The following is a 56,309-nucleotide window of genomic DNA, read 5'->3' on the forward strand; positions in this document are numbered from 1 at the left end:
GCGTTCATGCTGGGGCCACGGGCCCTTTTGTTTTTTCCGAAGCGCGTCGGATGGTCGATTGCGCGAGAATGTCTGTGGTACCCGATGACAGGAGTCACCCCGATGTCCACCAACTCTTCCGACGACCGTCCGGAGCGCGAGCCGCGTCGCCGTGACGATGGTGACAGGGGCGGCTTCCGAGGCGGCCGTGACGACCGTTCGTCCGCGCCTCGACGCGACAACGACCGCGGCCCGCGCCGCGATGACAACCGTGGCGGTAGTGCCGGTGGCGGCGGTGGTTTCCGTCGTGATGACCGGGCTCCGAGGCGTGAGGACGACCGTGGTGGATACCGCGGCGGCCTGCGTGACGACCGTGGTGGACGTCCGGCCGGCGGCTTCGAGCGTCGCGACGACCGCCCGCGCGGTCCGCGCCGCGACGACGACCGCGGTGGTAACACCGGTGGCGGTTTCCGCCGCGACGACAGCCGCGGTGGTAACACCGGTGGCGGCGGTGGTTTCCGTCGTGATGACCGGGCTCCGAGGCGTGAGGACGACCGTGGTGGATACCGCGGCGGCCAGCGTGACGACCGTGGTGGACGTCCGGCCGGCGGCTTCGAGCGTCGCGACGACCGCCCGCGCGGTCCGCGCCGCGACGACGACCGCGGTGGTAACACCGGTGGTGGTTTCCGCCGCGATGACAGCCGTGGCGGCAGCACCGGTGGTGGTTTCCGCCGGGATGACAGCCGCGGTGGCAGCACCGGTGGTGGTTTCCGCCGCGATGACAGCCGTGGCGGCAGCACCGGTGGTGGTTTCCGCCGCGATGACAGCCGCGGTGGTAACACCGGTGGTGGTTTCCGCCGCGATGACCGTGACCGGGGCCCGCGCCGCGACGACCGCCCGCGCGGTCCGCGCCGCGACGACGACCGCGGTGGTAACACCGGTGGTGGTTTCCGCCGCGATGACAGCCGCGGTGGTAACACCGGTGGTGGTTTCCGCCGCGATGACAGCCGCGGTGGCAGCACCGGTGGTGGTTTCCGCCGGGATGACCGTGACCGGGGCCCGCGCCGCGACGACGATCGGCCCAGCAACTTCCGTCGTGATGACCGGGCTCCGAGGCGTGAGGACGACCGTGGTGGATACCGCGGCGGCCAGCGTGACGACCGTGGTGGACGTCCGGCCGGCGGCTTCGAGCGTCGCGACGACCGCCCGCGCGGTCCGCGCCGCGACGACGACCGTGGTGGTAGCACCGGTGGTGGTTTCCGCCGGGATGACAGCCGTGGCGGTAGTGCCGGTGGCGGTGGTTTCCGCCGTGACGACCGCAACGACCGTGGTCCCCGTCGTGACAACGACCGAGGCGGCGACCGTGGCGGGTTCCGGGGCCGGGACGACCGCGGTGGCTACCAGGGACGTGACGACCGGGACCGCGAGCCCGTCAAGCGGCTTCCGATTCCCGACGACGTCACCGGCCACGAGATCGACAAGGACGTGCGGCAGGAGCTGATGAGCCTGCCGAAGACCCTTGCCGAGGACGTCGCGCGGAACCTCGTCATGGTTGCCCGTCTCATCGACGACGACCCCGACCAGGCTTACGCGTACTCGCGCATCGCCCTGCGTCTGGCGTCCAGGGTCGCCGCCGTTCGGGAGGCCGCGGGCTTCGCCGCGTACGCCACACAGAAGTACGCAGAGGCGCTGGCCGAGTTCCGCGCGTCGCGGCGTATGACCGGGTCCGTGGAGCTGTGGCCCGTCATGGCCGACTGCGAGCGCGGTCTCGGGCGTCCCGAGCGGGCCATGGCCATGGCCGGTGAGCCCGAGGTGCAGAAGCTCGACAAGGCCGGACAGGTCGAGATGCGCCTGGTCGCCGCCGGCGCCCGGAGGGACATGGGGCAGATCGACGCGGCGATCGTCACGCTTCAGGGTCCTGAACTCGCCTCCAGCGCGGTCCACTCGTGGACTCCGCGCCTGCGTTACGCCTACGCCGACGCACTCCTCGAAGCCGGCCGCGAGGACGAGGCCCGTGAGTGGTTCGGCAAGGCACTGGAGGCGGACAAGGACGGCGCGACCGACGCGTCCGACCGCTTGGCCGAACTCGACGGTGTGGAGTTCGTCGACGCGCTCGGCGACGACGAGAGCACCGTCGCGACGGCCGACGCGGGCGGGCCCGTAACGGCCGGGCAGGACGCCGGCGAACGTGACGCTGACCTCCGGTACGCCGACGATGCGGACGACACCGACGCGCACGAGCACGACGACGACCAGGATGACGAGGATCAGGACGATGACGCGGACGGTTCCGCGAAGGGCTGATCGCGCCTGAGGCACGGACGAGGAAGGGCGGCACCCCGGTGGGTGCCGCCCTTTCGCGCGTTCAGGGCCCCGCCTGAGCCGTGCTCCGGGCGTTCGTGCGGGGCCGCGGCTCAGTCGGTACCGAGACTGCGCAGGACAAGTCCCGTAGCCGGCTTCGGACCGAACGACGTCGACTTCCGGGGCATCGTGACGCCCTGCCGGGCCAGGTCCCGGACCACATCCTCGCGCACCGGATGCATCAGGACCGCCGTGGCGTCATTCCGTTCCGCCTGCTCGACAACCGCCGCTGTGTCGTGGATGTAGGCGATGTGCTGCGGATCGTCGGGGATGCCCCACACCTCGTCGAGGAGGGTGGAGTGCAGCACCGTCGCGTCCAGGGTCCGCCAGGCTGCCGGCCGGTCGGGGCGGATGGTACGGGCCAGCAGGCCTTCGTCGGGCCGGTCGGCCAGGTGGAAGTGCCCGTCGCCCGCCAGCAGGAAGGCGTTGCCCTCGGAGGTGGCCTCCGCGAGCACGTCGAGAGCTCCAGTGAGGGGCATGTCCACGGGACGGACACGGAAGCGGCCGTCGAGGGCTTCGAGTGCCCGGGCGACCGGAAAGCGGTGCAGCAGCCGGTGGATGGCGCGGACCCGCAGCGGATAACGGGCCGTGTCGACGAGAAGCACGAGACCGAAGTCCCAGGGCCCAGGGGTCGACTGTTCCCGCTGGAGCCGCAGGTAGGTGGCCCAGCGGTGGTGGCCGTCGGCGATCAGCGCCTGGCGGCGGGAGAGGTCGGACTCGATCCCGGCCCGTTCGCCGGGATCGGCGACGGCCCAGAGGCGGTGGCTGAACCCGTCCTCGGTGGTCGTGTCGAGCAGCGGCGGGCGTTCCGCGACCCGCTCGATGACGGCCGCCGCGCCGTTCGGCCCGTTGTCCCCCGCGTAACTGAGCAGCAGTGGTTCGAGGTGTGCCGCCACGGTGCGCATCAGGTCGGCCCGGTCCTCGACGACGTCGGCCATGACGTCCTCGTGCGGCATCACGATCCCCTCGGACGCGGGGGAGAGCGCGAGGGCGCCGATCACACCCCGCTGGAGGATGTCACCGGAGCGCTGCTCGTAGACGTAGAGCACGGGTGCCGGGTCCGGTGCGAGCACGCCCTCCGCGAGCCACTTCTTCAGGGTCGCGGCGGCCTGCCGGTGGCGTTCGGCGGCCGTGCCGGCCTGCGGGAGGATCAGGCGCACGATGTTGTGCGGGTCCGCGGACTCGAGGTGGTGCAGCCCGTCCGGCCGCACGACGACGTCGTACGGTGGCGAGGTCACCGCCGCCAGGCTGCCGACCTGTTCGGGGACGTACCGCAGTCCGCGGAAGGGGGTCAGCCGCAGTCCCCTGCCGGCGGCGGGCCCGGATGTGTTCATTTGTGCATCGTATGTGCGCTCCCGCGATGCGCGATGATCGGGGGAGATGCATGGAAAGAGGAGCGCAGGCATATGAGTCAGCAGTACAGGTCCAGGCCGCTCGGGAGCAGCGAGGCGCTCAGCGGGGCGTACGACACCGCTCTGCTCGATCTGGACGGTGTGGTGTACGCGGGCGGCCACGCGATCGTCCACGCGGTCGAGTCGCTGGGCAGCGCCCGGGAGAGCGGCATGCGGCTGGCCTACGTGACGAACAACGCCCTGCGGACGCCGGACGCCGTGGCCGAGCACCTGACGGAGCTGGGTGTGCCCGCCGAGCCCGCCGACGTCATCACGTCGGCGCAGGCGGTGGCCAGGCTGATGGCCGATCAGCTGCCCGCCGGGGCGCGGGTGCTCGTGGTCGGCGGTGAGGGTCTGCGCGTCGCACTCCGGGAACGGGGCCTGGTGCCCGTGGAGTCGGCCGACGACGAGCCGGTCGCCGTGGCGCAGGGTTACGGCGGGCCCGACCTCCCGTGGGGGAGGTTCGCCGAGGCGGCGTACGCGATCGCGGGCGGGGCGGTGTGGTTCGCGTCCAACACGGACCTGACGATCCCGAGTGCCAGGGGCATCGCGCCGGGCAACGGCGCCGCGGTGGAGGTCGTGCGCATCGCGACCGGGGCCGAGCCGCAGGTCGCGGGCAAGCCGTTGCCTCCAATGCACCGTGAGACGGTGCTGCGGACCGGGGCCGAGCGGCCGCTGGTCGTGGGGGACCGGCTGGACACGGACATCGAGGGGGCGTTCAACGGCGGGGTGGACTCGCTGCTCGTGCTGACCGGGGTGACCGGTGCCGCACAGCTACTCGCGGCCGAACCCAGGTTCCGGCCGACCTATGTGGACCGGGACCTGCGCGGGCTGCTCACCGGCCAGCCCGAGGTGTCGCCGGAGGGGGACGGATTTGGCTGTGGGGGCTGGACGGCCTCGGTGCGCGGGGACGCGCTCGCGCTGGAGGGCGGCGGTGACCCCGTGGACGGGCTGCGGGCCCTGTGCGGTGCCGCGTGGACGCATGCCGGGGACGGGGCGGGCACGCTGGATGCGGCCAAGGCGGTGGCGCAACTGGACCTCTGAGACCCTCCGGCGGCGGGCGTCCGGGGCTTGCTCAGGGGCCCTGGCGCCGGTATGCCACCGCCGAGTTGGCGCTTTCAGAGGATAGGCTAACCTAACCACGTGTTGGTCGAGAGTCCCCCCGAATCGAGTCCGGGCCCCGAAGCCGCGCCGGACAGGCCCGCGCACGCCCGGCGCCATGCGTTCCGCGCCGCCGGTCTCCTGATGTCCGTGGGCGTCCTGGTGCTGGTATGCCTCGCGAGTGTCGCGATCGGCGCCAAGGCGCTGCCGCTCTCCGACGTGTGGCACGGCCTGTTCCACTACTCCGGGACGAACGGCGATGTCCTCATCCGGGACGTGAGGGTCCCGCGCACGGTGCTGGGGCTGATCGTCGGGGCCGCCCTCGGACTGGCCGGGGCGGTGATGCAGGCGCTGACCCGCAACCCGCTCGCCGAACCCGGACTGCTCGGCGTCAACGCCGGCGCGGCCGCCGCCGTCGTCTCGGCCATCAGCTTCCTCGGCGTCACATCACTGACGGGATACGTCTGGTTCGCGTTCGGGGGCGCCGCCCTGGTGTCCGTGGCCGTGTATCTCCTCGGCGGCAGCCGGTCGGCGAACCCCGTACGGCTGGCACTCGCAGGCACGGCGGTCACCGCGGCGCTGTTCGGATACGTCAACGCCGTTCAGCTGCTGGACTCGGCGGCCCTGGACCGGCTGCGCTTCTGGACCGTCGGGTCGCTGGCCTCCGCCGACACGGAGACCGTCGGCAAGGTGTGGCCGTTCATCGCGGTCGGCGTGGTGCTGTCGCTGCTCATCGCCCGGCCGCTCAACGCGCTGGAGATGGGCGACGACACGGCCAGGGCGCTCGGCGCGCACCTCATCCGCACGCGTGTCCTCGCCATGGTGTCCGTCACCCTGCTGTGCGGGGCCGCGACCGCCGCCTGCGGGCCGGTCGTCTTCATCGGGCTGATGATCCCGCACCTGGTCCGCACCATCACCGGTCCCGACATGCGGTGGATCCTGCCGTACGCGGCCGTTCTGGCGCCGGTGCTCCTGCTCGGCGCCGACGTGGTGGGCCGGGTCGCCGCCCGTCCCTCCGAGCTTCAGGTCGGCATCGTCACCGCACTGCTCGGCGGTCCCGTCTTCATCCATCTCGTACGACGTAAGAGGATGGCCCAGCTGTGAAGTCCGCGCAGGACACCACGAGGACGGTCCGCGCCGTGCGGACGGCCGGCGGGCTCTCCATCCGGGTGGACACCCGGGCGTTCGCGGTGATCGCACTGCTCCTCGGGGTGGCGGCCTTCGTGGCCGTCGTGCTCGTCGGCAGCGGCGACTACGCGATGTCGCCCGGTGAGGTCGTCACCACGCTGTTCGGCAACGGGACCTTCCAGCAGGAGTTCATCGTCACGGAACTGCGTCTGCCGAGGGTCCTGGTCGGGCTCCTCGTCGGTGCCGCGCTCGGTGTGGGCGGCGCGGTCTTCCAGAGCGTCTCCCGAAATCCGCTCGGCAGCCCCGATGTGCTCGGCTTCGGCCAGGGTTCCGCGGTCGGCGCCCTCGCCGTGATCGTGCTCCTCCACGGCGGACCCACCGAGGTCGCCGCGGGCGCCGTCGCCGGAGGCACGCTGACCGGGGTGGCGGTCTACCTGCTGGCCTGGAAGCGCGGAGTACACGGCCACCGCCTCGTCCTCGTCGGTATCGGCGCGGCCGCCATGCTCACCGCGGCGATCCACTACCTGATCACCAAGGCCAACCTCGTCGACGCCACCCGGGCCGTCGTCTGGATGACCGGGTCGCTGGACGGCAGGGACTGGGCCCAGGTGTGGCCGTTGCTCGGGGTCTGCTGCGCGCTGCTCCCGGTGATCCTCGTACACGGCCGGGCCCTGCGCATGATCGAGATGGGGGACGACGCGGCGCACGCCCTGGGCGTGAAGGTGGAGCGCACCAGGCTCCTCCTGCTCGGCTGCGCCGTCCTGCTCGTCGCCGTCGCGACCGCCGCCGCGGGCCCCATCGTCTTCGTGTCGCTCAGCGCTCCGCAGGTCGCCCGGCGGCTCACCCGCGCCCCCGGGCCCAACCTGGCCGCCGCGGCCGGTACGGGCGCTGTCCTGCTGCTCGTGGCCGACTGGACCGCGATGAACGCGTTCGGGGACCGCCGGCTCCCCGTGGGCGTGGTCACGGGCGTACTCGGCGGCTGTTACCTGCTGTGGCTGCTGGTCTCCGAGCGCCGGTCGGGACGCATATGAGGCCGGACGCGCCGGACACCACGCAGACCACGTCCACCGATTCCGGGAGTACGCCCATGCAACGCCTCACCGCAGACTCGGTGACCCTCGGCTACGACCAGCGCGTCATCGCCGAGAACCTCTCGGTCGAGATACCCGACCACTCGTTCACGGTCGTCGTCGGACCCAACGCCTGCGGCAAGTCGACCCTGCTGCGCGCACTCTCCCGGATGCTGCAACCGAGCAGCGGGGAGGTCCTGCTGGACGGGGATTCCATCCACCGGCTGCCCGCGAAGAAGGTCGCGAGGACGCTGGGCCTGCTGCCCCAGTCCTCCACGGCCCCCGACGGCATCACCGTCGCAGACCTGGTCTCCCGCGGCCGCTACCCCCACCAGTCACTGCTGCGCCAGTGGTCGCCCGAGGACGAGCGGATCGTCAAGGACTCGATGGAGTCCACCGGCGTCGGGGAGCTCGCGGACCGCTTTGTCGACGAGCTGTCCGGCGGACAGCGACAGCGCGTCTGGATCGCCATGGCGCTCGCCCAGCAGACCCCGCTGCTGCTGCTCGACGAACCGACGACGTATCTCGACATCCAGCACCAGATCGACGTGCTCGACCTCTGCGCGGAACTGCACGAGACGCGGGGGCGCACCCTGGTCGCCGTGCTGCACGACCTCAACCACGCGGCCCGCTACGCCACCCACCTCATCGCCATGCGCGGTGGGAAGGTCGTCGCCGAGGGGGCGCCCGGCGACATCGTCACCGCGGAACTCGTCGAGGAGGTGTTCGGGATGAGGTGCCAGGTCATCGACGACCCGGAGACGGGGACGCCGCTGGTGGTGCCGGCGGCCCGCAGGAGGCGCACCGGGGCCGCCGTCTGAGGCCCGCCCCGCCGGCCGGTCCCGCCGGCTCAGAGCATGGACTTGAGCTTCAGCAGATCGCGGAAGCCCGCCTCCAGCCGCACCCGGCCGGACGCCCAGGCCTTCGCGAAGTTGAGCCGGCCCTCGACCATGGCCACCAGATCGTCACCGGTCATGGCGAGCCGGATCTCGGCCTTCTCCCTGGGCGGGCCGTCGAGTGTGTCCACGACCTGGATCCGGCCGTACGCCAGCCGTCCGGTGAACGTCACGTCGAGATCCCTGATGTGGCAGCTCAGCGAGCGGTCGAGGTCGGCGGCGCCGCGCACGTCGCCGTCCGCGCCCGCCAGATTGCCGGAAAGTGTGTCGAGTGCGCTGCGGCACTCCTCCAAGGTCGCCATCGTCACCGACGGTACACCGGCCCTTCGGGGTAGCGTTCCCGCATGAGCGACTGGATGCCGGGGCCGGACACGGCGCAGCAGGGCGAGGCGGCCGTACAGCCCGCCGCGCCTCCCGCGCCCTCGTACGACCCCGCCCCGCCCGAGCCGCTCGGCGTCGAGCGCACCCCGACGGGTCACGCCGCGGTGGACGCGCGGCTGGAGCGGCTGGCCGACGCGGACCACCTCGCCGCAGACAGCCACACCGAGGTGTACGAGGATGTACACCGTGGGCTGCGCGAAGAGCTGACGGCTCTGGACGCCCGGCCCGCACCCGCACAGACGCCCGCGCACGACAACAGGAGCTGAACCGAACGTGGCAGGAGTGGCACGTCGCCGCCTCGACGCCGAGCTGGTACGCCGCAAGCTCGCCCGCTCGCGTGAGCACGCGAGCCAGCTGATCGCAGCGGGGCGGGTGACCGTCGGCGGCAACACGGCGACCAAGCCCGCCACCCAGGTCGAGACCAGTGCCGCCGTCGTCGTCGTCAAGGACGACAGCGATCCCGAGTACGTCTCGCGCGGCGGCCACAAACTCGCGGGCGCCATCACCGCCTTCGCGCCACTGGGGCTGCGGATCGAGGGACGACGGGCACTGGACGCCGGGGCCTCGACCGGTGGCTTCACGGACGTGCTGCTGCGCGCCGGAGCCGGCCACGTCGTCGCCGTCGACGTCGGTTACGGCCAGCTCGCCTGGTCACTCCAGTCCGATGAACGCGTCACCGTCAAGGACCGTACCAACGTGCGTGAGCTGACGCTGGAGCAGATCGACGGGAAGGCGGTGGACCTGGTGGTCGGCGATCTGTCGTTCATCCCGCTCGGCCTCGTGCTGCCCGCCCTCGCCCGCTGCGCGGCTCCCGACGCCGACCTGGTGCTCATGGTCAAGCCGCAGTTCGAGGTGGGCAAGGAGCGCCTCGGGAGCGGCGGTGTGGTCCGCAGCCCCGAGCTGCGGGCCGAAGCGGTACGGGAGGTGGCACGCCGGGCCGGACTGCTGGGCCTCGGCGTCCGGGGGGTGACGGCGAGCCCGCTGCCCGGGCCGTCGGGAAATGTCGAATACTTTCTGTGGCTGCGGGCCGGCGCACCTGAGCTGGATCCCGCGGACGTCGATCGTGCAGTGGCGGAGGGGCCCCGTTGACGACGCATGCGGCACAACCCGGTAACCCGGAACGAACTGTCTTCCTGCTCGCGCACACCGGCCGTCCGGCCGCCATCCGCAGCGCCGAGCTCGTCGTCCAGGGCCTGCTGGCCAACGGCCTCGGAGTCCGCGTGCTGGCCGCGGAGGCCGAGGACCTGCCGCTGCCACCGTCCGTGGAGACGGTGACGTCCGCCACGCCGACGGCGGTGGACGGATGCGAGCTGCTGATCGTCCTCGGCGGGGACGGGACGCTGCTGCGCGGGGCCGAGATCTCCCGCGCCTCCGGCGTCCCCATGCTCGGCGTCAACCTCGGGCGGGTGGGGTTCCTGGCCGAGGCCGAGCGCGACGACCTGGACCAGGTCGTCGACCGGGTCGTCACCCGCGCCTACAAGGTCGAGGAGCGCATGACGCTCGACGTCGTCGTGCGCAGCAACGGTGACATCGTGCACACCGACTGGGCACTCAACGAGGCCGCGGTGCAGAAGGTCTCGCCCGAGCGGATGCTGGAGGTCGTCCTGGAGATCGACGGCCGCCCGGTGACCGGCTTCGGCTGTGACGGGATCGTCTGCGCCACCCCGACGGGATCGACCGCGTACGCATTCTCGGCGGGCGGCCCGGTCGTCTGGCCGGAGGTCGAGGCGCTGCTCATGGTGCCGATCGGCGCCCACGCGCTGTTCGCCAAGCCGCTGGTGACCTCGCCCGACTCGGTGATGGCCGTGGAGGTCCAGCCGCACACGCCGCACGGCGTGCTGTGGTGCGACGGCCGCCGGACCGTCGAGCTGCCCGCCGGGGCCAGGGTCGAGGTGCGGCGCGGAGCCGTGCCCGTACGGCTCGCGCGGCTCCACCAGGCCTCGTTCACCGATCGCCTGGTCGCCAAGTTCGCGCTGCCCGTGCAGGGCTGGCGGGGTGCTCCGCACTGATCCGGGAGCGCCGCTCACACCCGCGTGAGTGAACCGGTCACCGGGGTCCGTCGCACACCGGGCTCCGGACCTCGTAAGGTCATGTCCGTGTTGGAGGAGATGCGGATACGGTCGCTCGGAGTCATCGACGACGCGGTGGTGGAGCTGTCACCCGGTTTCACCGCGGTGACGGGCGAGACCGGCGCGGGCAAAACCATGGTCGTCACCAGTCTCGGGCTGCTGCTCGGCGGACGCGCCGATCCCGCCCTGGTGCGGATCGGTGCCAAGGCCGCGGTCGTCGAGGGGCGCATCACCGTGTCCCCGGGGGACGCGGCGGCGGTGCGGGCCGAGGAGGCCGGGGCCGTGATCGAGGACGGCGCGCTGCTCGTCAGCCGTACCGTTTCGGCTGAAGGGCGCTCCCGTGCCCACCTGGGCGGCAGATCGGTGCCCGTCGGCGTGCTCGCCGAACTCGCCGACGAACTCGTCGCCGTGCACGGCCAGACCGACCAGCAGGGCCTGCTCAAGCCCGCCCGGCAGCGCCAGGCCCTGGATCGCTACGCCGGCGCCGGCGTGGACGGACCGCACGCCAGGTACACCGACGCCTACCGGCGCCTGCGCGCGGCCGTCACGGAGCTCGACGAGCTGACCACCCGGGCCAGGGAGCGGGCGCAGGAGGCGGATCTGCTGCGCTTCGGCCTCGACGAGGTGGCCGCGGTGGAGCCGCTGCCCGGCGAGGACACCGCACTCGCAGCCGAGGCCGAGCGGCTCGGCCACGCGGAGGCCCTCGCCTCCGCGGCCGCCCTGGCCCACGGGGCGCTGGCCGGGGATCCGGAGGACCAGGAGGGCGTCGACGCCACCACGGTCGTCGCCGCCGCCGGACGCTCGCTGGACGCAGTACGGGCGCACGACCCGGCGCTGGCCGCGCTCGCCGACCGGATCGGGGAGATCTCGATCCTGCTCGCGGACGTGGCCGGGGAACTGGCGGGTTATGCCGACCAGCTGGACGCCGACCCTCTGCGGCTCGCCGCTGTGGAGGAGAGGCGGGCCGCGCTCGCCGCGCTCACGCGCAAGTACGGCGAGGACATCGCCTCCGTGCTCGCCTGGGCGCAGGAAGGCGCTTCCCGGCTGACCGAGCTGGAGGGCGACGACGACCGGATCGGCGAACTGACGGCGGAGCGCGACGCGCTGCGCGGTGAACTCTCCGTCCTCGGGCAGGAGCTGACCGACGCGCGGACGGAGGCCGCCGCGCGCTTCGCCGCCGCGGTGACGCAGGAGCTGGCGTCGCTCGCCATGCCGCACGCCCGGGTCTCCTTCGCCATCCGGCAGACCGAGGCACCGGACGAGGCGTCCGGCATCGACGTCGGCGGCCGGAGCGTGCTCTACGGGCCGTCCGGGGCCGACGAGGTGGAGCTGCTGCTCGCACCCCATCCCGGTGCCCAGCCGCGGCCGATCGCCAAGGGCGCGTCGGGCGGCGAGCTGTCCAGGGTGATGCTCGCCGTCGAGGTGGTCTTCGCGGGTTCCGACCCCGTGCCGACGTATCTCTTCGACGAGGTCGACGCCGGTGTCGGAGGCAAGGCGGCCGTCGAGGTCGGCCGGCGGCTGGCGAAGCTCGCCCGGTCCGCACAGGTCGTCGTGGTCACCCACCTGCCGCAGGTGGCGGCCTTCGCCGACCGCCAGTTGCTGGTGGAGAAGACCGTGGACGGATCGGTTACCAGGAGCGGCGTCACGGTCCTGGAGGGCGAGGACCGGGTCAGGGAGCTGTCCCGGATGCTGGCCGGCCAGGAGGACTCGGAGACGGCCCGCGCCCATGCCGAGGAGCTCCTGGAGACCGCGCGCGCCGACGGCCGATAGGCCGGCGGACGTCAGTTCCGGGCCGCTCGCTTCACTCGTAGGAGTGAGGCGGGGGCCCCGCCGTCGCCGTGGCGCCAGGAGCAACGTTTCATCGGTCCCGGAACGTGCGTACGGACTGGCATCCTTGGCGCTGTACATTCCACCGACTCGGGAGCTCCGGGAGCCGATCAACGTGTCACAGCTGCGTACGGTCCAAGTCCTGGGCGGTGGTGCCGGAAGCAGCGCTCACGTCAGCTCGCTCGCCGCTGGTCTCATCGCCCGGGGAGTTCAGGTCACCGTCTGCGCCCCGGCCGGCGCGGGCCGTGCCCACGGCCTCCCCGCGACGGGAGCCCGCTTCGTCGCGGTGCCCCGCCGCAGCGACCCCGCCGCCGTCGCCGCCCTCCGTACCGCGTGCACCGGCGCGGACATCGTCCACGCCCACGGGCTGCACGCCGCCGTACGCGCGGCGATCGCCATCAGCGGACGCGGCACGCCCCTCGTCATGACCTGGCACTCCCGCGTCCACGCGGAGGGAACCCGCGGCCGGCTGCTGCGCCTGCTGGAGAGAAGGGCCGCGCGTGCCGCGGCCGTTGTGCTGGGCACGTCGTGGGAGCTGGTCGAACGGGCCCGTCGGCGCGGCGCCAGAGATGCCAGGCTCGCACCGGCGGCCGTCCCGGCGAGTCCCGTCGGCGCCGCCGCCGACGCGGACAAGACCCGCGCCGAACTGGGCGCCGTGGGAAGGCCTTTCCTCGTCTCGGTGGCCCAGGAGGGGCAGGACACACTGCTGGACGCCGCACGTGAGTGGCGCGCACTGGACCCCACGCCCCTGCTGGTGGTAGCCGGGGAGGACGCCCGGTCCGGGACCCTGCGTCACCGGATCGCGGACGAAGGGCTGCCCGTCGTCCTGGCGGGCGGCGGGGAGGACATCGGCGCGCTCCTCGCCGCAGCCGACGTGGCCGTGCTGGCGGGCCGCGGGGACACCGGGCCGCTTCTCGCACGAGAGGCGCTGCGACTCGGCGTACCGCTGGTCGCGGCCCCGACCTGCGGACTGCCCGAACTCGTCGGCGAGGCAGCGGCGTTCGTTCCGCACGGAGACGCGGCGGCGCTGGCCGGCACCGTCGTGCGGCTCCTCGGCGACGCGGAGCAGCGCGAGCGGCTCGTCGGTGCCGGGCGCGCGCAGGCCGCCGGATGGCCGACCGAGGACGACACGATCGCCCATGTCCTGTCCGTGTACGACGAGCTGGCCCAGCCCCTGGCCACCGCCCGGGCGTGAGCCCTCAGCGCGTGTGCCGGCGCGCCCGCAGAGCCAGGCTCAGGGCGAGCACCGCCTGCGGGTCGTCCAGGTCGGTGCCGAGCAGTTCGCCGATGCGGGCCAGCCGGTTGTAGAGCGTCTGCCGGTTCAGGTGCAGTTCCCGGGCGGCCTCCGCCTTGCGCCCCGCATGGGCGAGGTAGGCCTCCAGGGTCGGCAGCAGCGCGGGGCGGGACGTCCGGTCGTGCTCCCGCAGTGGCCCGATGGCGCGGTCCACGAAGGACGCCAGGTCCTGGTGGTCGCGCAGTCGCCACAGCAGCAGGTCGATGTCCAGGCTGCGCGCGTCGTACCAGGGGCGTTCCGCGAGACCCTGCGCGGCCGTCGCCGCCTCCGCGGCGTGCCGCAGCCCCGGACCAGCAGCGGCCCAGCCTCCCGCGGCCCCGACCACGACGACGACCGGGTTACGGTCCCCGGCCCGCTCCAGGCCCGCCCGCTCCGCCCCGGCCCGCAGCGCCGTCGCCACCCGGTCCGCGAGCGCCGAGCGCGTCGTCTCCGGGCGCAGCGCCAGCAGCAGCGGCACCCTGTCCTCCACCGGCCGAACCCCGACCAAAACCGGCGCCCCCACCGTGGCGAGCTCCTCCGTCACCGCCCGGGCCAGCAGTGCCCAGCTGCCCGACGGCGCCGACGCGGGTGCCAGCCGCATCACCACGGGCAGCAGGGGATCCCCGCCCGGCCTGAATCCCAGCACTCCCGCCTGGGCCGGCGCGTCCTGCGGCGCGACCCGGCCCTCGGCGAGATCGGTGAGGAAGTCACCTCGGCCCCGCGCCGCGACCTCCTCCTCCTGGCGGGCCTGCATCAGCACGACCGCCAGGATGCCCGCGGCGCGCTCCGCCGCCATCCGGTGGACCGTGGCCAGCGGCCCCGACACGGCGAGCAGCACCAGCCGGGCCCGCACGCCCCCGGCACCCGCGCCGCCGCCCGGCACCTCCACCAGGACGGCGCCCGCCGGCGGCGCGTCACGCACTGCGCGCGCGCCGCGCAGCCCCTCCCAGACCTGCAGGGGATCGGCACCCACCGGTCCGGTCCCGGTGCCCGCCGCGAACAGCAGCCTGCCGTCCGGCGTCTCCAGGAACACCGGGTTGGCGGCGAAGTCGGCCAGGATCTGCAGCACCTGCGGCACCCCGCCCCCACCGAGGACCGCCCGTGTGCACCGCCGGTGCACCTCCTCGGCCTGCTGGAGCAGCGCGTAGTGCCCGTTGACGATCTCGGTGTGGATCTCCTCGGTCACGGACACGAACGGCACCTCACGGTGCAGCTGGACCAGCGGGAGCCCGGCCGTCCGCGCCGCGTCCACGATCGCCGAGGGCAGCCGGTCGAAGCGCGGGCCCAGCTCCACCACCAGGGCGGCGATGCCGCGGTCAGCGAGTCTGCGGACGTAGGCGCGCTGTTCCGCCGGCCGGGTCCCGAGTCCGAGGCCGGTCATGAGCAGCAGCTCCCCGCCCTTGAGGAGCGCGGGGATGTTGGGCGCCTCACCCGCGTGCACCCAGCGCACCGAGCGGTCCAGCCGGTCCTCGCACGTGAGCACCTCCGGGAGTCCGCCGCGGAGCCCGGGCAGCTCCAGCGCCCGCCGTACGGTGATCCCGCCCTCTTGTTCCACTGGCTCCGCCCTCGTGCTTCCACTCGTGCGCCCGCGCGCTCGTGAACGTGAGACGCGGACGCCCCGGTCCGGAAGCTACCTTGCGCCGCCCGGGCCCGTCACACGACGGCCACCGCGGGCTTCACGTTGTGGTTGAGCCGGAAGACGTTGTCCGGGTCGTAGTGCGCCTTCACCGCGGACAGCCGCTCGTAGGCACGCTCACCGAATCCGGCGACGACCCGTTCCTGCCCCTCGCGCCCGATGAAGTTGAGGTACACGGCGCCGTTCGCCCACGGCATCATCGTGGCCCGTACCTTGCGCACCCACCGCCTGACCCGTTCGTCGTCCGCCTCGCTCTCCCAGACGCCGAAGGGGTGCACGGCCCAGGGGGCGGAGCGCCAGGGCAGCGGATAGTCGGCGGCCCCGCGCGCGACCGCGCCGCCCATGGGGAACAGCACATGCTGGGTGTTCGTGGGCACGGGCATCGTGGCGGCGTCCGCGCAGAAGGCCGCGACCGCCTCGTCGGGGAAACCGCTCAGATACTCCGCCGACCAGTAGTTCCGCATGCCGGGCGGGTCGTCAAGCATGCACTGCAGGTCCGCGTAGGGAATCGTGTCGATGACCTCCGCCTCCGGATTCAGCGCCAGCAGAGGTGCGGCCACGTCACGGGCCTCCGCCTCCGTACCTGCGAAGGTGATCAGGGCGGCGCACACGAGACGGCCCACCAGGGCCTCGGGCACCCACTCCTCGGGCGGACCGGTGATGTAGATGCAGGCGCCGCCGGCCTCGTCGGGGGCTGCCTCCATCACGTCGCGGTACGTACGAACCGCTTCGGGGCCGTCCTCAGGGCGGAAGAGCACCATCACCATGCTCATCGCCGGCAGGTCGTGCAGCCGCAGCGTCAGCGAGGTGACCACACCGAAGTTCCCGCCGCCGCCGTGCAGGGCCCAGAAGAGCTCTGGGTTCTCGTCGGCGCTCGCGCGTACGGTCTCCCCGTCCGCCGTCACCACGTCGGCGGCCAGGAGGTTGTCGCAGGCCAGCCCGAACTTGCGCTCCAGCCACCCCGAACCGCCGCCCAGGGTGAAGCCGCCGACTCCCGTGGTGGAGACCCGCCCGCCCGTCGTGGCCAGCCCGTGGGGCTGTGTGGCCCGGTCCAGGTCGCTCATGACGGCACCGCCGCCGACGCGGGCCGACCGGGCGCCGGGATCCACGCTCACCCGCGACATCCGGCGCAGGTCGATCACCGCCCCACCCTCGCTGACGGACATGCCCGCCACGCTGTGGCCGCCCCCGCGCACCGCGACCTCCAGTTCCCGGTCACGGGCGAGGGCGAGCGCCCGCGCGACGTCCGCCTCGGAGGCGCACTGGGCCACCACCGCGGGTCTGCGGTCGATCATGCTGTTGAAGACGGTACGGGCCTCGTCGTAACCCGGGTCGCCGGGCGCGTGGACCTCACCGGCGAAACCGGAGCGCAGGCCGGTCAGGGCGGCGTCCGGAAGAGACGTTCGGGGCGTCATGTTAACCCCCTTCGCAGGGCGTGACAGGACCCTTCCATCGTAGGTCCGGCCGCGGACATCAGCCCGGTTTGACCGCCAGCGTCGCAAAATAGTTCGACATGTATTGAGCGGATGCGTTGGATTGGTGCGGCGCTTCCGCGAAGCGGGTGAGGAGGAACCCCGCGGCGAGTTGCCCTCCGATCTGGTCGGTGAGGGTGTGGCTGTATTCAAGAGCGGCATCCGCGCCGAACTTCGTGGCGCGTTCCTCGGCGGAGTACTGCGTGACATCGCTGTAGGGCAGCTTGTGCACGATGATCAGCTCGCCGCGCTCGTCGAGCGCCTCGTGGTCGAACAAGTACACATCAGGGTTGAGGAAGCCCACGAGCAGACTTCCGCCCGGTCGCAGGACGCGGAAGCACTCACGCCACACCAGTGCCAAGTCTGGTACGAACAGGTTGGAGACGGGATGGAATACGACGTCGAATGCCGCGTCGCCGAAGGCGCTGAGGTCGCGCATGTCACCCAGGACGGTGCGCAGCTCGAGTCCGTCGCGCGCCGCCACCATCTGGTCCTGGCCGAGCTGGCGGGGTGAGTTGTCGAACACGGTGACCCGCGCCCCTGCGGCGGCGAGGATCGGACCCTGCTGGCCACCGCCGGAGGCCAGGCACAACACGTCCTTGCCACTCAGATCCGTCGGCAGCCAGGAGCGGTCGACCGGCTCACGCCCGATGAGAACAATCGACCAGTCGCCCGTGCGGGCGCGCTCGACATCCTCAGTACTCACCGGCCTCGACCACTCGTTGCCCTCTTGGACATACCTGTCCCAGGCTGCCCGATTGTGAGCAACGGGGTCGACAACAATGTCCTGCACGTTCAACTCCCTGCTACAGCCAAGCGACACCTGTGGTACCCGGGTCAGCCCACGTACGCCCCGCTGGCTGTCAGCCGCAGCGCCGTGTCGATCAGCGGGACATGGCTGAACGCCTGCGGGAAGTTCCCGACCTGGCGCTGGAGCCCGGAGTCCCACTCCTCGGCCAGCAGGCCGAGGTCGTTGCGCAGGGACAGCAGCTTCTCGAACAGCCTGCGCGCCTCGTCGACCCGGCCGATCATCGCCAGGTCGTCAGCCAGCCAGAAGGAGCAGGCCAGGAAAGCGCCCTCGTCCCCCTCCAGGCCGTCCACGCCGGCCTCGTCGCCGTCGGTCGGGTAGCGCAGGACGAAACCGTCCTCGGTGGACAGCTCGCGCTGGATCGCCTCGATGGTGCCGATGACCCGCTTGTCGTCCGGCGGCAGGAAGCCCATCTGGGGGATCAGCAGGAGCGACGCGTCCAGCTCCTTCGACCCGTAGGACTGGGTGAAGGTGTTGCGCTCGGGGTCGTAGCCCCGCTCGCAGACGTCCCGGTGGATGTCCTCGCGCAACTGGTGCCAGCGCTCCAGCGGTCCTTCCGCGTCCCCCGACTCGATCAGCTTTATGGTGCGGTCGACCGCGACCCAGGCCATCACCTTGGAGTGCACGAAGTGGCGGCGCGGCCCGCGCACCTCCCAGATGCCCTCGTCCGGCTCCTCCCAGTGCTTCTCCAGGTACTCGATCAGCTTGTGCTGGAGGCCCATGGCGTAGTCGTTGCGCGTCAGGCCCGTCATGTGGGCCAGGTGGAGCGCCTCGGTGACCTCGCCGTACACGTCGAGCTGCAGTTGGTTCGCCGCGCCGTTGCCGACCCGGACCGGGCCGGAGTTCTCGTAGCCGGGCAGCCAGTCCAGTTCCGCCTCGCCGAGCTCCCGCTCACCCGCGATGCCGTACATGATCTGCAGGTTCTCCGGGTCGCCCGCGACCGCGCGCAGCAGCCACTCGCGCCAGGCGCGGGCCTCCTCGCGGTAGCCCGTGCGCAGCAGCGAGGACAGCGTGATCGCCGCGTCGCGCAGCCAGGTGTAGCGGTAGTCCCAGTTGCGCGAGCCGCCGATGTCCTCCGGCAGAGAGGTGGTCGGCGCGGCCACGATGCCGCCGGTGGGCGCGTAGGTGAGCGCCTTCAGCGTGATCAGCGAGCGGACGACAGCCTCGCGGTAGGGGCCGTGGTAGGTGCACTGCTCGACCCACTCGCGCCAGAAGTTCTCGGTCGCCTCCAGGGACGACTCCGGCTCCGGCATGGCGGGCGGCTCGTGGTGCGAGGGCTGCCAGCTGATCGTGAAGGCGATCCGGTCGCCGGGGGCGACGGTGAAATCGGAGTACGTCGTCAGATTCTGGCCGTATGTGTCGGCATCGGTGTCCAGCCACACGGAGTCGGGACCCGCGACGGCGACCGTACGGCCGTCGACCTTGTGGACCCAGGGAGTGACCCTTCCGTAACTGAACCGCATCCGGAGCTCGGAGCGCATGGGAACGCGCCCGCTCACCCCCTCCACGATGCGGATCAGCTGGGGCGCGCCGTCACGCGGCGGCATGAAATCGGTCACACGGACCGTGCCCCGGGACGTGTCCCACTCCGATTCCAGGACGAGGGAGTCGCCCCGGTAGCGGCGGCGGTCCGCCGCGGGGGCCTCCGCCCCCTTGGGACGGGCGGGTCCCAGCCGCCAGAAACCGTGCTCCTCGGTGCCGAGAAGTCCGGCGAAAATTGCATGGGAATCGAAGCGAGGCAGGCACAGCCAGTCCGCTGTGCCGTCCCGGCAGACCAGGGCTGCGGTCTGCATGTCTCCGATGAGTGCGTAATCCTCGATGCGCCCGGCCACGTGCGTCTCCAGTCGAACGGCCATGTCGCCCCGCAGGGCGCTTACTGCTGGTCAAGGGGTCGTTGTGATAGAACCGACGAGCTCTTGCGCGGGTGAGCGGGCTGGGGTGGAGCCGCTGGGCCGGCCAACTCGGCAGCGAGTGTCCGAGCAGGATACGACGCACCTGGGAGATCCGCGCGACTGTCCACAGGTTGTCCGTCGCCTGTCACGGGCGAATGGGTGGGACCTGAAACAGACGTGGTGATCTTGTGCCCGTCACGGGGAACGCATGGCCGGAAGCAGCCTCTCCTCGTCGCTGTTACCCTGGTAGCCCGTGGACCGGTGGTCGTCCCGACAGTGGACGAGGCCCCCGAACCGCAGCGACGGCACCGACGGAGATCTCCGTCGGACACGCCGGTACGCACCTCACGATCGCGACCACGGGAGCCCCCTTTGGCTATGCAGCCCTCATCCACGACGACCAAGCACATCTTCGTCACCGGGGGCGTCGCCTCCTCCCTCGGCAAGGGTCTGACTGCCTCCAGCCTGGGTGCCCTGCTCAAGGCGCGTGGCCTCCGGGTCACCATGCAGAAGCTCGACCCCTATCTCAACGTCGACCCCGGCACGATGAACCCCTTCCAGCACGGTGAGGTGTTCGTCACCAACGACGGCGCCGAGACCGACCTGGACATCGGTCACTACGAGCGCTTCCTCGACGTCGACCTCGACGGCTCGGCCAACGTCACCACCGGCCAGGTCTACTCGCAGGTCATCGCCAAGGAGCGGCGCGGTGAGTACCTCGGCGACACCGTCCAGGTCATCCCGCACATCACCAACGAGATCAAGCACCGCATCCGCCGCATGGCGACCGACGACGTCGACGTCGTCATCACCGAGGTCGGCGGCACGGTCGGCGACATCGAGTCGCTGCCCTTCCTGGAGACGGTCCGCCAGGTCCGTCACGAGGTCGGCCGCGACAACGTCTTCGTCGTGCACATCTCGCTGCTGCCCTACATCGGCCCGTCCGGTGAGCTGAAGACCAAGCCCACCCAGCACTCCGTCGCGGCGTTGCGCAACATCGGCATCCAGCCGGACGCCATCGTGCTCCGGGCCGACCGCGACGTCCCGACCGCCATCAAGCGCAAGATCTCGCTGATGTGCGACGTCGACGAGGCCGCCGTGGTCGCGTGCGTGGACGCCAAGTCGATCTACGACATCCCCAAGGTGCTGCACACCGAGGGCCTGGACGCCTACGTCGTCCGCAAGCTGGACCTGCCGTTCCGCGACGTCGACTGGACGACCTGGGACGACCTGCTGGACCGCGTCCACAACCCCGACCACGAGATCACCGTCGCCCTGGTCGGCAAGTACATCGACCTGCCCGACGCCTACCTCTCGGTGACCGAGGCCATCCGGGCCGGCGGCTTCGCCAACAAGGCCCGCGTCAAGGTCAAGTGGGTCGCGTCGGACGACTGCAAGACCCCGTCCGGCGCCCAGGAGCAGCTCGGTGACGTCGACGCCGTGTGCATCCCCGGCGGCTTCGGCGAGCGCGGTGTGATCGGCAAGGTCGGCGCCATCCGGTACGCCCGCGAGAACGGGGTGCCGCTGCTCGGCCTCTGCCTGGGCCTGCAGTGCATCGTGATCGAGGCCGCGCGCAACCTCGCCGGCATCACCGACGCCAACTCCACCGAGTTCGACGCCGCCACGAGCCACCCCGTCATCTCCACGATGGAGGAGCAGCTCGCGTACGTCGAGGGCGCGGGCGACCTGGGCGGCACCATGCGGCTCGGCCTGTACCCGGCGAAGCTCGCCGAGGGTTCCCTGGTCCGCGAGGCGTACGACGGTCAGCCCTACGTCGAGGAGCGCCACCGCCACCGCTACGAGGTCAACAACGGCTATCGCGCGGAGCTCGAGAAGAAGGCCGGGCTGGTCTTCTCCGGCACCTCCCCGGACAACAAGCTCGTCGAGTACGTCGAGTACCCGCGTGAGGTCCACCCCTATCTGGTGGCCACCCAGGCGCACCCGGAGCTGCGCTCCCGCCCGACCCGCCCGCATCCGCTCTTCGCCGGTCTGGTGAAGGCGGCCGTGGAGCGCAAGGTCGCGGCGCACGGGACGGACGGCGACGCGTAAGAGCGTCCGATACGGTTGACCGGGGTACGGATCCCTCACGGGATGCGTGCCCCGGTTTCTGTTTTGTTCGTGGGAGGACGTACATGGGTTTCCAGGACACGCCCGAGGAGTGGCAGGTCACCGAGACGGTGACCCCCTTCACCGGTAACAAGACCAGCGTCCGCACCGACGGCGTCGTCATGCCCGACGGCAGCGTCCACAACCGCGACTACCAGGTCCATCCGGGCTCCGTCGCCGTACTCGCGCTCGACGAGGACGGCCGCGTGCTGGTCCTGCGCCAGTACCGCCACCCCGTGCGCCAGAAGCTGTGGGAGATCCCGGCGGGGCTCCTCGACGTGCCGGGCGAGAACCCCCTGCACGCCGCGCAGCGCGAGCTGTACGAGGAGGCGCACGTCAAGGCCGAGGACTGGCGGGTGCTGACCGACGTCTACACCACGCCCGGGGGAAGCGACGAGGCCGTACGCGTCTTCCTCGCGCGGGACCTCTCCGAGGCCGAGGGTGAGCGCTTCGAGGTCTCCGAGGAGGAGGCCGACATGGAGCAGGCGAGGGTGCCCCTTCAGGAGCTCGTGCGGGGTGTGCTCGGGGGCGACCTGCACAACAACTGCCTGGTCGTGGGAGTCCTGTCGCTCACCGCCGCGCTCGCGGGGGACGGAGTGGACTCGCTGCGCCCTGCCGAGGCGCCCTGGCCGGCCCGGCCGTTCGAGGCCTGACGCCTCCTCCGTTCGTCTTCGGACGCACCGTCGGGCCCGCCGCGGGTATGTCCCGCGGCGGGCCCGATCGTATGAAACGCTGATCTGATCGAGGGACGTTTCCGCCCTGCGCGGCAGTGATCGTCCGCACCACTGAACTACGCTCGAAAGGCCCCGACCGGACTTCCGGCGGGCAACCGCGTGCAGCGAAGTGGAGCGTGGCCCGTGACCGACCAGGCGGTGGACACCAGCATCCCGGCCGGACCGGCCCGGACGGCGGGAGCCGAGCAGCCGTCCGACGTCACAGTAAGTCAGTTCTTCGGACGCGAAAGAGAGTTGAGGGCCCTTCAGGAGGACATCGAGCGAGCGGGCCTGGACACTCTGGCCGGCCGCAAGGCGCCACGCGCCAGGGTCCTCCTGATCGCCGGGCGGCCCGGCTCCGGACGCTCCGCCCTCGCCGCCGAACTCGCCCGCAGGCTCGCCGAGCCGGGCGACTACCCGGACGGGGTGTTCCGGGCCGCCCTCACCGACCCCGGGGGCGAGCGCGTCCCCGCGGAACGCACCGCCCGCCGGCTCCTGGACCTCCTCGCGGTCGCGGCCCCGCCCGGCGCCGGAGAGGACGAACTCTCCCAGATGGTCCGCGAGGCCTTCGCCGTACGCCGTGCCGTGATCCTGCTCGACGACGCCGTGGACGCCGAACAGGTCGATCCCCTGCTGCCGGACAATCCGGACTGCTTGGTCGTGGCGACGGCCACCGGCCCCCTGACCGGAATCCCCGGCGTCCGTCCGTGCACCATCGGCGGGCTGGACTCCGGTTCCGCCGTGCAGCTGCTCGCCCGCAGCATCGGCCGGGTCCGCATCACCGTCGACCCGCGGGCCGCCGAGAAGCTCACCGAGGAGTGCGGTGGTCAGCCGGCCGCCCTCACCCTGGTCGCGGGCTGGCTCGCGGCCCGGCCAGGGGCATCGGTCGCCGATGCCACCAAGCAACTGAGCGAGCAGCCGGCAGACTCCGAACAACCCTCCGGGTCGCGTCCGCTGGCCCGGGCCTTCCGGCTGGTCCACGATTCGCTGCCGCCGGCCGCCGCCGCGGTACTGCGTCTGCTCGCCCTCGCTCCCGCGGGCGCGGCCGACGCCCACACGGCCTCGGCCCTCGCCGGATGTTCCGTGTCGGCGGCCGCCACCACCCTCGACGACTTCGTCCGGCTGGGGCTGCTGCGGACGGACGGCGCCGATCCGGAGCAGTACGAGCTGCCGGGCTGCCTGGCACCGCTGGTGCGCGCGATGCTGGAGGAGCGGGAGCGGCCCGCGGAGATCCAGTTGGCCCGGGCCCGGATGCTGGAGCGCACCGTGCGCCGGCTCCAGGCCTGCCGGGCGGTCACCGACCCCGAGGACTCTCCGGCGCGCCGCAAGCTCGCGGGGCTGCCGCGCTCGCTCCGCTTCCGCGATCCCGAGTCGGCCGCGGAATGGCTGAGGATCCGCGAACCCGCCCTGGTCGCCTCCGCGCGGCTCGCGGTGGGGGACGGAGACCTCGACACGCTTGCCCGCCGCCTGGTGGCGGCGCTCGTCCGCGCTCTCGCCGTGCACCGGGGTACCGAGGACGCCGCTCCTGTGCTGTACGGGCTGCACGGCCTGGTCCTCGATGTGGCCGAGCGCCGTGACCTGCCCAGGGAGAAGGCCGCGGCCCTGCTCAACCTCGCCGATCTGGACGCCAGGACCGGCCGGACGCGGGAGGCGCTGGTCCGCTACCGGGCCGCGCTGGACGCCGGGCGCGCGGCGAACGACCTCTACGCGACCGGCAGGGCGATGGAATCCGCGGGCGGCGCCTACGCGGAACTGGGGGACTTCAGCCGGGCCTCCGACTGGTACAGCCGGGCCCTCGCCCAGCGGCTCGGCCAGGGGGAGCGGGCCGACGAGGCGAGGCTCTACGGGCGGCTGGGAGCCGTCCACACGTACGCCGGCCGCTACGGCGAGGCCCTGCGGAACTGGCGGGCCTCCGCCGCGGGCCACCGAAGGCTGGGAGACCTGCCGGCCCAGGCGCGGGCCCTCAGTGAGGCGGCGCGGGTGCAGGAGTACGCGGGCAGGCCGCAGGAGTCGCTGCACACCTGCCGCGAGGCGGTCGACCTGGCCCGCCGGGCGGGTGACGTGCGGCTCCAGGCGGCGCTGGAACTGAGGCTGGCGGACACCCTGGACCGGCTCGGTGATCCGGCGGCGGCCAGGCTGCACCGCTCCACAGCCGAGAGGCTCCTGGGGGAGGACGGGGCGGCCTGCGAAATCCGTAGTACTTCGCTGGAAAGTTAATGCTTTGTAAGGCTGGACAGCGCGAAGTCCTTCATTAATGATGGCTCTGCCGCACATCCCTGCGGTGTCTCCCTTTATGCTTGGTTCATGTGGGTTCATCCCGCTATGTCCGAGCACCATCCGAGCCAAGGACCGTGATCGACGTGAAGGTCGGCATCCCCCGCGAAGTCAAGAACAACGAGTTCCGGGTGGCGATCACCCCCGCCGGAGTGCATGAGCTCGTCCGTCACGGCCACCAGGTCCTCGTCGAGCAGCACGCCGGCGAGGGCTCGTCCATCCCGGACGCGGAGTACGTCGCCGCGGGAGCGCGGATCCTGCCCACCGCCGACGAGGTCTGGGCCGCAGCCGACCTGCTGCTCAAGGTCAAGGAGCCGGTCGCCGAGGAGTACCACCGCCTCCGCAAGGGGCAGACGCTCTTCACGTACCTCCACCTCGCCGCCTCCCGTGAGTGCACGGACGCCCTGATCGAGTCCGGGACGACCGCCATCGCGTACGAGACCGTCGAGACCGCGACCCGCGCGCTCCCGCTGCTCGCCCCGATGTCCGAGGTGGCGGGCCGCCTCGCCCCGCAGGTCGGTGCGTACCACCTGATGCGTTCGGTCGGAGGGCGCGGCGTGCTCCCCGGCGGCGTCCCCGGCACAGGAGCGGCCAGGGCCGTCGTGATCGGCGGCGGTGTCTCCGGCTGGAACGCCACGCAGATCGCCGTCGGGCTCGGTTTCCACGTCACGCTGCTCGACCGGGACATCAACAAGCTGCGCGAGGCCGACAAGATCTTCGGCACCAGGGTGCGGACGGTCGTCTCCAACGCCCTCGAACTCGAGAAGGCCGTCGTCGAGGCCGACCTCGTCGTGGGCGCCGTGCTGATCCCCGGCGCGAAGGCCCCGAAACTGGTCACCAACGAGCTGGTCGCCAAGATGAAGCCCGGAAGTGTTCTTGTCGACATCGCGATCGACCAGGGAGGCTGCTTCGAGGACTCGCATCCGACGACGCACGCCGAGCCGACCTTCATGGTCCACAACTCGGTCTTCTACTGTGTCGCGAACATGCCGGGCGCGGTCCCGAACACCTCCACCTACGCGCTCACCAACGCCACGCTGCCCTACATCCTGGAGCTCGCCAACCGTGGCTGGGCCGACGCGCTGCGCCGTGACGCGGCACTCGCCAAGGGTCTCAACACCCATGACGGCCAGGTGGTTTACCGCGAGGTGGCCGAGGCGCACGGTCTCGACCACGTCGAACTGAGCACGCTTCTCGGCTGAGCTGTCAACCCTCTCCGTCAACCTCATGCGTCCGGCCGGACCTTGCCAGACAAGGTCCGGCCGGACGCATGACCGGGCCCGCGCCAACTGGCCGGAGACGTAACCCTCTACCCTTTTTGCACCCCTGCGAAAGGTGCGCCGCGGGCGCTCCGCACCCTTGACAGGAGGGTGTTCGATTGCCGACACATCGGGCCGGGTCCGGCGGATTGTGTTGCTGCGAACCGGTGACACGCCATAGAGTCGCCAATCGTCGGCATGGTGCCACGCTGACCTATCGATAAGTAGTCCTGGTCACATCCAAGGAGGTAAGACGACTTGTGAATGAGTCGACAATTACTCCCGGGGGTGGTCAACCAGGGATGCCTGCACGGGGTCTGAGCCCGATCGGGCTCGAAGCTGTCGGCTCCGTCGCAGTCCGCACCTTCGCCACCCAAAAGCACATGACGACAGCCCCCCAGATGATGGACGGCCTACACGTGAACGCCATGGCCGGCAACGAGAGTGGCCGGGAGACCGCCCACTTCGCCGACTTCGCCGAGGTGCCCGAGGGGCACTTCTACGACCCCGATGCCGAATACGAGCCCGATCCGGAGTACGCGGCCACGCTCGCGCCAGACGCCGCCCGCCAGCGCCGCGAGCGCATCGGCCCGACCGGCCGGCCACTGCCGTACTTCCCGATCCCCGGTCCCCTGACCGATCACGGCCCCGCGAAGATCATCGCGATGTGCAACCAGAAGGGCGGCGTGGGCAAGACCACGTCGACCATCAATCTGGGCGCCGCACTCGCCGAGTACGGCCGACGCGTGCTGCTCGTCGACTTCGATCCGCAGGGAGCCCTGTCGGTCGGTCTCGGGGTCAACCCGATGGAGCTCGACCTCACCGTCTACAACCTGCTCATGGAGCGGGGCATGGCGGCCGACGAGGTCCTCCTGAAGACCGCCGTGCCCAACATGGACCTGCTCCCCAGCAACATCGACCTCTCGGCCGCCGAAGTACAGCTGGTGAGCGAGGTGGCCCGGGAGTCGACGCTGCAGCGCGCCCTCAAGCCGCTGATGGCCGACTACGACTACATCGTGATCGACTGTCAGCCCTCCCTCGGCCTCCTGACCGTCAACGCCCTGACGGCCGCTCACAAGGTGATAGTCCCGCTCGAGTGCGAATTCTTCGCCCTGCGTGGTGTGGCGCTGCTCACCGAGACCATTGAGAAGGTCCAGGAGCGCCTCAACCCCGAACTGGAGCTGGACGGCATCCTCGCCACCATGTACGACTCCCGCACGGTGCACAGCCGTGAGGTGCTCGCGCGAGTCGTCGAGGCGTTCGACGAGCACGTCTACCACACAGTCATCGGACGCACGGTGCGGTTCCCGGAGACCACGGTGGCCGGCGAACCCATCACCACGTACGCCTCCAACTCGGTCGGTGCCGCCGCCTATCGCCAGCTCGCCAGGGAGGTGCTCGCCCGGTGTCACGCCGAGTGAGTCTGCCGGGGGCCGACGAGCTGTTCCGTACGACCGGGGGCATGGGGCTGCAGGCCTCGTCCCCCGCCGAGAGGCGGCGCAGGGCGAACGGCGAGGCGCGGGTTCCCGCGCCGGTCGGAGGAAGCGATTCGGCACCGGCGGACGCCGGCCAGGGCGGCACCCCTGGTGCCGGGACGGCCGCGGAGTCGTCCCGGGAGTCCCGGGAGGAGCACTCCGCGGCGGACGCCGACGCCGGAGGCTCGCACAGCCGGGCCGACGGCGGCGACCGTGATGCGGCCGGCAGCGACCGGTCCCGTATCGCGCCGCCCAAGGAGGCGGCGGTCACCGTGCAGCCCCAGCGGGGGCGCGGCGGGGGCCGTGGGGCGAACCGCAGGCCGAGCGGCCGGGAACGCCACGACGAGAAGATCACGGTCTATGTGTCCGCCGAGGAACTGATGGACCTCGAACACGCGCGTCTCGTGCTGCGCGGTGAGCACGGCCTGGCCGTCGACCGCGGACGCATCGTCCGTGAGGCGGTCGCCGTGGTGCTGGCCGACCTGGAGTCCCGTGGCGACGCGAGCATCCTCGTGCGGCGGCTGCGGGGCCGCTGACCGGCGCGGCGCCGGTAGCCTGCCCGGGGGAGGGCCGCCGACCGGGCGGCCCCGCCCCAGGGCCATCGCCCGACCTCCCGCCGCACCCCTGGACCCCAGCACATGCGAGACGCCGACGACCCGCCCCGTCCCACCCGCCGTGCCCTCGGCCGCGGACCCGGCATACGGCCGTCGCCGGCTCCGGAGGATCCGGCGCGAGAGGCGGCAGGCGCGCGGGCTCCGGCGTCCGTCCCGCCCGCGGCATCGCATCCTCCCGCGGAGGCCCCTGTGGGCGTCCTCGCGGCCGCAGCGGCGCAGGAGACGGCGGTGGCGCCTTCCGGGCCCGTCGCGGGCCTCCCGGATGCCGTCCGGCCCGGCGGCGCCGGCGGCGGTCCGGCGAGTTCGCGTGCTCACGTCGGCGAGACAGCCCCTGCCGACAGCGGTGACGACCGGCGGTTCACCGTGCGGCTGGTCAACTTCGAAGGCCCCTTCGACCTGCTGCTCCAGCTGATCTCGAAGCACAAGCTCGACGTGACCGAGATCGCGCTGTCGAGGGTCACCGACGAGTTCATGGCGTACATCCGGGCCATGGGGCCGGACTGGGACCTCGACCGGACCACCGAGTTCCTCGTGGTCGCGGCGACCCTGCTCGACCTCAAGGCGGCCAGACTGCTCCCCACCGCCGAGGTGGAGGACGAGGCCGACCTCGCGCTCCTGGAGGCGCGGGACCTGCTCTTCGCGCGGCTGCTGCAGTACCGCGCGTACAAGCGGATCGCCGAGATCCTCAGCGACCGGCTGGAGTCCGAGTCGCGCCGCTATCCCCGCACCGTCGGCCTCGAACCCCAGCACGCCGAGCTGCTGCCCGAGGTCGTGATCAGCATCGGCCCGGAGGGGTTCGCCCGGCTCGCGGTGAAGGCGATGCAGCCGAAGCCCGAGCCGCAGGTGTACGTCGACCACATCCACGCACCCCTCGTGAGCGTGCGGGAGCAGGCCGAGATCGTGGTGGCGCGGCTGCGCGCGGGCGGTGAGGTCAGCTTCCGGGAGCTGACCGAGGACGCGGCGGACACCCTCACGGTGGTCGCCCGGTTCCTCGCGCTGCTGGAGCTCTACCGGGAGAAGGCCGTCGCGCTCGACCAGGAGGAGGCGCTCGGGGAACTCCTCGTGCGCTGGGCGGGGGAAGAAGGGGCCGAGCCGGTGGTCACCGACGAGTTCGACCAAGAGGCGCGCGAGGCGCGGGAGGACGTACAGGAATGAGCACAGATGAGGGGCGCGACGCCCGGGTCGCCGCACTCGGCCTCAAGCCCGCGCTGGAGGCCGTCCTGATGGTCGTGGACGAGCCGGCCACCGAGGAACACCTCGCCAAGGTCCTCCAGAGGCCCCGCAGAGCCGTGGCCGACGCCCTGCGGGAGCTGGCCGACGACTACACCGTCCAGCGCCGCGGATTCGACCTGAGGCTCGTCGCCGGAGGGTGGCGCTTCTATACCCGCCCGGAGTACGCGGAGGCCGTCGAGGGCTTCGTCCTGGACGGGCAGCACGCCCGGCTGACCCAGGCGGCGCTGGAGACACTGGCGGTCGTCGCCTACCGGCAGCCGGTGAGCCGGTCGAGGGTCTCGGCGGTACGCGGAGTCAACTGCGACGGCGTCATGCGGACCCTGCTCCAGAGGGGTCTGGTCGAGGAGGCGGGCGCGGAACCCGAAACAGGTGCGATCCTGTACAGGACGACGAACTACTTTCTGGAGCGCATGGGCCTGCGAGGCCTGGACGAGCTCCCGGAGCTCGCGCCCTTCCTCCCGGAGGCGGACGCGATCGAGGCTGAGACGCTAGAGGGTGTGCCGTCGTTCGATCCGGACGCACCGGACACCCCGGAAACTCACGCAGACGACAAGACGGAATTTTGATGCGAAGCAGTGGCAGCAACGGAAGCGGCAGCGGCAAGAGCGGCGGCAGGAGTGGCGGCGGCAGCGGCTCCAGGAGCGGCGGCGCAGGCGGCAGGAACAACAGCGGCAGCGGCCGGAGCAGTAACCCGAACCCCCGGGTCTCCGGCTCCGGGCGCGAGGACCAGCAGGAGAAGCGCCCCCGCCGGCCCCGCCCCGAGGAGCGCCGCTACGACGTGGGTTCCGACAAGCCGGGCGGCGACGGCGGCCCCCGCAAGGGCCGCGGCGCGGCAGCGCGCGGCGGGGCCAAGGGCGGACCGAAGCCCGCACAGAACGTGAGCAAGGGCGGCCGCCGCCAGGGCGCCCCCGCCCGCCCGCGCGAGCTCGACGCCAAGATCGAACAGCGCAACCGCGACCGGTACGCCGACAAGCCCGAGATCAAGACGCCCAAGACCCACCCGGGCGCCGAGCAGGAGGGCGAGCGTCTGCAGAAGATCCTCGCCCGGGCCGGCATGGGCTCGCGGCGGGCGTGCGAGGAGCTCATCGAGCAGGCCAGGGTCGAGGTGAACGGTGAGATCGTCCTGGAGCAGGGTATGCGGGTCGATCCGCACAAGGACGAGATCAAGGTCGACGGTCTGACAGTCGCGACGCAGTCGCACCTGTTCTTCGCGCTGAACAAGCCCGCCGGCGTCGTCTCCACCATGGGCGACCCGGACGGCCGCCAGAACCTCGGCGACTACGTGAACAACCGCGAGACGCGGCTGTTCCACGTCGGACGGCTCGACACCGAGACCGAGGGCATCATCCTGCTCACCAACCACGGCGAGCTCGCCCACCGCCTGACGCACCCCGCGTACGGGGTGAAGAAGATCTACCTTGCCGCCATCCAGGGCCCGCTCCCGCGTGACCTCGGCAAGCGGCTCAAGGACGGCATCCAGCTCGAGGACGGGTACGCCCGTGCCGACCACTTCCGGGTCGTCGAGAACACCGGCAAGAACTACCTGGTCGAGGTGACCCTCCACGAGGGCCGCAAGCACATCGTCCGCCGCATGCTGGCCGAGGCCGGCTTCCCGGTCGAGCGCCTCGTGCGGACGTCCTTCGGACCCATCCCGCTGGGCGACCAGAAGTCGGGCTGGCTGCGCCGCCTGACCAACACCGAGGTGGGCATGCTGATGCGCGAGGTCGGCCTGTAGCCCTGCCCGACCCGAACGGCCCGCGGCCGGTCCCTCGTTCACTTTTCGAACCGGGACCGGCCGCGGGCCTTTTGCTGTCACGGATTCTTCTTTATAGTCAAGGTGACCATTAAAGAAGGAGGGCGGCGTGACGCTCGCGGACATACTCGAACCCCTGCAGCAGCCCCTGGTGACGGTCCTGGACACCCCGGTCAGCTGGACCGAGGTGCTGGGCTTCGGCAGCGGCGCGCTGTGCGTGTGGCTCGTCGCCCGCCAGCACCTCGCCAACTGGCCGATCGGCATCGCCAACAACCTGTTCTTCATCCTGCTGTTCGCCCAGTCCGGTCTGTACGCCGACGCCGGCCTGCAGATCGTCTTCATCGCCCTCGCCGCGTACGGCTGGTGGACCTGGACCCACGGGGGTGGACCGGGGACGTCCGTCCTGCCGGTGCGGAGCACCACCCGCACCGAATGGGCCTGGCTGCTCGCGGCGGGGGCGGTGGCGACTCTCGGTCTGACCCTGCTGCTCTCCCGGGCCACGGATTCGACCGTGCCGTTCTGGGACGCGCTGACGACCTCCCTGTCGCTCATGGCGACGTACGGCCAGTGCCGGAAGCGGGTCGAGTCCTGGTGGCTCTGGATCGCCGCCGACCTGGTGTACATCCCGCTGTACGCGTACAAGGAGCTCTACCTCACGTCCCTGCTGTACCTCGGCTTCCTCACGCTCTGCCTCGCCGGGCTGCGCAACTGGAACCGCGACCTCGCCGCCGGCCCGCGTGAAGGCGCGGTGGTGCCGGCATGAGACGTCACGGACACGGCCTGGTCCTCGGGAAGTTCTATCCGCCGCACGCCGGCCACCACCACCTCGTCCGCACCGCCCGTGACCGCTGCGAGCGGCTCACCGTCCTGGTCTGCGCCGCCTCCGTCGAGTCCGTGCCGCTCGCCGACCGGGTCGCCTGGATGCGGGAGGCACACCCCGACGCCCGGGTGGTGGGCACCGTCGACGACATCCCCATGGACCTGAACGACACCGCGGTCTGGGACGCGCACATGGCCGTGTTCGCCGCCGCGGTACCCGAACCGGTCGACGCCGTCTTCTCCTCGGAGACCTACGGCGCTGAGCTGGCACGCCGATTCGGCGCGGAATCCGTCCTGGTGGACCCCGGCCGCACCCTGTTCCCCGTGTCGGGCACCGCGGTACGCGCCGACCCGGCAGGCTGCTGGGACTACCTGGAGCCGCCCGTGCGGGCCGCGCTCACCCGCAGGGTCGTCGTCCTCGGAGCCGAGTCCACCGGCACCACCACCCTGGCCCTGGCGCTCGCCGAGCACTACCGCCGCCGCGGCGGCACCTGGGCCCGGACGGGATACGTCGCCGAGTACGGCAGAGAGTTCAGCGAGGCCAAGCTCGCTGCTCTGCGGAGCCGGTGGCCCGGCGCCCAGTGGGAGGACGTCCACTTCACCACCGACGACTTCCCTCTCATCGCCGAAACCCAGAACGCGCGGGAGGAGGCAGCCGCGCGCGTCGGGTCACCGGTGCTGATCTGCGACACCGACTCCTTCGCCACCACCGTCTGGCACGAGCGCTACGTCGGAGGCCGCAACCCGCTCGTCGAGAAGACCGCCGACCGGGTCGCCCACCACCTATGGCTGCTCACCGACCACGAGGGCGTCGCCTTCGAGGACGACGGCCTGCGCGACGGCGAGGAGTTGCGGCCCTGGATGACCGAACGCTTCCGCGCCGAACTCACACGGACCGGCAGAGAGTTCGTCGAGATCACCGGGAACCGCCAGGAGCGGCTCGACGCGGCGGTCGCCGCCGTGGACGAACTCCTCTCCGGCGGATGGCACTTCACCGAACCCCTGCCGGAGCGACGATGACCACCGTGCCCGAGGACTACGACCCCCACGCCTTCGCACCCTTCGCCGTCACCGTCGACCTCGCCGTCTTCACCGTCCGCGAAGGGCGGCTCCACGTCCTGCTGGTGGAGCGCGGCGGGGAGCCGTACAAGGGCCGGTGGGCGCTGCCCGGCGGTTTCGTCCTGCCGCGCGAGTCCGCCGAGGTGGCGGCCCGCCGCGAACTCGCCGAGGAGACCGGCCTCACCCGGCACACCGTGCGCGCCCTGCACCTGGAGCAGCTGCGCACCTACAGCGACCCGGACCGCGACCCCAGGATGCGGGTCGTCTCCGTCGCGTACGCCGCGCTCATCCCCGACCTGCCGGAGCCACGTGGCGGCGGTGACGCCGCGCACGCGCGCTGGTGGGACGCGGGAAGCACTGGGCCGCTCGCCTTCGACCACGACCGCATCCTGGCCGACGCGCACGACCGGATCGGCGCCAAGCTCGAGTACTCCTGCCTGGCCACCGCGTTCTGCCCCGCCGAGTTCACCCTCGGCGAGCTCCAGCAGGTCTACGAGACGGTCTGGGGCGTCGAGCTCGACCGGCCCAACTTCCGGCGCAAGGTCCTCACCACGCCCGGCTTCGTCCAGGCCGTGGAAGGACCGCCGCGCCGCACCGGCGGACGGGGGAAACCGGCCGCCCTCTACCGGGCGGGTGCCGCCACCGCCCTGCACCCACCACTGCTGCGCCCGGAAGGACGGACATCATGATTCCTACAAGAATATCCACCAAGCAGGCGGCCACCGGCGCGCTGACCGGGCTCGCGCTCGGCGACGCGCTCGGCTTCCCCACCGAGTTCAACGACGTGCCGTCCATCCTCGCGAAGTGCGGGCCGTGGCGGCAGATGCGGCTGCCGAAGCCGGCGTTCGTCACCGACGACACCCAGATGACACTCGCCCTGGGACGCGGCATCCGCACCGCCATGGACCAAGGCCTTCTCACGCCGGAGCGGATGGTGGGCCCGGTCCGGGAGGAGTTCGTCCGGTGGAACCGCTCACCCGAGAACAACCGGGCTCCCGGACGCACCTGCCTGGAGGCGTGTGCGCTGCTGGAGGGCGACCGGATCTGGCAGGAAGCCAGCAGGACCGGTTCCAAGGGCTGCGGCGCCAACATGCGCGTCGCGCCCATCGGCCTCGTGCCCGGACTCAGCGACGAACAGCGTGCCGGGGCGGCCCAGCTCCAGGCCGCCCTCACCCACGGTCACCCCACCGCCCTCGCGGCCTCCGACCTGATGGCCCGTGCGGTGTACCTCCTCGCTCAGGGGGCCGAACCGTTCGGCCTGGTGGGCCAGCTGCGCTCCTACGCGTACGAGAACCGAGGCCGCTATCTCACCTGCTGGCTCGGTGACCTGTGGCGGTACACCCATGACGCCTCACCCGAGGCGTTCATCAGCCGGGGCTGGGACGAGTGCCTGACCGCTCTCGCGCGGGTCCAGGAGGCCCTGCGCAGCCCCTCCCCGGAGACCGACCCGTGCGAGCGGACCGGTGACGGCTGGATCGCCGAGGAGGCGCTCGCCACCGCGCTGCACTGCTTCCTGCTCTTTCCGGAGGAACCGCTGACCGCCCTGCGCCGGGCCGCCTGCACCCGGGGCGACTCCGACTCCATCGCCTGTCTCACAGGCGCGCTGGCCGGAGCGCACCTGGGGGCGGGGGCCTGGCCCAAGGAGTGGTCGGAGCGCATCGAGTACCGCAGCGACCTGCTGTCGCTCGCCGCGCTCTGGGATGCTTGATCCATGCACACGGACACGACGCTCCTGCGAGGGGCCGGGCTGCCGGACATCGATCTGGCGCGGATACTCGCCGAGGAGCCCTGCCCGCTCCTGTTCGCCACGGTCTCGGGCGCACACCTGTACGGCTTCCCCTCGCGGGACTCGGACGTGGACCTGCGGGGGGTCCACGTCCTGCCCCCCGAGGACCTGGTCGGCCTCCGGCAGCCAGAGGAGACGCGGTCGAGGATGTGGGACCACGACGGTGTCGAGATGGACCTCGTCACCCACGACCTCCGCAATTTCGTCCGGCTCATGCTGAAGCCCAACGGCTACGTGCTGGAGCAGCTCCTCTCGCCGCTGATCGTGCACACCACTTCGCTCCACGCCGAACTGACGGCACTCGTCCCGACGGTGCTGACACGTCATCACGCCCACCACTACCGGGGATTCGCCGGCACGCAGTGGCGGCTGTTCGAGAGGACGGGTGAGCTGAAACCGCTGCTCTACACCTTCCGCGCGCTGCTCACCGGCATCCACCTCATGCGTACCGGCACCCTCCTCGCGCACCTGCCGACGCTGATCGGCGAGGTGCCCGCGCCGGCCGGCCTGCCCGCCCTGATCGAGGCGAAGGCCGGCGCCGAACACGGCGCGGCCCACATGGTGGACGCCGCGTCGGCAGCGCGTGACGTCGAGGCGCTCCACGCCGTCCTCGACGAGGCGCAGGCGGAGTCCCGGCTCGCCGATACCCCGTCGGGTTTCGACGCCCTGCACGATCTCGTGGTCCGGGTGCGGCTGGGGGAGTCCGGCCTGCTCCGGCCCGGGGGCGGGAACCCGGCCGTCCGTGAGGCGTCAGGACAGCTCTGAGGGGTGCCGGCCGCCAGCCGAGGTCCGCCTGGCCCGGATCAGGAACGCCTCCACGCGGGCCCTGTCCGGCTCGGGCGGCAGCGGGGAGCGCGTCGCCGCGTCGTCGTTCTCCTCGGCCAGGCGCGTCATCCGGCGTTCCACCTCGGCCCACGGGACCTCACCGCGCTTCACCGCCAGCAGGTCCTCGCGCGCGTCCCCGACCTCGATCCGCAGCTCGCCCGTCCTCAGCAGGTCCCGGCCGGACGTCAGAAGCCGCAGCAGGTGCATGGCGTGCTTCCAGCGCGGAGCGCCGTGCGCACGGACGTCGGCCTCCAGCTTCCGCCGCTGCCCCAGGGCGTAGCGAACGAACGTCCCGTGGGCCCTGCGGGAGAGGAACGCCCCGCGGAGGGCGAGGAGTTCCTCTCCCGTGTCGTCGATCCGCTCCACGAGGGGGGAGTGCAGGCACTCCAGCACGTTGGGATTGGCCCGCAGCGCCAGCTCGCAGCAGCGTTCCAGCTCCCACGAGAACTGCTCCTCGCCCGGCCCCTCGACGTGGGCCGGCGGTTTGGTGAACCCCCAGAACAGCGGGGTGGGCGCGAGGAACACCCCGCGCCGGTCCGTGTCGCTGCCCTCGGTGGCCAGCCCGAAGGCACGGGAGCCCATCACACAGGAGTAGACGGTGTGTTCCCGCACGAGCCGTTCGCCTTCAGGGGTGATCATGGGCGCGACGGTACGCGTCCTACGCCTGCCGGACGGCGCCGCCCTCGACTGTGATCCGCTCCGCCGGGAGAGGCCGTGTTGCCGGGCCCCGCTCGACGGCCCCGTCCTCGATGCCGAACCGGCTCCCGTGGCACGGGCAGTCGATGGTGCCGTCCGCCACCGTCGCGACGATGCAGCCCGCGTGCGTGCACACCGCGGAGAAGGCCTTGAACTCGCCGGCCTTCGGCTGGGTCACCACGATCTTGCGGTCCTTGAAGATCGTGCCGCCGCCGACGGGGATGTCTGAGGTCCGGGCCAGCTCCGCGCCGTCGGAGGCGGGCGCCGAGCTCTCGCCGCCTCCGCCTCCGCCCCCCTCCCCGGAGGAGCCGCAGCCGGTCACCAGGGCCGCGGCCCCCGCGCCCAGGACCGTCCTTCGCCGTGCGTTCATGGCTCTCCTCGCGTGGTGGTTCCCGAAGGGCATCGTGGCGCGCCGGAGCACCCCGGCGAAGCAACCGGGCGGCAGTTACGGCCAGGCAGGTTGCGGTTACGGCCAGGTGGGTGGACGGGAGGCGGTCGAGGCCGCGCGGGGAGTGCCCACGACCTGACCGGGAGCGCCGTGACTGTTCACCGGCGTACTCACCGACCGGGTCCACGACCGGATCGACGCCTCGCCGGAGCAGCTCGCCGGGCAGGTCCGACGCGCGCTCCTGGCCGTGCACGCCGCCGCCGCCGCGTCTCACGGACAGAGCACGGTGCCCCGTCCGTCCGCCGCACCTCTAGGCTGAAAGGGCACGCAGCACGAGCAACGAGGGGTACGAACGTGGCGGTACGAGCGGTCCGTGGAGCCGTCCAGCTGGAGCGGGACGAAGCCGGACACATGGGCGAGCGGGTGAGCGAACTCCTCACCGCCGTCCTGGAGCGCAACCGGATCGTCGCCGAGGACCTGATCAGCGTGTGGTTCACGGCCACCCCGGACCTGCACAGCGACTTTCCCGCGGCCGCCGCGCGGGGCCTCGGAATCGTCGACGTGCCGCTGATCTGCGCCCAGGAACTCGACATCGCCGGTGCCATGCCCCGGGTGGTCCGCATAATGGCCCATGTCGAGACGTATCTCTCCAAGGCGGAGATCAGCCACGTCTACCTCGGCGCCACCGGCGCCCTCCGCAAGGACATCGCCCAGTGAGAACCGCCCTCGTCATCGGAACCGGCCTCGTCGGGACCTCCGCCGCCCTCGCCCTCGCGGGGCGCGGCGTCCAGGTGCACCTCGTCGACCGCGACCGGGCCTCGGCGCACACCGCGGCCGCTCTCGGCGCCGGCACGGACGAGGCGCCCGAAGGCCCCGTCGACCTGGCGGTCGTCGCCGTACCGCCCGCCCACACCGCCTCCGTGCTCGCTACGGCCATGCGGGACGGGGCCGCCCGCGCCTACCTCGACGTCGCCAGCGTCAAGGGGGGGCCGCGCCGCGAGCTGGAGGCGCTCGGCGTCGACCTCGCGCCGTACATCGGCACGCACCCCATGGCCGGCAAGGAGCGCTCAGGCCCCCTCGCCGCCACCGCCGACCTCTTCGAGGGCCGCCCCTGGGTCCTCACCCCGACCCGGGACACCGCCACCGAGGTCCTCAACCTCGCCCTGGAACTGGTGGCGCTCTGCCGGGCCGTCCCGGTCGTCATGGACGCGGACGCCCACGACCGCGCCGTCGCCCTGGTCTCCCACACCCCGCAGCTGATCTCCTCCATGGTCGCGGCCCGGCTGGAGGAGGCCGACGAGACGGCTGTCCGCCTGTGCGGGCAGGGGATCAGGGACGTCACCAGGATCGCCGCGTCCGACCCCCGGATGTGGGTGGAGATCCTCTCCGCCAACCCCGGCCCGGTCGCCGACGTGCTGGCCGGGGTCGCTGTGGACCTGGAGGAGACGGTCCGGGCGCTGCGCGGCCTGCAGTCCGCCGACGAGGACAAGCGTCGCTCGGGCACCGAGGGCATCGAGGACGTCCTGCGGCGCGGCAACGCCGGCCGGGTCAGGGTGCCCGGCAAGCACGGGGCCGCCCCGGCTTCGTACGAGATCGTGGCCGTGCTCATCAGCGACCGGCCGGGGGAGCTGGCCGCGATCTTCGCCGACGCGGGCCGGGCCGGGGTCAACATCGAGGACGTTCGCATCGAGCACGCCACCGGCCAGCAGGCCGGTCTGGTCCAGCTGATGGTCGAGCCGAGCGCGGCACCCTCGCTGGGCGCGGCGCTCAGCGAACGCGGCTGGTCGATCAGACCCTGAAGGACCGGCCGGACGGGTGCCGGCCACGGGGTACAAAGGCGCTTCGCGCACTCGGTAACCTTGGGGGAGGCCGTTACGTGGCCCCGCTCGCCCCGCCCCCGTGTACCAGGAAGGTGTCCACCACCGTGGAAACCATAAGCGCCGCCGCCCGGACCGCCCCGGCCGCAGTGATCGTCGCCATCGACGGCCCCTCCGGTACGGGCAAGTCGAGCACGTCCAAGGCCGTCGCTGCCCAGCTCGGCCTGAGCTACCTGGACACCGGCGCCCAGTACCGCGCGATCACCTGGTGGATGCTGAACAACGGCATCGACGTGCGGGACGCGTCCGAGGTCGCCGACGCCTCCGCCAAGCCCGTCATCGTCTCGGGCACGGACCCGTCCGCCCCGACGATCACCGTCGACGGCGAGGACGCCTCCGGTCCGATCCGCACCCAGGAGGTCACCTCGCAGGTCAGCGCCGTCAGCGCGGTACCCGAGGTGCGCGCGCGGATCACCGAGCTGCAGCGCTCGATCGCGGCCGAGGCCGAGGGCGGCATCGTCGTCGAGGGCCGTGACATCGGAACCACCGTGCTGCCGGACGCCGACATCAAGATCTTCCTGACCGCCTCCCCCGAGGCGCGCGCGGCCCGCCGCAGCGGAGAGGTCAAGGGCTCCGACCTGACCGCCACCAAGGAGGCGCTGATCAAGCGGGACGCCGCCGACTCCGGGCGCAAGACCTCGCCGCTGGCCAAGGCCGGGGACGCCGTCGAGGTGGACACCACCGAGCTGACCCTCGCCCAGGTCATCGAGTGCGTGGTCACCCTCGTCGGGGAGAAGCAGGCCGCGAAGTGACCGCAGCCACTGTCGCGCCCACGCTGCGCGGAGCGGCCGTGGGGCGAGGGATCGGCATCGGGCTCATGTACGGGCTGTTCAAGCCGCGTGTGCTCGGCGCGTGGCGGGTCCCCGCCGCGGGACCCGTCATACTCGCGGTGAACCACGCGCACAACCTCGACGGGCCGATGCTGATGGGCACCGCGCCCAGGCCCGTCCACTTCCTGATCAAGAAGGAGGCGTTCGTCGGCCCCCTCGACCCGTTCCTGCGCGGAATCGGACAGCTGAAGGTGGACCGTACGACCGTCGACCGCACCGCCATCACGCAGGCACTCGGCGTGCTGGCGGACGGCGGGGCCCTGGGGATCTTCCCCGAGGGGACCCGGGGCGAAGGCGACTTCGCCTCCCTCCGCGCCGGACTCGCGTACTTCGCGGTGCGTGGCGGGGCGCCGATCGTCCCCGTCGCGGTCCTGGGAAGCACCGAGCGCCGCGGGAGGCTGATACCGGCGCTGCCTCCGCTGCGCAGCCGGGTCGACGTCGTCTTCGGTGACGCCTTCCTGGCCGACGACGGAAGCGGGCGGCGGACCAGGAAGGCGCTGGACGAGGCGACGGTGCGTATCCAGGCCGAGCTGGCCGCCCACCTGGGCAACGCCAGGCGTCTCACCGGACGCCTGTGACACTTGAGTAGTGGGCCGCGCGATCGTGGCCCATCGATGATGATGCAAAGAGGAACGGACTTCATGAACGACCAGATTCACTCCGACGGCTCGGACCACGAGCACGGAGCACTTGGCGACGCCGAGTACGCGGAGTTCATGGAGCTCGCCGCGCAGGAGGGCTTCGACCTCGAGGACGTCGAGGGCGCCATCGGTGAGGCCGGTCACGGGCCGCTTCCCGTGCTCGCCGTCGTCGGCCGCCCAAACGTGGGCAAGTCGACCCTGGTGAACCGCATCCTCGGCCGCCGCGAGGCCGTCGTCCAGGACAAGCCGGGCGTCACCCGTGACCGCGTGACCTACGAGGCCGAGTGGGCCGGCCGCCGCTTCAAGCTCGTCGACACCGGCGGCTGGGAGCAGGACGTGCTCGGCCTCGACGCCTCCGTCGCCGCCCAGGCCGAGTACGCGATCTCGACCGCTGACGCGGTCGTCTTCGTCGTCGACGCCACCGTCGGCGCGACCGACACCGACGAGGCCGTCGTCAAGCTGCTGCGCCGGGCCAAGAAGCCCGTCGTCCTGTGCGCCAACAAAGTCGACGGACAGAGCGGCGAGGCGGACGCCACCGCGCTCTGGTCGCTCGGTCTCGGCCAGCCCCACCCGGTCTCCTCGCTGCACGGCCGCGGAACCGGCGACATGCTCGACGCCGTACTGGAAGCCCTGCCCGAGGCGCCGGCCCAGACCTTCGGCAACGCGCTCGGCGGCCCCCGCCGCATCGCGCTCATCGGCCGTCCGAACGTCGGCAAGTCCTCGCTGCTGAACAAGGTCGCCAACGAGGACCGCGTCGTCGTCAACGAGCTCGCCGGCACCACCCGCGACCCGGTCGACGAGCTGATCGAGCTCGGCGGCATCACCTGGAAGTTCATCGACACGGCCGGCATCCGCCGCAAGGTCCACCTCCAGGAGGGCGCGGACTACTACGCCTCGCTCCGTACCGCGGCGGCGGTGGAGAAGGCCGAGGTCGCCGTCATCCTGATCGACTCCAGCGAGTCGATCAGCGTCCAGGACCAGCGCATCGTCACCATGGCCGTGGAAGCCGGCCGCGCGATCGTGCTCGCCTTCAACAAGTGGGACACCCTCGACGAGGAGCGCCGCTACTACCTGGAGCGCGAGATCGAGACGGAGCTCGCGCAGGTCGCCTGGGCCCCTCGCGTCAACGTCTCGGCGGTGACCGGCCGCCACATGGAGAAGCTGGTCCCGGCGATCGAGACCGCGATCGAGGGCTGGGAGACCCGTATCCCCACGGGCCGGCTCAACGCCTTCCTCGGTGAGATCGTCGCCTCCCACCCGCACCCCGTGCGCGGCGGCAAGCAGCCCCGCATCCTCTTCGGAACCCAGGCGGGCACCAAGCCCCCGCGCTTCGTGCTCTTCGCCTCGGGCTTCCTGGAGCACGGCTACCGCCGCTTCGTCGAGCGCCGTCTGCGCGAGGAGTTCGGCTTCGAGGGCACTCCGATCCACATCTCCGTACGCGTCCGCGAGAAGCGCGGCCGCAAGAAGTGAGCTGAGGGCCGCCCGGCAGTCCCGGCCGGCGCGTGACGAAGCCCCGGACCCCCGCGTCGAGCGGGCGGTCCGGGGCTTCGTCGTGCCGTCAAGCGTCCGTGGACCCCGGCGGCAGCGCCGCGGGCCGTGCGCGCCCCGCGTGCCGTCCCACGCGCTGCCACGAGCCCGGATTGCCGCCGCCCGCGCCGTGGCTTCCCTGGCCGTTCGCCGCCGTACGGCCGCTCAGCGGTGCACGGCTGCCGAACATCCCGATGCCGAACGTCCGGAAGCCGAGATTCTCCTCGCCGGTGCGATCCCCCGGAAGCGCCCGGAACGATCGCCGGTACTCGGAGTACAGGGCGTCGTAGATCGGGGTGGGGGACTTGCCGCCCGAGGGTTCCTGCGACGGGCGCATGGCCGGGATCGGGGGCTGCTGGTGGCGAGAAGGGTCGTATGAGTGCACGTAGGTGCCAACGACCTCACCGCCCGTCGGATGCGGGCCGGACGGAGAAATCGCTGTTCGGCGGGCAGGGGGCGGCGGTACGGGCACGATCAGGTCCCGGCCAGCGGCATCGTCGCGGCGACCAGCAGACCGTTGACCGCGGCCTTGTCCAGCGCGTCGCGCAGGAGGTCCTCGCGCGGCTGCTGGCCGATCGAACCGGCGGGCGCGGCGAACACGAGTACGCTCCGCGACTTGCTCGCGGCGGTACGCCAGCCTTCGGTGACCTGCAGCGGCTGGTGCGCCTGCCACCAGGCGACCGGGTTGCCGCCGCCGGCGCCCGGCTGCAGCACGGCGTGCAGCTGACCCATGGCGAGGAGGACCGACCAGCCGGGAAGGACACCGGGGAGCTGGTTCAGGTGCGGGGTGGGCATGAAGCCCTGCTCCAGCAGCAGTTGGAGGAACTGGTCGCCGCCACTGCCGTCCGTCCCGGGCCGGGCGATCGGCCCGGTCGGTTCGACGACCAGCGCCGGGCGGAGGTCGTCCTCGATCAGGACGAGACCGCTGGTGATGCCGAGGACGGCCTGCTCGGGCATGAGCCCCTCCGGATTCTGTGGCTCGCTGCCGGTGATGGACCGCACCGCTCCCTGCAATTGGTCCTCCGCGACCTGGACCACCTGCGAGGGGATGCAGGTCGCGTGGGCGAAGGCGAGCACGGCGGTCTCGTCACCGACGAACAGCACCGTGCTGGTGCGTTCCTGGTCGGAGTCGCCGGGGGTCCGGCAGGAGGTGCAGTCGTAACTGCCTGGGGCGCTGTCGCCGACGAGCAGCCTGTCGGCTTCGGCATCGCCGATCTCGGCGCGTACGTCCTCGCTGACGTCGAGCATGCGCGGCACGGAGGGCTCCTCGAACTCGGGGCGTGGGCCGGGCGGTTCCCGGCTCATGAAAGAGACAACGGGCGTACCGGGGCCGGAGTCACGCGTGAATCGGCAGAGAAAGCGGCCGAGTCGGCGAGGCGATCGGCCCGAGGATCGCGGGACGAATCCGGAGCCGGACATTCCGCGAAACGCCCCCGGGGATGACGGCTGTTCGTTCGAAACGTCACGGGCCTGTACGACTCCTGTGCGAACGCTGTGCTTTTACCTGACGCCACGTAAGGTCCGAAGCTGACCAGTCGATCAGGGGAAACGACTACTTCATGCACATTTCATTTCTGCTCCACAACGCGTACGGCATCGGGGGAACGATCCGTACCACCTTCACGCTCGCCAGGACCCTGGCCGAGCAGCACGACGTCGAGATCGTCTCCGTCTTCCGTCACCGGGGCGATCCGGTGCTCGGCGCGCCGGCCGGTGTGCGGATGAGCCATCTCGTCGATCTGCGCAAGTCGAGTCCGGACTACGAGGGGGCCGTCGCCGACCACTCCGTACCCGCCTCGGTGTTCCCCCGGGGCGACAGCAGGTACCGGCAGTACAGCAGGCTCACCGACAGGCGCATCGCGGCCCATCTCGGGGCGCTGGAGTCAGATGTCGTGGTCGGAACGCGCCCGGGCCTCAACATCCACATCAGCAGGCAGGCGCGGCGCGGTCCGGTGCGCGTCGGGCAGGAGCACCTCACCCTGGAGAGCCACAGCTACCGGCTGCGTCGGGAGATAAGGCACCGGTACGGGCTGTTCGACGCGCTCACGACCGTCACCGAGGCCGACGCGCGGGACTACCACAACAGGCTCCGGCTGCCGGGTGTCAGGATCGAGGCCATTGCGAACAGCGTCCCCGAGCCGGAGGGCCCGCCCGCGGACGGTGACGCGAAGTGGATCGTGGCGGCGGGCCGCCTGCACCGGGTCAAGCGCTACGACGTCCTGATCCGGGCCTTCGCCGAGGTGGCGTCCGCACGCCCCGGGTGGCGGCTGCGGATCTACGGCGGGGGCGACGCGTCCGGCAACGAGCGCCAGCCCCTTCGTGCGCTCATCGAGGAGCTAGGGCTCGCCGAGCGCGTGCTCCTGATGGGTTCGGTCGATCCGATGGAGGCGGAGTGGCCCAAGGGATCCATCGCGGCCGTCACCTCAGAGCGCGAGTCCTTCGGGATGACCATCGTCGAGGCGATGCGCTGCGGGGTGCCGGTCGTGGCCACGGACTGCCCCCACGGGCCCGCCGAGATCATCGAGGACGGCACGGACGGCCGGCTGGTGCCGCTCGGGGACACGGCCGGCTTCGCGCGGGCCCTCCTCGCGCTGGTGGACGACGACGGACTCCGGCACCGGATGGGCCGGGCCGCGCGGTCGTCCGCCGCGCGGTTCGATCCCGCGCTCATCGCGGAGCGGCACGAGAAGCTGTTCGCCGAGCTGGTCGGGCGCGGTGCGAGGGGCCGGTCGCAGGGCATGCTGCGCAACGCGGTCCAGCGCTCCAGGGGTGATGTCCTGGACGGGGTGTACGCGCTGCGGCACAAGGCGGCGGGGGCGATCCGCGGAGTCCGGGCCTGAAGGCGCGCGCCAGGCAGGCCCCCGGGCGCCGCACGCCGGAGCGATTCATTCCGGATGGCGTCGGGGGCCGCCCCTTGAGGAGGATGCGCGCGGGTGGAGGGGGGCTGCCCGAGTAAGCCCCGAATAAGGGGGAGCGAATTCTGGGTGACGCGGTCGTGCATTCACCTTTCCGTGGGCGGACGGAAACGGGTATGACGCTGGATTCAGCCGGTGTGCATTTAGCCGGGGCGGGCACGTCGCGGCATTATGCGAACGGTTCGCAATGAGTGTTTCCCGGCGCTCGTAGGCCCGTTCGGATGAACTGGCCCGGCGTAAACGGCCGTGGGGATCCTGTGACACAAGCGTGACCGCCGAGGGACATGGGGGTGCGCCGATGCCGGGCCCTCCCCGCTTCCGTCACGGTGCGACGCGGCCTACGGTGAGAGGTATGGCACCTCTACCCAGCCCTTCCGCCCAGCCCGACGACAACCCCGACTCCTACGTCGGCCTCGCCGCCGAGGCCGCCGACCAGCAGGCCAGAGCGCGCGGCTGGAGCACCGTCCGGGCCCTCCCGCCGGGCACGGTCATCACCATGGAGTTCCGGAGCGGCCGCATCAACTTCGAGGTCCAGGACGCCACGGTGACCCGCTGCTGGGTGGGCTGACCCCGGCACGCAGAAGCCGTGCACGAGTGAGGGCCCCGGCTCGGCCGGGGCCCTCACTCATGCACGTTTCCGAAGGTGTGCGCCGTCCCCGCAGGTCAGGAGGACACGCCTCCGCCGGTGACGGGACGGGCCGGAGTGGTGGCGCCGCGGGGCGCGCGGTCCGCGTGCGGCGGGCGGCGCGAGCCGCCCGGGGTGAGCGGCGTCCGCTCGGAGCGCACGGGGTGCGCCCTCGCCCGCGCCGCCCCCGGATGGCCGGCGGTGCCCGCCGGACCCTTGGCCGCGGTTTCCTGGGCGGCTTCGCCGCCGCTCAGCGACTGCGGCAGCACGACGACCGGCCCGGGCGCCACCGGAGCCGCCGGAGCGGACTCGGGGAGCCTGCGCCGGGCCCGCCACTGCTCGCGCACCGAGAGGATCCACACCTCGGTACGCGTGATCAGCGGCTCGAACCACGGCAGGGCCAGCAGGATCAGCAGGCCGGCCGCCCAGCCCAGCAGCACGTCGCTGAGCCAGTGGGTGCCGATGTAGACCGTGGTGAGCCCCACGCCCAGCGAGACGAACGCCGACACGGCCGACAGATAGCGCCTGGCGCGCGGCGTGGTGGCCAGGTAGGCAAGGATTCCCCAGGTCACGACGGCGTTGGCGGTGTGTCCCGAAGGAAATATATCGCCGCCGGCGAAGAGTTCGGCCGAGCCGATCTCCGTGGCGTAGTGGGGTCCCAGCCGCCCCAGACCGAGCTTGACCGCACCCACGGTCACGTTGAGCAGCAGCAGCGACGTCCCGAGCGTGAGCAGGGGGCGCAGCGTGTGCTGGCGCCAGGAGCGCCAGCCGAGCCAGGAGGCGACCATCACGGCCGTGGGACCGCGCTGTCCGAGCACGACGTAGTAGTCGAGGAAGGCGTGGAGTCCGGGCCACTGCTGATAGGGCCGGAACAGCATGACCTTCCAGTCGAGGGCCACCAGCCAGGACGAGGCGAGCACGGCGACGACGATGGCGAGATAGAACGCCAAAGTCCCGCCGAAGAGAGCGATGCGGTGACGACTCATCCGCGGGATCACTATCTTCGGCGGTTCCGGCTCCCGGTCCAGACGGGCAAAGATGTCGGTACGCACGCAATGGACGTTACAGCGAGTGAGTGTGCGATCCGGCCGATCCCGCGGCTTTGTGATGACGATGTGATGTGGACTTTGTCTCAGCCCGGTATCCATTCCAGGCCTCCCGGGGAATCGCTCCGGACCCTCCCGCAATTCGTGCGCGGCGTTATTCGCAGAGATGTTTGAGTGTCGATTAAATGACGCATGGCCACTTCGCCCCGCATGTGCGAAGGCATTCGGGGCGGGCATCCGGCGGCGGCCTGACGCGCCGCGGCACGGCGGACGGGAGCGCCCGGTGGGCGCCCGGGGAGCCGGAAGTCAAGTGGCGTACGCCACACTCCGCGGCCTGCGAACGTATGACGTACACCACGTGTGACCACGGAGAACTCGCGTACGCTGGCGGCCACTCGCCCGTCGATGCCGGGCCTGGGGGATGCCGGAAGCCGGATCCCCCAGCGGTCTGCCGAGCGCGAGGGACTCATTGTGGGAGGTACGTACATGACTGGGACGTCCACGGCCGTGAGCCGGCTGCGCGCGGCGGCCGACGGCGCCAACCGCTGGGTCGTGCTGGTCGTCCTCTGCTTCAGTCTGCTGCTCGTCGCGCTGGACGCGACTGTGCTGCACGTCGCCGTCCCGGCGGTCACCGAGGACCTCCGGCCGAGCGCCGTCGGCCTGCTGTGGATCGTGGACGCCTACCCGCTCGTCTGCGCCTCGCTGCTGATTCTTTTCGGCACGCTGGGTGACCGGATCGGCAGACGCCGGGTCCTTCTCATCGGATACGCCCTCTTCGGGGCCGCCTCGGCCCTCGCGGCGACCGCCGACTCGCAGGGCATGCTGATCGCGGCGCGCGCCCTGCTCGGCGTCGGCGGCGCGATGATCATGCCGGCCACCCTTTCGATACTCCGCCAGGTCTTTCCCGACCGTCGTGAGCGAGCTCTCGCCATCGGGGTGTGGACCGCGGTGGCCGCGGTCGGCGCCGCGACCGGACCCGTCATCGGCGGATTCCTCGTCGAGCACTACTGGTGGGGTTCGGTCTTCCTGATCAACATCCCGCTCATGGCGCTGATCCTCCCGCTGGGACGCTGGCTGCTGCCCGAGTCACGCGGCGGGGACGACGGCCCCTGGGACGTGCTCGGCGCGCTCATGGCCGCGGCCGGGGTGCTCGGTGTGGTCCTCGGGGTCAAGCGGATCGGCGGCGGCGAGGGGCTGGTGAACACGGCCACCCTCGTCCCCCTGCTCGTCGGCGCCGCCCTGCTCGCCCTCTTCGTGCGCAGACAGAAGCGGCGTACACATCCGCTGATCGACATCACGATGTTCGCCCGGCCCGCCTTCACCACGTCCGTCGGCTGCATCGTGCTGGCCATGCTCGCTCTGGTCGGACTCGAGCTGATCGCCGTGCAGTACCTCCAGCTGGTCCTCGGCCTCAGCCCGCTGGAGACCGGTCTGCGGCTCCTTCCGCTGACGTTCGCGGCGATGGCCGCGGGCGCCACCGGCTCGTACACCCTGCGCCGGGTCGGCCCCCGCCGGATGGTCGGCTGGGGATTCGTGCTCACGGCGGCCTCGGTGCTCCTGCTGACACTCATGGGCGAGCACGACCGGCCCGCGCTGCTCACGGCCGCCTTCGTGCTGCTGGGCTTCGGGCTGCAGTCCACGCTGTTCGGGGCGTACGAATCCATGCTGAGCGAGGTCCCCGCCGAACGGGCGGGCGGCGCGGCCGCGATCGGTGAGACCTCATACCAGCTGGGGGCGGGTATGGGGATCGCCCTGCTCGGCAGCGTCATGAACGCCGCGTACGCCCCCGGCCTCTCCCGGCTCCACGAGGAGGGCGTGCCCGCCTCGGCCGGATCGGCCGCCTCGCACTCGCTCGGTGAGGCCTACCAGGTCGCGGGGCGGCTCGGCGGACCCATGGGCGACCTGCTGCGCGACACCGCGCGCCACGCCTTCGTGCAGGGGCTGCACATCACGCTCCTGGTCAGCGCGGGTCTGCTGCTGCTCGGAGCCCTGGCGGCACTGCGTCTGCCGCGCGTCATGGACTGCTCCACCGCGAAGGCGTCCTGGGAGTCGCAGGCCGCCGTGCCGGAGCAGGCCACCGCGCCGCGCGGGCCGCGCCGTGAGCAGAGGCGCCGCCAGGCGCCGGCCGGGCAGGGGCGCGGGCTGCCGCTCCCCGCGCGGCGCGAACCGGCCGAGGCGACCGGCTCTGGACGGGCCGCACGCTGAGCCGTAACGTCGGCAGGGCGTCGAAATGAGCACTGCTAGTTTCAGTCCGTGGCGCGTTTCCGTACCGTGTGAGCCGCCGGAGGCACCCTCATGTCCACCACCGAGTCCGCGAAGCCGTCGAAGCTCCCGCCGTTCGACCCGCGCGACCCCCTCGGCATCGACGACGTCCTCGACCCGGACGACCTCGCGATCCGCGACACCGTGCGCACCTGGGCCACCGACCGGGTCCTGCCGCACATCGCCGAGTGGTACGAGAACGGCGAACTGCCCGGCATCCGCGAACTGGCCCGGGAGCTGGGTTCGCTCGGCGCGCTGGGCATGTCCCTGAAGGGGTACGGCTGCGCGGGGGCGAGCGCCGTCCAGTACGGCCTGGCCTGTCTGGAGCTGGAGGCCGCGGACAGCGGGATCCGCTCCCTGGTCTCCGTCCAGGGCTCCCTCGCGATGTACGCCATCCACCGCTTCGGCTCCGAGGAGCAGAAGGAGCGGTGGCTGCCGGGCATGGCCGCGGGCGAGATCATCGGCTGTTTCGGCCTCACCGAGCCCGACCACGGCTCGGACCCGGCCGGAATGCGGACGTACGCCAAGCGCGACGGCACCGACTGGGTCCTCACCGGGCGCAAGATGTGGATCACCAACGGATCGGTCGCCGGGGTGGCCGTCGTCTGGGCGCAGACCGACGAGGCGAGCGGTGGTGCGGGCATCCGCGGGTTCGTCGTGCCGACGGACAGCCCCGGCTTCTCCGCGCCCGAGATCAGGCACAAGTGGTCCCTGCGCGCTTCCGTCACCAGTGAGCTGGTACTCGACGGGGTGCGGCTGCCCGCCGACGCGGTCCTGCCGGGGGCGACCGGACTGCGCGGACCGCTCGGCTGTCTCAACCACGCCCGCTACGGCATCGTGTGGGGAGCCATGGGGGCGGCGCGCGCAAGCTTCGAGGCGGCGCTGGACTACGCGAAGTCCCGCGAGCAGTTCGGCAAGCCGATCGGCGGATTCCAGCTCACCCAGGCCAAGCTCGCGGACATGGCCCTGGAACTCCACAAGGGCATCCTGCTCGCCCACCACCTGGGCCGCCGGATGGACGCGGGCGGGCTCCGCCCGGAGCAGGTCAGTTTCGGAAAGCTCAACAACGTGCGGGAGGCGATCGAGATCTGCCGCACCTCGCGGACGATCCTCGGCGCCAACGGGATCTCGCTGGAGTACCCGGTGATGCGTCACGCGACGAACCTGGAGTCGGTGCTCACCTACGAGGGAACCGTGGAGATGCACCAGCTCGTACTGGGCAAGGCGCTCACCGGCCTGGACGCTTTCCGGTAGGACTCCCCGGCGAGCGCCCTGCTCAGCTCTGGTTGAAGAAGCCGTCGGCCGGCCGGCCGACGGCTTCGCCGTTCACCACCTGGGTGTGGGCGGGGGTCAGCAGGAAGACCCGGGTCGCCACGCGCTCGATCGAGCCGCGGAGTCCGAAGGTCAGTCCCGCGGCGAAGTCCACGACGCGTTTCGCGTCGGTGGGGTCCATGGCCGTCAGGTTGACGATCACCGGTACGCCGTCCCGGAAGAGCTCACCGATGCCCCGCGCGTCCCGGAAGCTGTCCGGCGTGACCGTGGCGATCCGGCGGCCCGTGTCCTCGGCCTTGTCCGACGCGACCTGGACGCGGGGGTCGGTCACCCAGGGCTGGTTCGTGCCGGTATCGCCATCCTCGGAGTACTCGTCGTCGTAGTACCGCTCGTCGTTGTCCTCCACGAGGCCCAGCCAGGCACTTGCCTTGCGCACCGATCCCATGGACGCCTCCTCTCACCGCGGTTCTCTGGTGTTCCGCATCTCTTTCCTATCCCTATGGTCGTCCATGATGCGGATACACCGCCAAGGGGATAGTCGGCGCGCAGGCGATTCGTGACGCTACTGGTGCAGATCATGTGGCGATTCGTCAGGGTTCATACCGGATAAGTGGGGTTGCGGAAGGAAAATATGATGCTCCGTCCGTACGGGTGACATGGAGGGCGTACGGGTGAACGGATCACTCGATACGATGCACGCCGCGCGGACGCACGAGCGCGGCGCGTCAGGTGAACGACTCCCGGGGGATCGTCGTGTTCGGAGTCGTGAGGCCCTGCACCCACCGGCTCTCCGAAGGGCTCAGGACGGACTGGATGGCGCACCTCTGCGGGCTGTGCCTCGCCCTGCGCGCCGACCACGGACAGTTCGCCCGGGTCGTGACGAACTACGACGGCCTGATCGTCTCGGTCCTGACGGAGGCTCAGTCCGTGCGGGACGGCGGACAGCGGCGGACCGCGGGCCCCTGCCCCCTGCGCTCGATGCGGACGGCCCCGGTGGCCAGGGGAGAAGGGGCCAGGCTCGCCGCCGCCGTGTCACTGGTGCTGGCGTCCGCGAAGGTACGCGACCATGTGGCCGACCGGGACGGGCTGTTGAAGCGACGCCCGGTGGCGGCCGCCGCACGCCGGGTCGCCGCGGGCTGGGACAGGGCGGGCGCGCGCACCGGCGCCGAGCTCGGCTTCGACACCGCCGTACTGGTCGACGCGGTCGACCGGCAGACCGGGATCGAGTCCCTCGCAGGGCCGGGCACCCCGCTGCTCACGGTCACCGAACCCACAGAGACGGCCACCGCCGCGGCCTTCGCGCACACCGCCGTGCTCGCGGGCAAGCCGGGGAACGCCGCGCCGCTCGCCGAGGCCGGGCGCCTCTTCGGGCGCCTCGCCCACCTGCTGGACGCCGTGGAGGACCGCGAAACAGACGCCGCGTCAGGAGCCTGGAACCCGCTCACCGCGACCGGTACGCCGCTCGCCGAGGCCCGCCGGCTGTGCGACGACGCGCTTCACGGCGTGCGCCTCGCGATGAGGGACGCGGAATTCACCGACGGCACGCTGGCCCACGTGCTGCTGGTGCACGAACTGCGGCGCTCGGTGGACCGGGCCTTCGGCTCCGCCTCGTGCACCCACCAGGAGAGCGGGCGGCCGGCCGGGTCGTTCGGCCCGCCGCCCGGGAACCCGTACGCCCCGACCCCCGGTGGTCCTCCCGGCCCGCCCCTCCCGCCCGAGCCGCCCCGCAACCGGCGCGGCCTCATCGCCGGCTGCCTGGTCTGGGCCGGACTCGCCTGCACCTGCCAGATGTGCTGCGCCGGCAGCTTCCACGACCCGTGGAGCGGCCGGGAGCGTGAGGGGCTCTGCCGCAAGGCCGACTGCTGCGACTGTTGCGAGGGCTGCGGCGAGGGCTGCGACTGCTGCGGGAACTGCTGCAGCTGCGGCGAGGGCTGTGACTGCGGGTGCGACTGCTGAGGAGCCGTCAGGCCGTACCGGCCGTCTCGCTCCTTCAGGAACGCGGAGCCTGCCGCTCCGAATACACCGGTCCCACTGCGAGGTCGCACCTCGGCCTGGCCGAGCCGGTATGGAAAGGTTGACCGCATGAGCACGGACGCACAGCAGGACAGCGAGGACTTCCACGCGTGGCAGCGCTGGCACGAAGGCCGCATCGTCGCGGTGGCCGCGCCGCACGGCCCGCTCGCCCTCACCGGTACCCACTGGCTCGCCGACCATCCGGAGGGCCGCATTCCGGCAGTTCCCGGACAGTGGCTCGAGGACGGCGACGCGGTGGTGCTCACCGCCGGTCCCGAGGACAGGCTGACCGTCGACGGAAAGCCGTTCACCGGTGACGTCCGCCTGGACGCCGACCGTGGGCCCATCGAAACGTCGAGGGTGGCCCAGGGGGAGCGCCGGCTGGTCGTGCTGCGCCGCGAAGGCCTCTGGGCGGTCCGGGACTTCGACCCCCTCTCGCCGGCCAGGCACGCCTTCCGGACCATCGATGCCACCCCGTACGACCCGCGTTGGTCACTGAACGGCACGTTCCGGCCGTACGGCACCGAGAAGAACATCAGGGTCGAGAACGCCGACGGGCGCGAGCGGGGGCTGGGGCTCTCGGGCGAGATCGCCTTCACCGTGGACGGAACCGAGCACACCCTCCAGGTGGCGGTCGAACCTGACGGCTCCCTCTGGGCCGTCTTCGCCGACACCACCAGCGGCACGAGCAGTTACCGCTTCCGCTTCCTGCGGCCCGCCGCGCCGGGCGAGGACGGCAGGGTGCGGGTCGACTTCAACCGCGCGCTGCTGCCACCGTGCGCCTTCGCGGACCACTTCATCTGCCCCCTCCCGCCGCCCGGCAACACGCTCACCGTGGCCGTGCCGGCGGGGGAGCGGAACCGTATCGACGGCTGATCCGTCGCAGCGGTGCCGCTCCCGGTCCGGTCACTTCCGTCCCCTCCCTCCCGGCGGGCTTCTCGGCCTCGGTAGCCCCGGCACCTGGGTCTCCCCGCCATGTCCGGGCTCCAAGTCTCTGTATTCAGCAGCTGTTCGATGACCGCCCAGCCGCGGCGGTACCGGCACTCCCTGCCGGGGTGAACCGGTGGTGTTCGGGGCGTCCGGGAGCACCGGGCGGTGTTCGGCTTCAGGAACGCCCTCCGCGGCATCCGCACTCCAGGCGCGATTACAGGACAGGACTAGTCCTCACCCGTTGCCGGTCTCCGATCGCACCGGGTGTTCGCGATCGGAACCGACGTGGTGCGAAGCCCTGGTTGTGGACGAGTCGGGGGCGAACGGTCGTCGTCATGTGCGCGTCCGGAAGTCGACCTTGTGTGCTATCGGCGGCATCGGAATAGTGGGCGCCCCATCCTCCGTGTTCCGGGCACCCCACTTGTCCGTACACGGCCCCACAGGAGGTCAAGTTGAAGCACCGACGCATATCCAGGAAGCGCGCGGCGATGGCCGGATCGGCCGTCCTCGCCCTGGTCGCAGCAGGAGTGACGTTCCAGACTGCGAACGCCAGTGACGACGTACCCACGTTCACCGCGAAGACCCTCAACGCCCACTCGGCCGGAACTCTCGCCGCCTCCCTGGACAAGGCGCTGCGCGGTGACACGGCGGGCGCGTACTACGACGCCGAGACCAGGAACCTCGTCGTCAACGTCGTCGACGAGGCTGCCGCCGAGCACGTCCGCCAAGCGGGCGGCAGGGCCAGACTCGTGGAGAACACGCCGGCCGAGCTGACGGACGCCCGGCAGACCCTCTCGGCCAAGGCGACCATCCCGGGCACCTCCTGGGCCGTCGACCCGGTCAGCAACAAGGTGGTCGTCACCGCCGACCGCACGGTCGACGGAGCGGACTGGGACAAGCTCAGCACGGTCGTCGAGGGTCTCGGTGCCAAGGCCGAGCTCACGAAGTCGGCGGGGGAGTTCAAGCCGCTCATCGCCGGAGGCGACGCGATCTGGGGCAACGGCGGGCGCTGCTCACTGGGCTTCAACGTGGTCAAGGGCGGCGAGCCGTACTTCCTGACGGCCGGGCACTGCACCGAGTCGATCACCAGCTGGTCGGACTCCCAGGGCGGCGGGGAGATCGGCGCCAACGAGGGGTCCAGTTTCCCGGACAACGACTACGGCCTCGTCAAGTACACGTCGGACACGGCGCACCCGAGCGAGGTGGACCTCTACAACGGCTCCACCCAGCCGATCACCAAGGCGGGCGACGCGACCGTCGGCATGACGGTGACCCGCAGCGGCTCCACGACCCAGGTCCACGACGGTGAGGTCACCGCCCTGGACGCCACGGTCAACTACGGCAACGGCGACATCGTCAACGGTCTCATCCAGACGACCGTCTGCGCCGAGCCGGGTGACAGCGGCGGCTCGCTGTTCGCGGGCGACACGGCGATCGGCCTGACGTCGGGCGGCAGCGGCGACTGCTCCGCCGGCGGCGAGACGTTCTTCCAGCCGGTCCCCGAGGCGCTGGCGGCGTTCGGCGCCGAGATCGGCTGACACCGGTCCGGCAGGACCGGCGATTCGGACGTCCGGAGGCGCTGGGGAGGCTCGGACCGCACCGCGTCAACGTCCGGGTGTCAGCCCGCCGGCCGCGAGCTGGCCGCCGATCTCGCCTGCGAGCTGCTGGCCCAGGGCATCCGCACGTGTCAGCAACCGAGTGAAGGATGTGAGGTGCCGGAAGGCCTCCGCGTACGCGGCCTGCTCCTCCAGCGGTAGTTGGAGCACCTGCAGGCGTCTGATGTCGACGCGGGACGAGCTGGAGGCATGCGTGCCGGCCTGGCGACCGTTGGACGGAGCGCGCAGACACCCGGCCAGGAAGTGGGTGTTCAGCTTCTCCGGGTCCGCCCGCAGCGCATGGAGCTGGGGCCCCAGGGCGATCGGCGGCCCATCGTGGACCCAGGCCCGGAAGGCGCGGATGACCCCGGCGACGACGACGTCACCCTCCTCGGCCACGGTCGGGGCGGACTCCGGAGCGATCTCGGCGCTCGGGGTTCCGTCCACCAGCAGGTCGGCGACGGTGAGGAGCGGCAGCCCCGAGTCTCCGGGGCGTGGTCCCGCGGTGTCTGCGGGCTGTTGCCCGGCCCGCAGGGTGAGCGCGCCCGCTTTCATGAGGTCGCCGACCGTCGCGGTGGTGCGGGATTCGCCGGCCGAGACTCCCAATGTGGACAAGCTCTTCACCAGGCCGTTCAGCTGGACGAGGGAGCCGGCCAGCTCGTTCCAGGACGCGGTGAGTTCGACGTCCGACGGGTCGCTGCCCGCAGAGGTGTAGCGGCCCGGGGTGACGTCCACCTCGTCGTCCAGCAGGTCGAGGAGAGGAATCCTCACGGCACCGTCCGGCAGGTCGCCCCCCGGCTTGTCGAGCTGGGACACGGCGGACAGCACGAAGTCGGTCAGCGCGTTCCAGTCGGGGCCCTGCTCACGCGCACCGGCCTTCGCGAGTCTGGTCGCGTCGACCAGGAGGGCATCCTGGGCACCCGAGGCTGTGACGGCTGTGGCATCGGGGGCGGCCCGCAGCAGCCACAGCTGGAGCGAGACGCTGTGCGGCTGAGCGCAGCCCGGCGGCAGCGCGACGACCGCCCGCAGTGTTCCCGTGCGCAGCAGTGAACCCCGGATACGGCGGCCCGCCTTGCGTGACGCGACGGCCGGAGGAAGGATCACCACGGCCGTGCCGCCCGGCCGGAGGTGGGTCAGAAGGTGTTGGACCCAGGCCAGCTCCGGTTCGGTGCGAGGCGGTAGCCCGTGGATCCAGCGTTGGTCCGTGGCGAGTTCCTCATAACCCCAGTCACGCTCGTTGAACGGCGGGTTGCACAGTGCGATGTCGGCCCGCAGCCCTACGAACGGGTCGGCGCGCAGGGCGTCTGCCGTGGCGATCTCCGAACGTACGTCGGTCCGGTCTTCTGTCGCGAAGCCGATGCGGGCCGTGGCGAGGGCGGCGAGTGCCGGATCCCGTTCGCACCCCTTCAGGGCCAAGTCCGGACCGGTGTACTCCTGGGCGGCCGCCACCGGGAGGTGTCCTGTGCCGCACGCGGGATCGAAGACCGTGAGACCGCCGGCGCCCTCGCCGAGCCGGGCGCCGAGCGCGATCCGGGCCATGAGCGAAGCCAGTGGAGCGGGTGTGGTGCTGAGCTGGCGGACGTGGGTGTCCAGCCACCGCTGCAAGAGGAATTCGAAGGTGTCGCGGGGTCCTTCACTCCGCCCCAGCCGAGCGGCCTCGCCGGCAAGGTCCCGTGCTTCCTCGGAGAGGCCCGGGTGCTGGGACCGGGCACGCGGGGAGCGCATCCGGCGGGCGGCCTCTGCCACGGCGAGCCCGGATTCGTCCCGGCTGCCCAGCGCTTCGAACCGGGGCCAGAGGAATTCGCGGCCGGCGACGTCGTGAAGTTTTCCGTTGCCGCGCAGCCATTGCTCGACCTCGGACAGTGAGAACTGGGGGCTGACGTCCGTGCCGCCGATACGGGACGGGAACGAGTCGTGGCGTCGGCGCCAGTTACTGACGGCCGCCCGCCCCACTCCCGCGATCCTGGCGATCTCGGCGAGACTGACCGGTACGGCGTTGGCTGTGCGCATTCGAGGGTCTCCGGGTCCTTGGCGGGCCGGGCGGGTCGGCGTTGCAGCGGCCTCAGTCATGGCAGGCTACTACGATCGTTGACTTTGTTCACAGGTCGGCCCTGCGATGTCGGCGTGCAGGAAGTGTGGAGGCTTGGGAACATGGGTGTACGACGCCTCGCACACGGACGACACCAGGCAATGGGCACCCAGCCCGACACTTACCGCCGCGACCTCATGCTGGCCCGCAGCGTGGGCCTCACCGCCACCTACAACCTCGTCCACAACCCCGACTGCCAGGACGGAGACATCGCCGAACTCCGCCGCATACACCAGGAGATCGACCGCGCCACCGTCGAGGCCTACGGTTGGTTCGACCTCCTGGACGACTCAGGGCAGACCCCGCACGCGGACCCGACCCACGAGACCTTCCCGCTCGACCATGGCTTCCACGAGACGGACCAGGGCATCCGCTACACCATCGGCCTGCTCGCCCGGACCGA

52 protein-coding genes (1 of these 52 running past the window's edge) are annotated in these 56,309 nt (G+C 71.7%); 38 read left to right on the plus strand and 14 right to left on the minus strand.

Annotated elements, in window-relative coordinates:
• Positions 1-1,449, minus strand: a 1,449-nt coding sequence (locus ACFU5K_RS15165) for a hypothetical protein (protein WP_384061006.1), incomplete at its 3' end; no start/stop codon positions are given.
• A 30-nt stretch (positions 1,450-1,479) separates the two neighbouring features.
• Here ACFU5K_RS15165 and ACFU5K_RS15170 point away from each other — a divergent pair.
• Positions 1,480-2,283, plus strand: a complete 804-nt coding sequence (locus ACFU5K_RS15170) for a hypothetical protein (RefSeq protein WP_384061008.1) — start codon at positions 1,480-1,482, stop codon at positions 2,281-2,283.
• Between the two features lie 110 nt (positions 2,284-2,393).
• Here the strand turns inward: ACFU5K_RS15170 and ACFU5K_RS15175 are convergent, their stop codons facing one another.
• A complete protein-coding gene (locus ACFU5K_RS15175; RefSeq protein WP_384061011.1) occupies positions 2,394-3,674 on the minus strand; it encodes a DUF1015 family protein in 1,281 nt (426 codons plus the stop codon).
• 72 nt (positions 3,675-3,746) lie between these two features.
• Here ACFU5K_RS15175 and ACFU5K_RS15180 point away from each other — a divergent pair, with 72 nt between their 5' ends.
• From ACFU5K_RS15180 to ACFU5K_RS15195, 4 genes are all read left to right on the plus strand, one after another.
• Positions 3,747-4,775: an HAD hydrolase-like protein gene (locus ACFU5K_RS15180; protein ID WP_384061014.1), complete on the plus strand. Its 1,029-nt coding sequence runs from the start codon at positions 3,747-3,749 to the stop codon at positions 4,773-4,775.
• 201 nt (positions 4,776-4,976) lie between these two features.
• On the plus strand, positions 4,977-5,936 hold the full coding sequence (locus ACFU5K_RS15185; RefSeq protein WP_384061161.1) for a FecCD family ABC transporter permease: 960 nt from the start codon (positions 4,977-4,979) through the stop codon (positions 5,934-5,936).
• Positions 5,933-6,991 (plus strand): FecCD family ABC transporter permease, encoded by a 1,059-nt coding sequence (locus ACFU5K_RS15190; RefSeq protein WP_384061016.1) that lies wholly within the window; start codon positions 5,933-5,935, stop codon positions 6,989-6,991. Before ACFU5K_RS15185 ends, ACFU5K_RS15190 begins: the two co-directional genes overlap by 4 nt.
• 56 nt (positions 6,992-7,047) lie before the next feature.
• On the plus strand, positions 7,048-7,851 hold the full coding sequence (locus ACFU5K_RS15195; protein ID WP_384061018.1) for an ABC transporter ATP-binding protein: 804 nt from the start codon (positions 7,048-7,050) through the stop codon (positions 7,849-7,851).
• 29 nt (positions 7,852-7,880) lie between these two features.
• On the opposite strand, the gene ACFU5K_RS15200 is transcribed toward ACFU5K_RS15195, so the two are convergent.
• Entirely contained in the window at positions 7,881-8,228 is a 348-nt protein-coding gene (locus ACFU5K_RS15200; RefSeq protein WP_384061021.1) for an SCP2 sterol-binding domain-containing protein, read from the minus strand.
• 42 nt (positions 8,229-8,270) lie between these two features.
• Between ACFU5K_RS15200 and ACFU5K_RS15205 the strand changes: the two genes are divergently transcribed.
• The 5 genes from ACFU5K_RS15205 to ACFU5K_RS15225 all read left to right on the plus strand — a co-directional run bounded on the left by ACFU5K_RS15205 (position 8,271) and on the right by ACFU5K_RS15225 (position 13,398).
• Positions 8,271-8,573, plus strand: a complete 303-nt coding sequence (locus ACFU5K_RS15205; RefSeq protein WP_384061023.1) for a hypothetical protein — start codon at positions 8,271-8,273, stop codon at positions 8,571-8,573.
• Between the two features lie 7 nt (positions 8,574-8,580).
• On the plus strand, positions 8,581-9,396 hold the full coding sequence (locus tag ACFU5K_RS15210) for a TlyA family RNA methyltransferase (RefSeq protein ID WP_384061026.1): 816 nt from the start codon (positions 8,581-8,583) through the stop codon (positions 9,394-9,396).
• The gene (locus ACFU5K_RS15215) at positions 9,393-10,316 is read left to right on the plus strand and encodes an NAD kinase (protein ID WP_384061029.1); all 924 of its coding nucleotides are present in this window, start codon (positions 9,393-9,395) and stop codon (positions 10,314-10,316) included. Before ACFU5K_RS15210 ends, ACFU5K_RS15215 begins: the two co-directional genes overlap by 4 nt.
• A gap of 81 nt (positions 10,317-10,397) precedes the next feature.
• Positions 10,398-12,146, plus strand: coding sequence for a DNA repair protein RecN (recN, locus tag ACFU5K_RS15220; RefSeq protein ID WP_384061031.1), 1,749 nt, complete (start codon positions 10,398-10,400; stop codon positions 12,144-12,146).
• Between the two features lie 172 nt (positions 12,147-12,318).
• A complete protein-coding gene (locus ACFU5K_RS15225; protein WP_384061034.1) occupies positions 12,319-13,398 on the plus strand; it encodes a glycosyltransferase family 4 protein in 1,080 nt (359 codons plus the stop codon).
• A 4-nt stretch (positions 13,399-13,402) separates the two neighbouring features.
• Here the strand turns inward: ACFU5K_RS15225 and ACFU5K_RS15230 are convergent, their stop codons facing one another.
• From ACFU5K_RS15230 to ACFU5K_RS15245, 4 genes are all read right to left on the minus strand, one after another.
• Positions 13,403-15,031, minus strand: a complete 1,629-nt coding sequence (locus ACFU5K_RS15230) for a PucR family transcriptional regulator (RefSeq protein ID WP_384061037.1) — start codon at positions 15,029-15,031, stop codon at positions 13,403-13,405.
• 98 nt (positions 15,032-15,129) lie between these two features.
• Positions 15,130-16,527, minus strand: coding sequence for an FAD-binding oxidoreductase (locus ACFU5K_RS15235; protein ID WP_384061040.1), 1,398 nt, complete (start codon positions 16,525-16,527; stop codon positions 15,130-15,132).
• A gap of 58 nt (positions 16,528-16,585) precedes the next feature.
• Positions 16,586-17,377 (minus strand): class I SAM-dependent methyltransferase, encoded by a 792-nt coding sequence (locus ACFU5K_RS15240; RefSeq protein ID WP_384061043.1) that lies wholly within the window; start codon positions 17,375-17,377, stop codon positions 16,586-16,588.
• A gap of 44 nt (positions 17,378-17,421) precedes the next feature.
• Positions 17,422-19,224 carry a glycoside hydrolase family 15 protein gene (locus ACFU5K_RS15245; RefSeq protein ID WP_384061164.1) on the minus strand — a complete coding sequence of 601 codons (1,803 nt, stop codon included), beginning with the start codon at positions 19,222-19,224 and terminating at the stop codon, positions 17,422-17,424.
• A gap of 438 nt (positions 19,225-19,662) precedes the next feature.
• Between ACFU5K_RS15245 and ACFU5K_RS15250 the strand changes: the two genes are divergently transcribed.
• The 14 genes from ACFU5K_RS15250 (at position 19,663) to ACFU5K_RS15315 (ending at position 35,140) form a co-directional block, all read left to right on the plus strand.
• Positions 19,663-21,333: a CTP synthase gene (locus ACFU5K_RS15250; protein WP_384061046.1), complete on the plus strand. Its 1,671-nt coding sequence runs from the start codon at positions 19,663-19,665 to the stop codon at positions 21,331-21,333.
• An 83-nt stretch (positions 21,334-21,416) separates the two neighbouring features.
• Positions 21,417-22,043 (plus strand): NUDIX domain-containing protein, encoded by a 627-nt coding sequence (locus ACFU5K_RS15255; protein ID WP_384061049.1) that lies wholly within the window; start codon positions 21,417-21,419, stop codon positions 22,041-22,043.
• A 204-nt stretch (positions 22,044-22,247) separates the two neighbouring features.
• On the plus strand, positions 22,248-24,320 hold the full coding sequence (locus tag ACFU5K_RS15260) for a tetratricopeptide repeat protein (protein ID WP_384061052.1): 2,073 nt from the start codon (positions 22,248-22,250) through the stop codon (positions 24,318-24,320).
• 143 nt (positions 24,321-24,463) lie between these two features.
• Complete coding sequence (ald, locus tag ACFU5K_RS15265; protein WP_384061166.1) at positions 24,464-25,579, plus strand: alanine dehydrogenase; 1,116 nt, start codon at positions 24,464-24,466, stop codon at positions 25,577-25,579.
• 359 nt (positions 25,580-25,938) lie between these two features.
• The gene (locus ACFU5K_RS15270) at positions 25,939-27,057 is read left to right on the plus strand and encodes a ParA family protein (RefSeq protein ID WP_384061055.1); all 1,119 of its coding nucleotides are present in this window, start codon (positions 25,939-25,941) and stop codon (positions 27,055-27,057) included.
• Positions 27,042-27,647 (plus strand): hypothetical protein, encoded by a 606-nt coding sequence (locus ACFU5K_RS15275; RefSeq protein WP_384061058.1) that lies wholly within the window; start codon positions 27,042-27,044, stop codon positions 27,645-27,647. The genes ACFU5K_RS15270 and ACFU5K_RS15275 overlap by 16 nt, the downstream gene beginning before the upstream one ends.
• A 102-nt stretch (positions 27,648-27,749) precedes the next feature.
• Positions 27,750-28,880, plus strand: coding sequence for a segregation/condensation protein A (locus tag ACFU5K_RS15280; RefSeq protein ID WP_384061060.1), 1,131 nt, complete (start codon positions 27,750-27,752; stop codon positions 28,878-28,880).
• Positions 28,877-29,524, plus strand: coding sequence for an SMC-Scp complex subunit ScpB (gene scpB / locus ACFU5K_RS15285; protein ID WP_384061063.1), 648 nt, complete (start codon positions 28,877-28,879; stop codon positions 29,522-29,524). The genes ACFU5K_RS15280 and scpB overlap by 4 nt, the downstream gene beginning before the upstream one ends.
• On the plus strand, positions 29,524-30,693 hold the full coding sequence (locus tag ACFU5K_RS15290; RefSeq protein ID WP_384061065.1) for a pseudouridine synthase: 1,170 nt from the start codon (positions 29,524-29,526) through the stop codon (positions 30,691-30,693). The genes scpB and ACFU5K_RS15290 overlap by 1 nt, the downstream gene beginning before the upstream one ends.
• Positions 30,694-30,820: 127 nt before the next feature.
• Complete coding sequence (pnuC, locus tag ACFU5K_RS15295; protein ID WP_384061068.1) at positions 30,821-31,474, plus strand: nicotinamide riboside transporter PnuC; 654 nt, start codon at positions 30,821-30,823, stop codon at positions 31,472-31,474.
• The gene (locus tag ACFU5K_RS15300) at positions 31,471-32,550 is read left to right on the plus strand and encodes an AAA family ATPase (RefSeq protein WP_384061070.1); all 1,080 of its coding nucleotides are present in this window, start codon (positions 31,471-31,473) and stop codon (positions 32,548-32,550) included. Before pnuC ends, ACFU5K_RS15300 begins: the two co-directional genes overlap by 4 nt.
• A complete protein-coding gene (locus ACFU5K_RS15305) occupies positions 32,547-33,278 on the plus strand; it encodes an NUDIX domain-containing protein (protein ID WP_384061073.1) in 732 nt (243 codons plus the stop codon). Before ACFU5K_RS15300 ends, ACFU5K_RS15305 begins: the two co-directional genes overlap by 4 nt.
• Positions 33,275-34,297: an ADP-ribosylglycohydrolase family protein gene (locus ACFU5K_RS15310; RefSeq protein WP_384061076.1), complete on the plus strand. Its 1,023-nt coding sequence runs from the start codon at positions 33,275-33,277 to the stop codon at positions 34,295-34,297. Before ACFU5K_RS15305 ends, ACFU5K_RS15310 begins: the two co-directional genes overlap by 4 nt.
• Before the next feature lie 3 nt (positions 34,298-34,300).
• Positions 34,301-35,140, plus strand: coding sequence for a DNA polymerase beta superfamily protein (locus ACFU5K_RS15315; protein WP_384061078.1), 840 nt, complete (start codon positions 34,301-34,303; stop codon positions 35,138-35,140).
• Here the strand turns inward: ACFU5K_RS15315 and ACFU5K_RS15320 are convergent.
• A complete protein-coding gene (locus ACFU5K_RS15320) occupies positions 35,126-35,839 on the minus strand; it encodes a DNA polymerase beta superfamily protein (RefSeq protein ID WP_384061081.1) in 714 nt (237 codons plus the stop codon). The genes ACFU5K_RS15315 and ACFU5K_RS15320 overlap by 15 nt on opposite strands.
• Before the next feature lie 19 nt (positions 35,840-35,858).
• Complete coding sequence (locus tag ACFU5K_RS15325; protein WP_384061084.1) at positions 35,859-36,266, minus strand: Rieske (2Fe-2S) protein; 408 nt, start codon at positions 36,264-36,266, stop codon at positions 35,859-35,861.
• On the opposite strand from ACFU5K_RS15325, the gene ACFU5K_RS15330 reads away from it, so the two are divergent.
• The 6 genes from ACFU5K_RS15330 to der all read left to right on the plus strand — a co-directional run bounded on the left by ACFU5K_RS15330 (position 36,265) and on the right by der (position 41,102).
• Complete coding sequence (locus ACFU5K_RS15330; protein WP_384061087.1) at positions 36,265-36,423, plus strand: hypothetical protein; 159 nt, start codon at positions 36,265-36,267, stop codon at positions 36,421-36,423. The two genes, ACFU5K_RS15325 and ACFU5K_RS15330, sit on opposite strands and share 2 nt — an antisense overlap.
• Positions 36,424-36,638: 215 nt before the next feature.
• A complete protein-coding gene (aroH, locus tag ACFU5K_RS15335) occupies positions 36,639-37,001 on the plus strand; it encodes a chorismate mutase (RefSeq protein ID WP_384061090.1) in 363 nt (120 codons plus the stop codon).
• On the plus strand, positions 36,998-38,083 hold the full coding sequence (locus tag ACFU5K_RS15340; protein WP_384061093.1) for a prephenate dehydrogenase: 1,086 nt from the start codon (positions 36,998-37,000) through the stop codon (positions 38,081-38,083). The genes aroH and ACFU5K_RS15340 overlap by 4 nt, the downstream gene beginning before the upstream one ends.
• Positions 38,084-38,196: 113 nt before the next feature.
• Positions 38,197-38,913 (plus strand): (d)CMP kinase, encoded by a 717-nt coding sequence (cmk, locus tag ACFU5K_RS15345; RefSeq protein WP_384061096.1) that lies wholly within the window; start codon positions 38,197-38,199, stop codon positions 38,911-38,913.
• Positions 38,910-39,569 (plus strand): lysophospholipid acyltransferase family protein, encoded by a 660-nt coding sequence (locus ACFU5K_RS15350; RefSeq protein WP_384061098.1) that lies wholly within the window; start codon positions 38,910-38,912, stop codon positions 39,567-39,569. The genes cmk and ACFU5K_RS15350 overlap by 4 nt, the downstream gene beginning before the upstream one ends.
• A 63-nt stretch (positions 39,570-39,632) precedes the next feature.
• Complete coding sequence (der, locus tag ACFU5K_RS15355; RefSeq protein WP_384061101.1) at positions 39,633-41,102, plus strand: ribosome biogenesis GTPase Der; 1,470 nt, start codon at positions 39,633-39,635, stop codon at positions 41,100-41,102.
• 88 nt (positions 41,103-41,190) lie between these two features.
• Here the strand turns inward: der and ACFU5K_RS15360 are convergent, their stop codons facing one another.
• Together ACFU5K_RS15360 and ACFU5K_RS15365 are read right to left on the minus strand one after the other, a co-directional pair.
• Complete coding sequence (locus tag ACFU5K_RS15360; protein WP_384061103.1) at positions 41,191-41,496, minus strand: hypothetical protein; 306 nt, start codon at positions 41,494-41,496, stop codon at positions 41,191-41,193.
• A 137-nt stretch (positions 41,497-41,633) separates the two neighbouring features.
• On the minus strand, positions 41,634-42,416 hold the full coding sequence (locus ACFU5K_RS15365; protein WP_384061169.1) for a hypothetical protein: 783 nt from the start codon (positions 42,414-42,416) through the stop codon (positions 41,634-41,636).
• A 302-nt stretch (positions 42,417-42,718) separates the two neighbouring features.
• Here ACFU5K_RS15365 and ACFU5K_RS15370 point away from each other — a divergent pair, with 302 nt between their 5' ends.
• Together ACFU5K_RS15370 and ACFU5K_RS15375 are read left to right on the plus strand one after the other, a co-directional pair.
• On the plus strand, positions 42,719-43,999 hold the full coding sequence (locus tag ACFU5K_RS15370; RefSeq protein WP_384061106.1) for a glycosyltransferase family 4 protein: 1,281 nt from the start codon (positions 42,719-42,721) through the stop codon (positions 43,997-43,999).
• Between the two features lie 427 nt (positions 44,000-44,426).
• Positions 44,427-44,642: an I78 family peptidase inhibitor gene (locus ACFU5K_RS15375; protein WP_384061109.1), complete on the plus strand. Its 216-nt coding sequence runs from the start codon at positions 44,427-44,429 to the stop codon at positions 44,640-44,642.
• A gap of 95 nt (positions 44,643-44,737) precedes the next feature.
• On the opposite strand, the gene ACFU5K_RS15380 is transcribed toward ACFU5K_RS15375, so the two are convergent.
• Positions 44,738-45,751: a phosphatase PAP2 family protein gene (locus tag ACFU5K_RS15380; protein WP_384061112.1), complete on the minus strand. Its 1,014-nt coding sequence runs from the start codon at positions 45,749-45,751 to the stop codon at positions 44,738-44,740.
• A gap of 480 nt (positions 45,752-46,231) precedes the next feature.
• Between ACFU5K_RS15380 and ACFU5K_RS15385 the strand changes: the two genes are divergently transcribed.
• On the plus strand, positions 46,232-47,950 hold the full coding sequence (locus ACFU5K_RS15385; protein WP_384061115.1) for an MFS transporter: 1,719 nt from the start codon (positions 46,232-46,234) through the stop codon (positions 47,948-47,950).
• Between the two features lie 90 nt (positions 47,951-48,040).
• Positions 48,041-49,261, plus strand: coding sequence for an acyl-CoA dehydrogenase family protein (locus tag ACFU5K_RS15390; protein ID WP_384061119.1), 1,221 nt, complete (start codon positions 48,041-48,043; stop codon positions 49,259-49,261).
• 22 nt (positions 49,262-49,283) lie between these two features.
• On the opposite strand, the gene ACFU5K_RS15395 is transcribed toward ACFU5K_RS15390, so the two are convergent.
• A complete protein-coding gene (locus ACFU5K_RS15395) occupies positions 49,284-49,724 on the minus strand; it encodes a cell division protein SepF (protein ID WP_327120104.1) in 441 nt (146 codons plus the stop codon).
• 308 nt (positions 49,725-50,032) lie between these two features.
• Between ACFU5K_RS15395 and ACFU5K_RS15400 the strand changes: the two genes are divergently transcribed.
• The 3 genes from ACFU5K_RS15400 (at position 50,033) to ACFU5K_RS15410 (ending at position 53,760) form a co-directional block, all read left to right on the plus strand.
• Positions 50,033-51,235: a DUF5685 family protein gene (locus ACFU5K_RS15400; RefSeq protein WP_384061172.1), complete on the plus strand. Its 1,203-nt coding sequence runs from the start codon at positions 50,033-50,035 to the stop codon at positions 51,233-51,235.
• Positions 51,236-51,361: 126 nt separating this feature from the next.
• Positions 51,362-52,168, plus strand: coding sequence for a DUF1684 domain-containing protein (locus ACFU5K_RS15405; RefSeq protein WP_384061122.1), 807 nt, complete (start codon positions 51,362-51,364; stop codon positions 52,166-52,168).
• 506 nt (positions 52,169-52,674) lie between these two features.
• Positions 52,675-53,760, plus strand: coding sequence for a S1 family peptidase (locus tag ACFU5K_RS15410; RefSeq protein ID WP_384061125.1), 1,086 nt, complete (start codon positions 52,675-52,677; stop codon positions 53,758-53,760).
• A gap of 66 nt (positions 53,761-53,826) precedes the next feature.
• Here the strand turns inward: ACFU5K_RS15410 and ACFU5K_RS15415 are convergent, their stop codons facing one another.
• Complete coding sequence (locus ACFU5K_RS15415; RefSeq protein WP_384061127.1) at positions 53,827-55,827, minus strand: N-6 DNA methylase; 2,001 nt, start codon at positions 55,825-55,827, stop codon at positions 53,827-53,829.
• Positions 55,828-56,007: 180 nt separating this feature from the next.
• On the opposite strand from ACFU5K_RS15415, the gene ACFU5K_RS15420 reads away from it, so the two are divergent.
• A protein-coding gene (locus ACFU5K_RS15420) for a hypothetical protein (RefSeq protein WP_384061129.1) crosses the window boundary here: on the plus strand, positions 56,008-56,309 show its 5' portion. The gene runs 193 nt beyond the window's last position; only the first 302 of its 495 coding nucleotides appear in the window; it begins with the start codon at positions 56,008-56,010; its stop codon lies beyond the right edge, outside the window.

Source organism: Streptomyces sp. NPDC057428, assembly GCF_042803195.1.
Lineage (GTDB): Bacteria > Actinomycetota > Actinomycetes > Streptomycetales > Streptomycetaceae > Streptomyces.

What these genes read in the sequence shown, in the direction of transcription:
- ACFU5K_RS15170 (WP_384061008.1), top strand. Translation starts at nt 1,480, where the DNA reads ATGAGCCTGCCGAAGACCCTTGCCGAGGACGTCGCGCGGAACCTCGTC.
- ACFU5K_RS15175 (WP_384061011.1), bottom strand. Translation starts at nt 3,674, where the DNA reads ATGAACACATCCGGGCCCGCCGCCGGCAGGGGACTGCGGCTGACCCCC.
- ACFU5K_RS15180 (WP_384061014.1), top strand. Translation starts at nt 3,747, where the DNA reads ATGAGTCAGCAGTACAGGTCCAGGCCGCTCGGGAGCAGCGAGGCGCTC.
- ACFU5K_RS15185 (WP_384061161.1), top strand. Translation starts at nt 4,977, where the DNA reads ATGTCCGTGGGCGTCCTGGTGCTGGTATGCCTCGCGAGTGTCGCGATC.
- ACFU5K_RS15195 (WP_384061018.1), top strand. Translation starts at nt 7,048, where the DNA reads ATGCAACGCCTCACCGCAGACTCGGTGACCCTCGGCTACGACCAGCGC.
- ACFU5K_RS15200 (WP_384061021.1), bottom strand. Translation starts at nt 8,228, where the DNA reads ATGGCGACCTTGGAGGAGTGCCGCAGCGCACTCGACACACTTTCCGGC.
- ACFU5K_RS15205 (WP_384061023.1), top strand. Translation starts at nt 8,271, where the DNA reads ATGAGCGACTGGATGCCGGGGCCGGACACGGCGCAGCAGGGCGAGGCG.
- recN (WP_384061031.1), top strand. Translation starts at nt 10,398, where the DNA reads ATGTCCGTGTTGGAGGAGATGCGGATACGGTCGCTCGGAGTCATCGAC.
- ACFU5K_RS15235 (WP_384061040.1), bottom strand. Translation starts at nt 16,527, where the DNA reads ATGACGCCCCGAACGTCTCTTCCGGACGCCGCCCTGACCGGCCTGCGC.
- ACFU5K_RS15250 (WP_384061046.1), top strand. Translation starts at nt 19,663, where the DNA reads ATGCAGCCCTCATCCACGACGACCAAGCACATCTTCGTCACCGGGGGC.
- ACFU5K_RS15255 (WP_384061049.1), top strand. Translation starts at nt 21,417, where the DNA reads ATGGGTTTCCAGGACACGCCCGAGGAGTGGCAGGTCACCGAGACGGTG.
- ACFU5K_RS15270 (WP_384061055.1), top strand. Translation starts at nt 25,939, where the DNA reads ATGCCTGCACGGGGTCTGAGCCCGATCGGGCTCGAAGCTGTCGGCTCC.
- ACFU5K_RS15280 (WP_384061060.1), top strand. Translation starts at nt 27,750, where the DNA reads ATGCGAGACGCCGACGACCCGCCCCGTCCCACCCGCCGTGCCCTCGGC.
- scpB (WP_384061063.1), top strand. Translation starts at nt 28,877, where the DNA reads ATGAGCACAGATGAGGGGCGCGACGCCCGGGTCGCCGCACTCGGCCTC.
- ACFU5K_RS15290 (WP_384061065.1), top strand. Translation starts at nt 29,524, where the DNA reads ATGCGAAGCAGTGGCAGCAACGGAAGCGGCAGCGGCAAGAGCGGCGGC.
- ACFU5K_RS15300 (WP_384061070.1), top strand. Translation starts at nt 31,471, where the DNA reads ATGAGACGTCACGGACACGGCCTGGTCCTCGGGAAGTTCTATCCGCCG.
- ACFU5K_RS15305 (WP_384061073.1), top strand. Translation starts at nt 32,547, where the DNA reads ATGACCACCGTGCCCGAGGACTACGACCCCCACGCCTTCGCACCCTTC.
- ACFU5K_RS15310 (WP_384061076.1), top strand. Translation starts at nt 33,275, where the DNA reads ATGATTCCTACAAGAATATCCACCAAGCAGGCGGCCACCGGCGCGCTG.
- ACFU5K_RS15315 (WP_384061078.1), top strand. Translation starts at nt 34,301, where the DNA reads ATGCACACGGACACGACGCTCCTGCGAGGGGCCGGGCTGCCGGACATC.
- ACFU5K_RS15320 (WP_384061081.1), bottom strand. Translation starts at nt 35,839, where the DNA reads ATGATCACCCCTGAAGGCGAACGGCTCGTGCGGGAACACACCGTCTAC.
- ACFU5K_RS15330 (WP_384061087.1), top strand. Translation starts at nt 36,265, where the DNA reads ATGGCTCTCCTCGCGTGGTGGTTCCCGAAGGGCATCGTGGCGCGCCGG.
- ACFU5K_RS15325 (WP_384061084.1), bottom strand. Translation starts at nt 36,266, where the DNA reads ATGAACGCACGGCGAAGGACGGTCCTGGGCGCGGGGGCCGCGGCCCTG.
- der (WP_384061101.1), top strand. Translation starts at nt 39,633, where the DNA reads ATGAACGACCAGATTCACTCCGACGGCTCGGACCACGAGCACGGAGCA.
- ACFU5K_RS15360 (WP_384061103.1), bottom strand. Translation starts at nt 41,496, where the DNA reads ATGCGCCCGTCGCAGGAACCCTCGGGCGGCAAGTCCCCCACCCCGATC.
- ACFU5K_RS15370 (WP_384061106.1), top strand. Translation starts at nt 42,719, where the DNA reads ATGCACATTTCATTTCTGCTCCACAACGCGTACGGCATCGGGGGAACG.
- ACFU5K_RS15375 (WP_384061109.1), top strand. Translation starts at nt 44,427, where the DNA reads ATGGCACCTCTACCCAGCCCTTCCGCCCAGCCCGACGACAACCCCGAC.
- ACFU5K_RS15385 (WP_384061115.1), top strand. Translation starts at nt 46,232, where the DNA reads ATGACTGGGACGTCCACGGCCGTGAGCCGGCTGCGCGCGGCGGCCGAC.
- ACFU5K_RS15390 (WP_384061119.1), top strand. Translation starts at nt 48,041, where the DNA reads ATGTCCACCACCGAGTCCGCGAAGCCGTCGAAGCTCCCGCCGTTCGAC.
- ACFU5K_RS15395 (WP_327120104.1), bottom strand. Translation starts at nt 49,724, where the DNA reads ATGGGATCGGTGCGCAAGGCAAGTGCCTGGCTGGGCCTCGTGGAGGAC.
- ACFU5K_RS15405 (WP_384061122.1), top strand. Translation starts at nt 51,362, where the DNA reads ATGAGCACGGACGCACAGCAGGACAGCGAGGACTTCCACGCGTGGCAG.
- ACFU5K_RS15415 (WP_384061127.1), bottom strand. Translation starts at nt 55,827, where the DNA reads ATGCGCACAGCCAACGCCGTACCGGTCAGTCTCGCCGAGATCGCCAGG.